At 62.8% G+C, this 55,903-nt stretch carries 52 protein-coding genes (1 of these 52 cut by a window edge); 28 read left to right on the plus strand and 24 right to left on the minus strand.

The genetic code is table 11. The features are described from left to right. A protein-coding gene (locus tag AC1D08_RS16785; RefSeq protein ID WP_477423580.1) for an aromatic ring-hydroxylating oxygenase subunit alpha crosses the window boundary here: on the minus strand, window positions 1-290 show its start. It extends 913 nt beyond the left edge of the window; the window shows 290 of its 1,203 coding nt (coding positions 1-290); its start codon is at window positions 288-290; the stop codon falls past the left edge of the window. Between the two features lie 498 nt (window positions 291-788). Between AC1D08_RS16785 and AC1D08_RS16790 the strand changes: the two genes are divergently transcribed. Beyond that, a complete protein-coding gene (locus AC1D08_RS16790; protein ID WP_457151574.1) occupies window positions 789-1,199 on the plus strand; it encodes a hypothetical protein in 411 nt (136 codons plus the stop codon). A gap of 125 nt (window positions 1,200-1,324) precedes the next feature. Here AC1D08_RS16790 and AC1D08_RS16795 read toward each other — a convergent pair whose 3' ends face one another. Next, window positions 1,325-3,412 (minus strand): PAS domain S-box protein, encoded by a 2,088-nt coding sequence (locus AC1D08_RS16795; RefSeq protein WP_477227781.1) that lies wholly within the window; start codon window positions 3,410-3,412, stop codon window positions 1,325-1,327. A gap of 74 nt (window positions 3,413-3,486) precedes the next feature. Further along, the gene (locus tag AC1D08_RS16800; protein WP_477227782.1) at window positions 3,487-4,260 is read right to left on the minus strand and encodes a response regulator; all 774 of its coding nucleotides are present in this window, start codon (window positions 4,258-4,260) and stop codon (window positions 3,487-3,489) included. 45 nt (window positions 4,261-4,305) lie between these two features. On the opposite strand from AC1D08_RS16800, the gene AC1D08_RS16805 reads away from it, so the two are divergent. Continuing rightward, window positions 4,306-4,992, plus strand: coding sequence for a winged helix-turn-helix domain-containing protein (locus AC1D08_RS16805; protein ID WP_457151571.1), 687 nt, complete (start codon window positions 4,306-4,308; stop codon window positions 4,990-4,992). A gap of 71 nt (window positions 4,993-5,063) precedes the next feature. Here the strand turns inward: AC1D08_RS16805 and AC1D08_RS16810 are convergent, their stop codons facing one another. Together AC1D08_RS16810 and AC1D08_RS16815 are read right to left on the minus strand one after the other, a co-directional pair. Then, window positions 5,064-5,231, minus strand: a complete 168-nt coding sequence (locus tag AC1D08_RS16810) for a hypothetical protein (RefSeq protein WP_457151570.1) — start codon at window positions 5,229-5,231, stop codon at window positions 5,064-5,066. Window positions 5,232-5,266: 35 nt separating this feature from the next. Beyond that, window positions 5,267-5,788: a hypothetical protein gene (locus AC1D08_RS16815; RefSeq protein ID WP_457151569.1), complete on the minus strand. Its 522-nt coding sequence runs from the start codon at window positions 5,786-5,788 to the stop codon at window positions 5,267-5,269. A gap of 165 nt (window positions 5,789-5,953) precedes the next feature. Here AC1D08_RS16815 and AC1D08_RS16820 point away from each other — a divergent pair, with 165 nt between their 5' ends. Beyond that, window positions 5,954-6,415 carry a L,D-transpeptidase gene (locus tag AC1D08_RS16820; protein WP_095089260.1) on the plus strand — a complete coding sequence of 154 codons (462 nt, stop codon included), beginning with the start codon at window positions 5,954-5,956 and terminating at the stop codon, window positions 6,413-6,415. Between the two features lie 288 nt (window positions 6,416-6,703). Here AC1D08_RS16820 and AC1D08_RS16825 read toward each other — a convergent pair whose 3' ends face one another. Then, the gene (locus AC1D08_RS16825) at window positions 6,704-9,787 is read right to left on the minus strand and encodes an efflux RND transporter permease subunit (RefSeq protein ID WP_477227783.1); all 3,084 of its coding nucleotides are present in this window, start codon (window positions 9,785-9,787) and stop codon (window positions 6,704-6,706) included. Next, a complete protein-coding gene (locus AC1D08_RS16830; protein ID WP_457151567.1) occupies window positions 9,784-11,136 on the minus strand; it encodes an efflux RND transporter periplasmic adaptor subunit in 1,353 nt (450 codons plus the stop codon). Before AC1D08_RS16830 ends, AC1D08_RS16825 begins: the two co-directional genes overlap by 4 nt. A gap of 145 nt (window positions 11,137-11,281) precedes the next feature. Here AC1D08_RS16830 and AC1D08_RS16835 point away from each other — a divergent pair, with 145 nt between their 5' ends. Then, window positions 11,282-11,848 (plus strand): TetR/AcrR family transcriptional regulator, encoded by a 567-nt coding sequence (locus AC1D08_RS16835; protein WP_095089256.1) that lies wholly within the window; start codon window positions 11,282-11,284, stop codon window positions 11,846-11,848. Here the strand turns inward: AC1D08_RS16835 and AC1D08_RS16840 are convergent. From AC1D08_RS16840 to AC1D08_RS16865, 6 genes are all read right to left on the minus strand, one after another. Beyond that, entirely contained in the window at window positions 11,839-12,927 is a 1,089-nt protein-coding gene (locus tag AC1D08_RS16840) for an ABC transporter ATP-binding protein (RefSeq protein ID WP_457151566.1), read from the minus strand. The genes AC1D08_RS16835 and AC1D08_RS16840 overlap by 10 nt on opposite strands. Next, on the minus strand, window positions 12,914-13,852 hold the full coding sequence (locus AC1D08_RS16845; RefSeq protein ID WP_457151565.1) for a PfkB family carbohydrate kinase: 939 nt from the start codon (window positions 13,850-13,852) through the stop codon (window positions 12,914-12,916). The genes AC1D08_RS16840 and AC1D08_RS16845 overlap by 14 nt, the downstream gene beginning before the upstream one ends. Beyond that, entirely contained in the window at window positions 13,852-14,874 is a 1,023-nt protein-coding gene (locus AC1D08_RS16850; RefSeq protein WP_457151564.1) for an SIS domain-containing protein, read from the minus strand. The genes AC1D08_RS16845 and AC1D08_RS16850 overlap by 1 nt, the downstream gene beginning before the upstream one ends. Next, window positions 14,871-15,716 carry a carbohydrate ABC transporter permease gene (locus AC1D08_RS16855; protein ID WP_095089248.1) on the minus strand — a complete coding sequence of 282 codons (846 nt, stop codon included), beginning with the start codon at window positions 15,714-15,716 and terminating at the stop codon, window positions 14,871-14,873. Before AC1D08_RS16855 ends, AC1D08_RS16850 begins: the two co-directional genes overlap by 4 nt. Further along, entirely contained in the window at window positions 15,716-16,600 is an 885-nt protein-coding gene (locus AC1D08_RS16860; RefSeq protein WP_095089246.1) for a carbohydrate ABC transporter permease, read from the minus strand. The genes AC1D08_RS16855 and AC1D08_RS16860 overlap by 1 nt, the downstream gene beginning before the upstream one ends. 82 nt (window positions 16,601-16,682) lie before the next feature. Continuing rightward, window positions 16,683-17,921, minus strand: a complete 1,239-nt coding sequence (locus AC1D08_RS16865) for an extracellular solute-binding protein (RefSeq protein WP_095089244.1) — start codon at window positions 17,919-17,921, stop codon at window positions 16,683-16,685. Window positions 17,922-18,129: 208 nt separating this feature from the next. On the opposite strand from AC1D08_RS16865, the gene AC1D08_RS16870 reads away from it, so the two are divergent. Together AC1D08_RS16870 and AC1D08_RS16875 are read left to right on the plus strand one after the other, a co-directional pair. Then, window positions 18,130-19,344: an ROK family protein gene (locus AC1D08_RS16870; RefSeq protein WP_477423582.1), complete on the plus strand. Its 1,215-nt coding sequence runs from the start codon at window positions 18,130-18,132 to the stop codon at window positions 19,342-19,344. A gap of 127 nt (window positions 19,345-19,471) precedes the next feature. Then, entirely contained in the window at window positions 19,472-21,073 is a 1,602-nt protein-coding gene (locus tag AC1D08_RS16875; protein ID WP_477423584.1) for an inorganic phosphate transporter, read from the plus strand. 153 nt (window positions 21,074-21,226) lie between these two features. Here AC1D08_RS16875 and AC1D08_RS16880 read toward each other — a convergent pair whose 3' ends face one another. Then, on the minus strand, window positions 21,227-22,387 hold the full coding sequence (locus AC1D08_RS16880) for a patatin-like phospholipase family protein (RefSeq protein ID WP_457154598.1): 1,161 nt from the start codon (window positions 22,385-22,387) through the stop codon (window positions 21,227-21,229). Further along, entirely contained in the window at window positions 22,380-23,168 is a 789-nt protein-coding gene (locus AC1D08_RS16885) for an acetoacetate decarboxylase (protein WP_457154597.1), read from the minus strand. Before AC1D08_RS16885 ends, AC1D08_RS16880 begins: the two co-directional genes overlap by 8 nt. Before the next feature lie 245 nt (window positions 23,169-23,413). Between AC1D08_RS16885 and AC1D08_RS16890 the strand changes: the two genes are divergently transcribed. The 11 genes from AC1D08_RS16890 to AC1D08_RS16940 all read left to right on the plus strand — a co-directional run bounded on the left by AC1D08_RS16890 (window position 23,414) and on the right by AC1D08_RS16940 (window position 35,501). Next, complete coding sequence (locus tag AC1D08_RS16890; protein ID WP_477423586.1) at window positions 23,414-24,202, plus strand: 3-hydroxybutyrate dehydrogenase; 789 nt, start codon at window positions 23,414-23,416, stop codon at window positions 24,200-24,202. An 85-nt stretch (window positions 24,203-24,287) separates the two neighbouring features. Continuing rightward, a complete protein-coding gene (locus tag AC1D08_RS16895) occupies window positions 24,288-25,052 on the plus strand; it encodes a phosphodiesterase (protein ID WP_457154466.1) in 765 nt (254 codons plus the stop codon). 272 nt (window positions 25,053-25,324) lie between these two features. Continuing rightward, complete coding sequence (locus AC1D08_RS16900) at window positions 25,325-26,653, plus strand: NAD(P)H-dependent oxidoreductase (protein WP_477423588.1); 1,329 nt, start codon at window positions 25,325-25,327, stop codon at window positions 26,651-26,653. Window positions 26,654-26,655: 2 nt separating this feature from the next. Further along, on the plus strand, window positions 26,656-27,684 hold the full coding sequence (locus AC1D08_RS16905; protein ID WP_457154468.1) for a thiamine pyrophosphate-dependent dehydrogenase E1 component subunit alpha: 1,029 nt from the start codon (window positions 26,656-26,658) through the stop codon (window positions 27,682-27,684). Continuing rightward, the gene (locus tag AC1D08_RS16910; protein ID WP_477423589.1) at window positions 27,684-28,682 is read left to right on the plus strand and encodes an alpha-ketoacid dehydrogenase subunit beta; all 999 of its coding nucleotides are present in this window, start codon (window positions 27,684-27,686) and stop codon (window positions 28,680-28,682) included. Before AC1D08_RS16905 ends, AC1D08_RS16910 begins: the two co-directional genes overlap by 1 nt. Window positions 28,683-28,685: 3 nt before the next feature. Next, window positions 28,686-30,044: a pyruvate dehydrogenase complex dihydrolipoamide acetyltransferase gene (locus AC1D08_RS16915; protein WP_477423591.1), complete on the plus strand. Its 1,359-nt coding sequence runs from the start codon at window positions 28,686-28,688 to the stop codon at window positions 30,042-30,044. A 250-nt stretch (window positions 30,045-30,294) separates the two neighbouring features. Next, window positions 30,295-31,281 (plus strand): ABC transporter substrate-binding protein, encoded by a 987-nt coding sequence (locus AC1D08_RS16920; protein WP_457151143.1) that lies wholly within the window; start codon window positions 30,295-30,297, stop codon window positions 31,279-31,281. 71 nt (window positions 31,282-31,352) lie between these two features. Further along, entirely contained in the window at window positions 31,353-33,056 is a 1,704-nt protein-coding gene (locus AC1D08_RS16925) for an ABC transporter permease (protein ID WP_457151142.1), read from the plus strand. Next, window positions 33,044-34,120, plus strand: a complete 1,077-nt coding sequence (locus AC1D08_RS16930; RefSeq protein ID WP_457151141.1) for an ABC transporter ATP-binding protein — start codon at window positions 33,044-33,046, stop codon at window positions 34,118-34,120. Before AC1D08_RS16925 ends, AC1D08_RS16930 begins: the two co-directional genes overlap by 13 nt. Further along, the gene (locus AC1D08_RS16935) at window positions 34,117-34,251 is read left to right on the plus strand and encodes a hypothetical protein (RefSeq protein ID WP_457151140.1); all 135 of its coding nucleotides are present in this window, start codon (window positions 34,117-34,119) and stop codon (window positions 34,249-34,251) included. Before AC1D08_RS16930 ends, AC1D08_RS16935 begins: the two co-directional genes overlap by 4 nt. A gap of 32 nt (window positions 34,252-34,283) precedes the next feature. Then, entirely contained in the window at window positions 34,284-35,501 is a 1,218-nt protein-coding gene (locus tag AC1D08_RS16940) for a DUF930 domain-containing protein (RefSeq protein ID WP_457151139.1), read from the plus strand. On the opposite strand, the gene AC1D08_RS16945 is transcribed toward AC1D08_RS16940, so the two are convergent. After that, window positions 35,493-35,708 carry an HAD family hydrolase gene (locus AC1D08_RS16945; RefSeq protein WP_457151146.1) on the minus strand — a complete coding sequence of 72 codons (216 nt, stop codon included), beginning with the start codon at window positions 35,706-35,708 and terminating at the stop codon, window positions 35,493-35,495. The two genes, AC1D08_RS16940 and AC1D08_RS16945, sit on opposite strands and share 9 nt — an antisense overlap. Window positions 35,709-35,840: 132 nt before the next feature. Here AC1D08_RS16945 and AC1D08_RS16950 point away from each other — a divergent pair, with 132 nt between their 5' ends. After that, complete coding sequence (locus AC1D08_RS16950; protein ID WP_457151138.1) at window positions 35,841-37,001, plus strand: DUF930 domain-containing protein; 1,161 nt, start codon at window positions 35,841-35,843, stop codon at window positions 36,999-37,001. Window positions 37,002-37,005: 4 nt separating this feature from the next. Here AC1D08_RS16950 and AC1D08_RS16955 read toward each other — a convergent pair whose 3' ends face one another. Then, complete coding sequence (locus AC1D08_RS16955; protein WP_457151137.1) at window positions 37,006-37,680, minus strand: HAD family hydrolase; 675 nt, start codon at window positions 37,678-37,680, stop codon at window positions 37,006-37,008. 111 nt (window positions 37,681-37,791) lie between these two features. Further along, window positions 37,792-38,433 (minus strand): hypothetical protein, encoded by a 642-nt coding sequence (locus tag AC1D08_RS16960; RefSeq protein WP_477299875.1) that lies wholly within the window; start codon window positions 38,431-38,433, stop codon window positions 37,792-37,794. 193 nt (window positions 38,434-38,626) lie between these two features. Between AC1D08_RS16960 and AC1D08_RS16965 the strand changes: the two genes are divergently transcribed. The 5 genes from AC1D08_RS16965 to ptsP all read left to right on the plus strand — a co-directional run bounded on the left by AC1D08_RS16965 (window position 38,627) and on the right by ptsP (window position 43,445). Next, the gene (locus tag AC1D08_RS16965; protein ID WP_457151135.1) at window positions 38,627-39,064 is read left to right on the plus strand and encodes a transcriptional regulator GutM; all 438 of its coding nucleotides are present in this window, start codon (window positions 38,627-38,629) and stop codon (window positions 39,062-39,064) included. A gap of 56 nt (window positions 39,065-39,120) precedes the next feature. After that, a complete protein-coding gene (gene srlA / locus AC1D08_RS16970) occupies window positions 39,121-39,882 on the plus strand; it encodes a PTS glucitol/sorbitol transporter subunit IIC (RefSeq protein ID WP_457151134.1) in 762 nt (253 codons plus the stop codon). A gap of 16 nt (window positions 39,883-39,898) precedes the next feature. After that, window positions 39,899-40,903: a PTS glucitol/sorbitol transporter subunit IIB gene (srlE, locus tag AC1D08_RS16975; RefSeq protein WP_095089213.1), complete on the plus strand. Its 1,005-nt coding sequence runs from the start codon at window positions 39,899-39,901 to the stop codon at window positions 40,901-40,903. A gap of 128 nt (window positions 40,904-41,031) precedes the next feature. Next, window positions 41,032-41,412, plus strand: coding sequence for a PTS glucitol/sorbitol transporter subunit IIA (locus AC1D08_RS16980; protein ID WP_457151133.1), 381 nt, complete (start codon window positions 41,032-41,034; stop codon window positions 41,410-41,412). A gap of 53 nt (window positions 41,413-41,465) precedes the next feature. Continuing rightward, window positions 41,466-43,445, plus strand: coding sequence for a phosphoenolpyruvate--protein phosphotransferase (gene ptsP / locus AC1D08_RS16985; RefSeq protein WP_457151132.1), 1,980 nt, complete (start codon window positions 41,466-41,468; stop codon window positions 43,443-43,445). 15 nt (window positions 43,446-43,460) lie between these two features. Here ptsP and AC1D08_RS16990 read toward each other — a convergent pair whose 3' ends face one another. After that, window positions 43,461-44,258 (minus strand): hypothetical protein, encoded by a 798-nt coding sequence (locus AC1D08_RS16990; protein ID WP_457151131.1) that lies wholly within the window; start codon window positions 44,256-44,258, stop codon window positions 43,461-43,463. A gap of 155 nt (window positions 44,259-44,413) precedes the next feature. Here AC1D08_RS16990 and AC1D08_RS16995 point away from each other — a divergent pair, with 155 nt between their 5' ends. Together AC1D08_RS16995 and AC1D08_RS17000 are read left to right on the plus strand one after the other, a co-directional pair. Next, window positions 44,414-45,436 carry a sugar-binding transcriptional regulator gene (locus AC1D08_RS16995; RefSeq protein ID WP_477423596.1) on the plus strand — a complete coding sequence of 341 codons (1,023 nt, stop codon included), beginning with the start codon at window positions 44,414-44,416 and terminating at the stop codon, window positions 45,434-45,436. Window positions 45,437-45,525: 89 nt separating this feature from the next. Beyond that, window positions 45,526-45,879: a cupin domain-containing protein gene (locus AC1D08_RS17000; RefSeq protein WP_457151129.1), complete on the plus strand. Its 354-nt coding sequence runs from the start codon at window positions 45,526-45,528 to the stop codon at window positions 45,877-45,879. A gap of 96 nt (window positions 45,880-45,975) precedes the next feature. On the opposite strand, the gene AC1D08_RS17005 is transcribed toward AC1D08_RS17000, so the two are convergent. Further along, complete coding sequence (locus tag AC1D08_RS17005; protein ID WP_477423597.1) at window positions 45,976-49,125, minus strand: efflux RND transporter permease subunit; 3,150 nt, start codon at window positions 49,123-49,125, stop codon at window positions 45,976-45,978. Continuing rightward, window positions 49,122-50,285: an efflux RND transporter periplasmic adaptor subunit gene (locus AC1D08_RS17010; RefSeq protein ID WP_477227808.1), complete on the minus strand. Its 1,164-nt coding sequence runs from the start codon at window positions 50,283-50,285 to the stop codon at window positions 49,122-49,124. Before AC1D08_RS17010 ends, AC1D08_RS17005 begins: the two co-directional genes overlap by 4 nt. A 63-nt stretch (window positions 50,286-50,348) precedes the next feature. Between AC1D08_RS17010 and AC1D08_RS17015 the strand changes: the two genes are divergently transcribed. Then, window positions 50,349-50,564, plus strand: a complete 216-nt coding sequence (locus AC1D08_RS17015; protein ID WP_095089594.1) for a cysteine rich repeat-containing protein — start codon at window positions 50,349-50,351, stop codon at window positions 50,562-50,564. 1,097 nt (window positions 50,565-51,661) lie between these two features. Here AC1D08_RS17015 and AC1D08_RS17020 read toward each other — a convergent pair. After that, window positions 51,662-53,221 carry a polysaccharide biosynthesis/export family protein gene (locus AC1D08_RS17020; RefSeq protein WP_457154125.1) on the minus strand — a complete coding sequence of 520 codons (1,560 nt, stop codon included), beginning with the start codon at window positions 53,219-53,221 and terminating at the stop codon, window positions 51,662-51,664. Window positions 53,222-53,832: 611 nt separating this feature from the next. Then, the gene (locus AC1D08_RS17025) at window positions 53,833-54,036 is read right to left on the minus strand and encodes a hypothetical protein (protein ID WP_095089588.1); all 204 of its coding nucleotides are present in this window, start codon (window positions 54,034-54,036) and stop codon (window positions 53,833-53,835) included. A gap of 495 nt (window positions 54,037-54,531) precedes the next feature. On the opposite strand from AC1D08_RS17025, the gene AC1D08_RS17030 reads away from it, so the two are divergent. Then, complete coding sequence (locus AC1D08_RS17030; RefSeq protein ID WP_167392245.1) at window positions 54,532-54,699, plus strand: hypothetical protein; 168 nt, start codon at window positions 54,532-54,534, stop codon at window positions 54,697-54,699. Window positions 54,700-55,190: 491 nt separating this feature from the next. On the opposite strand, the gene AC1D08_RS17035 is transcribed toward AC1D08_RS17030, so the two are convergent. Further along, the gene (locus tag AC1D08_RS17035; RefSeq protein WP_477423599.1) at window positions 55,191-55,391 is read right to left on the minus strand and encodes a hypothetical protein; all 201 of its coding nucleotides are present in this window, start codon (window positions 55,389-55,391) and stop codon (window positions 55,191-55,193) included. Here AC1D08_RS17035 and AC1D08_RS17040 point away from each other — a divergent pair. Then, the gene (locus tag AC1D08_RS17040; RefSeq protein WP_477423601.1) at window positions 55,381-55,539 is read left to right on the plus strand and encodes a hypothetical protein; all 159 of its coding nucleotides are present in this window, start codon (window positions 55,381-55,383) and stop codon (window positions 55,537-55,539) included. The genes AC1D08_RS17035 and AC1D08_RS17040 overlap by 11 nt on opposite strands. Window positions 55,540-55,903: the final 364 nt, after the last annotated feature.

Here is a 55,903-nt window from a genome sequence, read left to right on the forward strand (position 1 = left end):
CCCTGGCTGTCGGCGACGACGCGGCTGCCGCGGTGGCGGCACATGTTGTTGAAGCCGCGCACGACGCCGTCCTTGCCGCGCACGATCAAGGCGCGCTCGCCGACCACATCCATGGTCAGGTAGTCGCCGGCATTCGGGATGTCCGAGACATGACCGACGATCTGCCAGTGGTTGCGGAAGACGTGCTCCTTCTCGAGTTCGAGAAGGGCATCGGAATGGTAACTCCAACCCGGCAGTCCCCGCCGGTCCCAATCGTTGGGGATCGCCACGTCACGGAGGTGCGGGTTCATAAAACGTCTCTTCTTTTTATTGAATACTCATTCAATAAAAGCATATTTTTCATTGAAATGCAATGGCTTGTGAAAATCGGAAGGTTTCCCGGGCGGAATTCCTATGCCGTCTGGAGCCAGAATCCGCGCGGCTGTCGGCTCGGAAAATCCCGGAGAATCCGCGTGTTAGTCACGTTTTCAGGGACACTGTCCCGGCACGACTTTGCGAGGCGGACGGAGCGGCGGACAAAGCGCCTTGCGGGGGCGGGAACGGGATTGCCGGTCGTCGGCTTGGGGCCGCGCTGCGGCGGCGCTTGGCCAGAGCAATCAGGGCCGGAATCGGGCGAAGACTCATTCTTCGAGAGGATGTGCGAAACGCTGTGACCGGTTTTGCCCGATTCTGCCCGAAATACTGTTTCAGACCGGTTACATTGTCAGACTTGCACCACCCTAGCCCGGTTACACAGTGCGGCTAAGTTCGTTTCATCACCAAAAAGAAACTTAGCGAAGGGAACGGCGATGTATGCGAAAATCAACACGACCCGTGGCGAGCGCCTCCTCCAGGCTCCAGAGCGCGATGACCGCCGTCCGAAACTGGCGCTGCGCCAGCAGGCCAGCGACCATCCCATGGCTATGTTCATTCTGCTGGCTGCTTGCGCCTTCATCGGCATGGCGTTCGCGCCGACAGTCGGGCCGGCCTTCGCTTCGTTGAATCCGCCAGCCAACCTCGTCGACGGCGCGCAGACGACGACCAGGACCGCGCGCCTGCCGATGCCGACGATCGACTTCGCCTGCAAGGGGCAGGCCTGGGGCGCCGAGAGCATGGATTGCCTGCGCGCCATCGCCGAGCAGTCAGGAGCGCACAAGATCCGCGCGATCCGCATGATCGCCAATGCTGCGCCGTTGACCAGCACGCCGAACGTTTTCTGATTTTTGTCAAAGCCTGATCCCGAAACCGGTTCCCTCTTTGGGATCATGCTCTGACCTCCCCCGAGCGCTCCCTCCAGCGCGCTCTTCTTCGGCCCCCTGCCACGAGCCCGGCTGGGGGCCTCTTTTTATCCTTTCAATGCCGCCTGTTCGGCAATGGCGGACAGCACGCTGCGTACATCCAAAGTGCTGAACGGCTTTTCCAGGATCTGCGGCCGCTGCTGCGCCGGCAAGGCCTCGATTTCGGCTTTCGCGCCGATCAGGTCGCCGGTGACCAGCACGAAACGCTGCGCCAGGTCGGGCCTTTCGACAAGCAGCTCGCGATAGATCGATATGCCGCTGATGCCGGGCATTCGCAGGTCCGAAAAGACGATATCGGGCGGCATGTGGCCGCCCAAGGTGATGGTGCCTGATTCCCAGACGGGTGCAATCCGCGACTTGATGCCCATCAATTCGAGGATGTCGGAGAGCGAGCCGGCGACATCCGGCTCGTCGTCGATGATCAAGGCATGACGCAAGCCGCTCGAGCGCGGCTGGTTCTCGCCGGCGCTGGCGGCGCCGGCCGCAATGGCCGGCAGCTGGACTACGAAGCGTGCTCCCCTCGGTATCACTTCCTCGAACCAGACATTGCCATTGTGCCGCTCGATGATCGATTTCGAGATCGACAGGCCGATGCCGGTGCCGACGCCGACCGGCTTGGTGGTGAAATAGGATTCGAAGATGCGGCCGCGGATCGCTTCCGGCACGCCGGGGCCATTGTCCTCGACCGAGAAGCCGGGGTTGCCCCGATCACTGCGGAACGTCCGTACCTTGATCAGCCGGTCGCCGGCAATGCCGGCCAATGCATGCTGGCTGTTGATGAGGAAGTTGGCCGCCACCTGCGTCACGTGGTCGGCGTCGGCCATGGCCAGCAGCGGGCCGGCGGCGAAATCGGTGTCGATGATGATGCCGCTTGATCGCGCGCCGTAGGCGGTCACCTCGAGGGCAGCGCGGATCACCTGGTTGAGGTCGGTCTCGGCCTGGGCTGCAGGATGAAGGCGGACCATCGACAGGAAGCTCTTGACGATGCGGCCGCAACGCTCGGCGGCGGCACGCACCTTCTCGGCACGTACCTTGGTCTGCGGATCGGAGGCGAATTCGTGCAGCAGCGTCGATTGCGCCACCACCACGGCCAGCGGGTTGTTGAGTTCGTGAGAGACGCCGGCCAGCAACGAACCCATCGCCGCCATCTTCTCGTTCTGGTGCAGCTTCTCGCGCTGGCGACCGATCTCCTCCTCGGCGCGTAGCCTGTCGCGCAAATCGCGGATCGAACCGAAGATCAGTCGGCGATCGGCGACCCGCATCTCGGTCGCCGTCAGCTCGATCGGAAACACCTCGCCGGCCGCATTCTGCGTCACGGTCTCTAGCCGCTGGCCAACCATAGGCGCGCCGCGGCCGGACATATAGTCGGCGCCCGAAGAATAGCCCTTGCGGTAGTATTCGGGCACGACGGTGTCGAGCAGGTCCTTGCCGAGGATGTCGCTGCGCTGGAAGCCGAACATCTTTTCGGCGGCAGGGTTGAATTCGATGATCGACCCGGCCTCGTCGATGACGATGATGGCGTCGAGCGAGGCCTGCAGCATGGTGCGGCGAATGACTTCGCTGGCATGGGCGTCGGAGGGCGATCGCTCGATGGCGTCGCCGATGGCGAGCGCGATGATGTGCAGCGTCGCCTCCTCCTCGTCGGTCCAGTCGCGCTCGTCGACGCAGTCATTGACCGCCAGCGTGCCCCACAGATGGCCATGCGCGAAGACCGACACCGACAGGAACGACTTGATGTTCTGCTTTTCGAAGTCGGTTCTCAGGAAGCCTTCGAGATCGCGCGTGTGACCGGCGAAGATCTTGCCTTGCCGTTCATCCTCGGCCACCCGCTCCAGCAGCGGATCCGAGTTGACGACCGACTGCATGATGACGGTTGGCGATGCCAGTTCTCCGCCGAAGTCGGGGTCGATCCAATAGGCGGCGACCGACTGGGCGAAGCCCTGGCCGGGCAGCTCGCGCAAGCGAAACAGGATACCGCGCTGGCATTCTATGGCCCGGCAGAGCGTTTCCAGGATGCCCTCCATCTCGCGCTGCCAGTCGCCGGCCTCGCGCAGCCGGCGAACGACGCGCACGGCCGCCATCGCCGCGCCCTGCCTGAGCCCTTGCATATCCGTGTTTGCTGTTTCAGCGATCATCTTCTGCCGTCATTCCAGGGCCAGTCGATCGGCGGGCGACGGCTGCGAGCCTGACCCCTCTTTGGGCTCGATGCTCAGTTGCCGTCGCCGGTCGGCAGCGAAAAGATATAGCCTTCGCCGCGCACCGTGCGCAGAAATTTCGGATTGGCCGGATCCGTCTCGATCTTCTTGCGCAGCCGCATGATGCGAATGTCGACCGCGCGCGACGAGTCCGGGTCTTCGGTGAAGCCGATCGCCTCGGAGATCGCGGCGCGGGTCAGCAGCCGGTTGGCGCGGGTCAGGAAAACCTCCAGCACGTCGAACTCGCTCTTGGCCATGTCGATCACCGAGCCATTGGCGCCGGTGACCAGCCTGCCGTCGAGATCGGCCTGGAAAGGGCCAAAGGCAACGGAACGCCGATCCGTCGCGGCCTTCTTGCCCTGAAGCTCCTGCGGCTGAGGAACCCGGCGCAGCACGCTACGGACCCTTGCCAGCACTTCGCGCAATTCGTAGGGCTTGACGATGTAGTCGTCGGCGCCGAGTTCCAGCCCGACGATGCGGTCGAGCGCGGTGCCGGCGGCTGTCGCGTAGATGATACCGATCGGCAGCCGCGAACGCAGCCAGCGACCGAGCGAGAGGCCATCCTCGCCCGGCATGGCGATGTCGAGGATGGCGAGATGAAACGACTGCGTTTCAACAAGGCTGCGCGCGGCGGCCGCACTTTCGGCGGTGACCACGTCATAGCCGGCGGCGCCCAGATATTCGGCGACCGCGTCCCTCAGGTCGGGCTCATCCTCGACGATGACAATTCTTGCCCGCACGATGCTCTCGCTCCCACTTTCAGTGGAAAGTAGATTGGGTATAAACATGATGTCCAGCACTCATATCTAGTTGCCAGGGAACGGTTGAAAAATATGGCCGCACGATCCGTCATTGCGCTCGTTTCGGTCGCCGAAGTGGTCGCGACCGAACTCGCCGACCATCTCGAGCGGCGTGGCCACGATGTGCATCAGGCGCGGCAGCCATGGGAGGCTGAGTCGCTGCTGTCGGGAAAGGGCATCGACGTCGTCGTCATCGGCGACAGCGTCAGCCAGGCGGAGGGGCGGGATCTGCTCAAGCGCCATGGTGGCGAGGGCGGACCGGATTTCATCTTGATCTGCCGGCCGGCAGATCTCGTCGACAAGGTGCTGGCGCTCGAGCTTGGTGCGGCCGACGTCGTCGAGAGCCCACTCAATGTCAGGGAACTCGCCGCCCGTGTCGGAGGCTTGCTTTCGCGACGCGGCAGGGGCACGCAGGAACTGATCGTGCTGGAGAACGCGACCGTCGATCTGAGATCGGCCATGGTCATGCATCGGTCCGGCACGGAAGAGCAGCTTTCGCCCGGTCAGGTGGCGCTGCTCAGGCTGTTCCTGGCCAGTCCGCGCAAGGTGCTGACGCGTGACGATATCATTGCCGCGGCACCTGCCGAAAACGCCGACGCCTTCGATCGCTCGATCGATTCGCGCATCGTGCGGCTGCGCCGCAAGCTCGACACCGACACCATCACCACCATTCGCGGCGCCGGCTATCGGTTTGATCCGCCGCAGCAATTCGTCGACTGACGGCTGGGGCACTGACGCCATCTCTTCGTTCGAGCATCGGAGTTTCCACCTGGATCCGATGCTCCTGACGATCAGCGCACCACCAGCAGCGAGGGACCCGATGGGATGTCATTGCCCATGCTGAGCTCGCTCGCATGGGCGCGGTCCCTGAGCAGCACGGTGGCAACGGCGGCAAAGCCCAGCAGGCCCTGCGCGTAAAGCAGTGCAGAAAGCACCGAAGCGGCAAATTTCGTGTTCATCGTATCAGTTCCCCATTTGTGTGTTGCAGGTCACTTCAGGATACTCCCGAAGTGCCCGCGCCGCTCACGGAGCCCCCCGCTGCGGCGCGGGCCTTCGGTCCTCTCGGCAGCAAGTTGCCGGAGGGGCCGCGCATTCCCGTCAGCTTAAGACCGACCCGCCAGAGGGCCTTGAGCCGAACGACGCGCAGGCTGGAAACAATCCAGACCGTGGCAAAAAACAGTGCGGCATGCAGGGTCGAAATCTCGCCTGACGTCATCGCGCCGAGATTTGTCAACGAGTTGCCGGCAACCGTGCCGACCCCGCCGATGACCACTGCCGCGATGCTGATCCTGAGAACCCAGGACAGTGCGTTCGATTTCGTTTCCATTTTCGTACCGGCTGTTTTCGTTACGTCAACTTTGCTTGCGGCCCGTATCCGGATCATGCCGCTTGGAGTCGCGCTTTGTTGCCGCTTGGTTTCGAGATCGAAGATCATTGTTTCATATACAGAAATTCGCACCTTCGTTGAGGGGCAAATACCCATGTTCGTGATCTGGACCCCGTCAGCAAGCAGCATCTGACCGCCTCTCCCGGGGCGGTCAGCGGGCTCTGCTTGTTAACCAGAGGAAACAGATTCGAAACAAAAACGAGCATTTCACGAAATCTCCCCGAAACATGCCATTGGGATAAGCAGCCATCGAATTGGAGCCGGCCAAGTCCGGCAGAGAGAGGGGATACCATCATGCACACCGCCATTTCCGCCAAGCTGATCAACGTCGCCGCCGCCGCCCTGACCGGTGCGGCACTGCTGTTCGGCGCAGGCTCGGGCGCAGCGCACGCCGCCAACAAGATCGTGGCGCGCGTCTCGCTTTCACAGCAGGTCATGGAAGTCTCTGTCGACGGTCGGCCGGCCTTCGCCTGGAAGGTTTCTACCGGCGACGGAGCCCATGTGACGCCGACCGGTTCGTTCAAGCCGACGCGCATGCATGAGATGTGGTATTCGAAGAAGTACGACAACGCGCCGATGCCGCACTCGGTCTTCTTCAGCGGCGGCTATGCGGTGCATGCCACCAACGCGATCAAGCGCCTCGGCCAGCCGGCTTCGCATGGCTGCGTGCGGCTGCATCCCGACAACGCCGCCGATTTCTATCAGCTCGTCGAAATGTTCGGGCCGACCAACACCAGCATCGTCATCGTCAAGTAGCAGGCTGTGAAACGGGCAGGCCAACTGCCGCGTCCTCGTTCAAGGCTCCCGCAGGAAGGTTTGCGCGGTATCGAGTACAGCTCAAACCGGCGGTATCGAGCCCAGCCAAAAAAAGAGGCCGGAATTTTCCGGCCTCTTTTTTGTTGTCATCCTGTTTTGCTTTAGAGCAGTTCACCGTTTCTCTGAAACGGCCAACTGCTCTAACTCTTTGTTTTGACGCAATTCCCTAAGGGAAAGCGCTACGCGCTTTTCCCGGGAAAACCGTTTCACACTTTTCCTGGAATTGCTCTAGTTCGGCAGTGCCGGCATCAGCTTGGGATCCGGCTTCTCGGCCAGATGCGGCAGGTCCTTGCTGGCGATGAAGGTGTAGAACATGGGCACGACGAAGAGCGTGAACATGGTGCCGACCAGGATGCCGGTAAAGATGACCAGGCCCATCGAATAGCGCGCCGCGGCGCCCGCACCGCTGGACGTGATCAGCGGCACCACGCCAAGCGCCATCGCCGCCGTCGTCATCAGGATCGGGCGCAGGCGGACCTTGGCCGAGGCGATGATGGCGTCGCGCCGCCGCATGCCATGGATTTCACGCTGCTGGTTGGCGAACTCGACCAGAAGGATGCCGTGCTTGGTGATCAGGCCGATCAGCGTGATCAGACCGACCTGCGTATAGATGTTGAGCGTGCCGAGACCCAGATTGAGCGGCACGATGGCGCCGAAGATCGATAGCGGCACCGCCATCATGATTATCAGCGGATCGCGGAAGCTTTCGAACTGCGCCGCCAGCACCAGATAGATGACGATGACGGCCGCCGCAAAGGCGATCAGGATGGTGTTGCCCTGTTCCTTCTCTTGCCTGGACTGGCCGGAGTAATCAATGAAGAAGCTATCGGGCAGGTTCTCCCTGGCGATGTCCTCCAGTGCCTTCAGCCCGTCGCCGGTGGTGACACCGGGCAGCGGAAGCGCGGAAATCGTTGCTGAATTCAGCTGGTTGAACTGCTCGATGGCCGCCGGCGCGGCATTGTTGGAGATCTTCACCACGGCCGACAGCGGCACCATCTCGCCCGTGACGCTGCGCACGAAGTATTGGCCGAGCTTTTCGGGGTTGTCGCGGAACTCCTGCGGCACCTGCGGGATGATGTCGTAGCTGTTGGAGTCGCGATCGAATTGCGCCACTTCGGCACCGCCGACCAGCAGCGTCAACGTCCGGCCGATATCGGCGATCGGCAGGTTGAGGGCCGCGGCGCGGTCGCGATCGATAGTCACCGTCACCTGCGGCGCGTCATAGGCCATCGAATTCTGCACGACGATGAAGCGACCGGAGGCCTGCGCCTTGTTCTTGATCTTCTCCGCCACATCGTACACTTCCGAGGAATCGCCGGTCGATCGCACCACCAAGGCGATGGGCAGGCCGCCGCCGGAGCCCGGCAGCGTCGGTGGCGCAAAGACGAAGGCCTGGACACCCGCCACCTTGGCGAGACGGGCCGTAATGTCGGCCTGCAATTCCTTGGAATTGCGTTTGCGTTCAGCCCAGTCCTTGAAGGCAAAGCCGACGAAGGCGCTGTTTGTCTCACCGCCGAAGGCGACGGCGGAGAACTGCGCCCGCGTCTCGGGAATATCCCTCACAAGGCCGAGCATCTGGTTGACGTATGTCTCGGTGTAGTCGGACGTAGCATAGCGTGGCGCTGTCACAATCGAGAGCAGAAAGCCCTGGTCCTCTTCCGGCGCCAGTTCGCTCGAGGTCTTGGTGAACATGAAACCGGTGACGCCGACAAGCGCCAGCACGATGATCAGCGTCAGCGGGCGATAGTTCAGCGAACCGGTGACGGCCCTCTCGTAGACGTGCTCGACCCGCGCGAAGGTGCCGTCGACAATACGCTGGAAACGGCCCGGTGTGCCGGACTTCAAGAGGCGCGCCGACATCATCGGGGTGATGGTGACGGCGATGACACCTGACAGCACAACCGAGCCGGCGAGCGTGACCGCGAATTCGCGGAACAGCGCGCCCGTCAGGCCGCCGGTGAAGGCCAGCGGCGCGAACACGGCGGCCAACGTCATCGTCATGGCGACAATGGCCGACGCGATTTCGCGCATGCCGCTGAATGCCGCCTGCATCGGCGACATGTGATCTTCTTCCATGTGGCGGTGGATGTTTTCGACCACCACGATGGCGTCATCGACGACGAGGCCGATAGCCAGCACCATGGCCAGCAGGGAGAGAAGGTTGATCGAATAGCCCACCGCAAACAAAAGGAAGCAGACGCCGATCAGCGACAGCGGGATGGTGACGATTGGCATCATCACCGAACGGAAAGAGCCAAGGAACAAAAGGATGACGACGATGACGATGGCAACCGCCTCGGCGATGGTCTTGAACACCTCTTCGATCGAGGCGCTGATCTGCCCGGTCGCATCGTAGACGACCTCGATCGTCATGCCCTTCGGTAGTGTTTCCTGAATCTGCGGTACCAGCTTGGTAAGCGCCGCCGCCGTGGTCAGTGGGTTGGCCGCGGGTGTCGGGAAGATGGCGAGGAAGGTGCCGGGCTTGCCGTTGAAGCTGACCCTGGTGTCGGTGTTCTCGGCGCCGAGTTCGACGCGAGCCACGTCGCGCAGCCGCACCACATTGCCGTCCGTCGAGCGCAACGGCAGCGCGGCGAATGCTTCGGGCGTCTGCAGCGTCGAGCGCACTGTGATCGACGAGACCACATACTCGTTCTGCGTATTGCCCGGCGCCGACAGGAAGTTGGAATTATCGATCGCCTCCAGAACTTCGGCGGCAGTCACGCCGCGCGCGGCAAGCTTGACCGGGTCGATCCAGACGCGCATCGAGTATTCCTGGGCGCCGAAGATCTGCACGTCGGCGACGCCTTCGACCGTCGACATGCGTGGCCGAATGACGCGCTCGATATACTCCGTCAGCTGCTCCTTCGTCATGTTCGGATTCTGCATCGAGATGTACATCATCGCGAACTGCTGGCCGGTGCCCTTGACGATGACGGGGTCCTTGGAGGCGTCCGGCAAGGTGCCGCGCACGCCCTGGACCTTGGACAGCACTTCGGTCAGTGCCACGTCGGGGTTGGAGCCAAGCTTCATCTGCACCGTCACGGTGCTGGAAGACGGACGGCTCGACGAGGTGACGTAGTCGATGTTCTCGGTCGAGGCCACGGCGCGGGCGATCGGAGCGGAAATGAAGCCCTGGATCAGGTCGGCACTGGCGCCGGGATAGGCCGTCGTGATGGTGATCGCCGTCTCGTCGACCTTCGGATATTGCCGGATCGACAGGTTGAAGATGCCCTGGAAACCCAGCAGCAGGATCATGCAGGCAAGGACCGTCGAAAGGACAGGCCGGCGAATGAAGATATCGGAAAAGCTCATTGCGGGTCGGCCTGCTTGTTCGCCGATTTGGTCGGGTCGATGGTGTTGTCGACGGCGACGGACATGCCATTGAAGAGCCGGTTCTGACCGGCGGTGACGACTTCGTCTCCAGCCTTCAGCCCCTCGACGATCTCGACCATGCCCTCGTTGCGACGACCGGGCTTGACGAAGACCTGCGACAGCACCAGAGCGGGCTTGTCGGCTTCCGCCGCCGGCTTGGCCGGATCGGCAGCCTTGTCCGCTGGCTTTGCCGCATCGGCGGCAGGCTTGGTTGCATCTGCCGCCGGCTTCATGGCTTCAGCCGGCTTGGTATCTGCCGGCTTTTTGTCTGTGGGCTGGGCGTCCGCCGGTTTGTCGGTTGCCGACGCGGCGGGCTTTTCTTCCGGCTTGGCTGCCTGCGCTGGGGGCGCTTCGGCGGGCTTCGCCGGCTGTACGACGAATATATAGTCGCCATAGAGACTGGTGGTCAGCGCCGTCTGCGGCAGCGCCAGCACATTCTGCTCTTCGGGCAGTTCGACACGGACCTGCACGAACTGGCCCGGGGTCAGCTTGCCTTCAGGATTGGCGACTTCCGCCCTGATATTCACCAACCGGCTGGATGGGTCGATTTTCGGGTCGATGCCGCGAATGGTACCGGCATAGGGCATCTCGCCGCCGCCGATGCCCAGTCGCACCGTCTGGCCGATCTTGAGCAGCGGGAGCTGTTGTTCGGGAACCGAGAAATCGACCCGCATCGTGTCCAGATCCTGCAACGTCACCACTACGGTGCCAGGCGCCAGGTACTGGCCGAGGTCGATTCTCGGAATGCCCACCGTGCCGCTGAAAGGCGCCGTCAGCTGCTTTTGGTCGAGCACCGCCTGCAGTTTGTTCACTTGCGCGGCGGTTGCCGATGCGGTTGCCCGCGCCGTGTCGAGCGTAGCGTCCGCATTGACGCCGCGCCGCTGCAGTTCAATGGCGCGCGTCAGCGCCATCTGGACGACCGCGACTTGCGCCTTCGTTGCTTCCAGATCGGCGCGCTCGACCGCACCGTCGAGTTGCAGCAGGACCGCGCCTTCCGCAACCTTCTGGTTGGCGTGAAACAGGATCTCCTTGACGATGCCGGTGGTTTCAACCGTCAGATCGACACCGCGCACAGCCCTGACCGTACCGATAGCCTCGACGCCCGGCGTCCAGGTCGACGGCTTGGCGATGGTCGTCGACACTGTCGCCGCCGGCGGCTTCATCGTAGCGAAATACTGCTTGATGCCGTTGTCGCGCAGGAAGTTGAAGCCGACAATGCCACCGACCACGACGAAGAGGACGAGCAGAACCAGGGCGATGATGACGATACGAAGGATGCGCTTGAACAAGGAAGTCCCCTCAGCCGAAATCCGGCGCGAAGCGCGGACATCGGGACACATATCGACTGCGGGTCCCGATTTCAAATAACGGCGGTCTTACTGTACCGTCTGGACGGTCTTGTCAATTGGGCCTAAGCTTGCGATGGGAGGGGCCATGAAAGCTCCAAGATCGAATTCGCGCGAGAAGATTCTTGCTGCGGCGGCGGACGTCGCAAGAGAATCCGGGCCCGGCAGCCTGTCGCTGGAAGCGGTCGCCAGCCGCGCCGGCGTATCGAAAGGCGGGTTGCTCTACAATTTCCCGACCAAGGCCAAGTTGATGCAGGGATTGGTCGAGGGCTATTTGCGTGACTTCGGGCAAGCGCTCGAAACCGCAAACAGTGCCGACAAAGGCAAAAACCCACTCGCCGTCTACATCACGCTGTCGGCAAGCGATTGCGAGGAGAAGCGGCCATCGGCATCCTGGATCTTTTCGGCGATCGCCGAGGATCCCGACTTCATGACGCCGATAAAGACGTTCAAGCAGCAGCTTTTCGAGCGGCTGAAGGGCGAGACGCCGGATCTGAAGTCGTTGCTGGTCTGCTACCTGGCCATAGAAGGGCTGCGCAGCATGAGCCTCTTCGATGCGGATGTCCTTTCGAAAGACGAACGGCAGTTGCTGGTGTCGTCCCTGCTTGAGATTGCGGGGTCGCCGCATACCCGCGAGGACATCGATCAGGGCTGATCCAGGAAGGCCTTGCCGGTTGCCGGGTCAAACAAGCGAAGCGCTGTCTCATCGAAGGCGAAGCTGCATGTTTGGCCCTTGGCAAGCCGGGTCCGTGGCGGCAGGCAAGCCGTCAGCCGCTGTGCACCGATGCGGGCCGTGGTGACCAGTTCGGGTCCGGTCAGTTCGACGACCTCGATCTCCACGGGCAATGACAAGTCTGTCGCAGCAATGGTCGCCACGCGAAGCGCTTCGGGCCTGATGCCGACGACGACCGGTGCGCCGTCGCGGACCGAGTGTCGATTGCGTGCAGGCACGGGTATCCGCACGTCGGTATCGGCTATGGCCAGCTTTCCGTCGATGACGACCGCCTGCAGCATGTTCATCGACGGTGCGCCGACAAAGCCCGCGACATAGAGTGTCGCCGGCTGGTCGTAGATATCTTCGGGCGTGCCGAGCTGTTCGATCCGGCCGTCGCGCATCACCGCGATGCGGGTCGCCAGCGTCATTGCCTCGATCTGGTCATGGGTGACATAGACGATCGTGGTCTGCAGCATCTGGTGCAGGCGCTTCAGTTCGGTGCGCATTTCCAGGCGCAGCTTGGCGTCGAGATTGGACAGCGGCTCGTCGAACAGGAAGACCTGCGGCTTGCGCACCAGCGCCCGGCCAATGGCGACGCGCTGGCGCTGACCGCCAGAAAGCTGGCTCGGCTTGCGGTCGAGCAGGGTCTCTATCTGCAGCAGCTTCGCCGCTTCGTGTACCGCCCTGTTGCGCTCGTCGGCGGCGACCCCGCGCATCTCCAGTCCGAAGCCGATGTTGCGGTGAACAGTCAGGTTCGGATAGAGCGCATAGGACTGGAAGACCATGGCGATATCGCGGTTCTTGGGATGAACGCCAAGGATCGAGCGGCCGCCGATCAGCACATCGCCGCTGGTCGCCTCGGCCAGCCCAGCGATGATGTTGAGCAGCGTCGATTTTCCGCAGCCCGAGGAGCCGAGCAGCACCAGGAATTCGCCGCTCTGCAGCGCGATGTCGATGCCTTTCAGCGTCTCGACACTGCCGTAGCTCTTGCGGATGTCGCGGATTTCAAGCGCGCTCATGTGTGGATTCCCTGAACTGCATCGGCCCACCATAGTTGCGGGGCAAGGTGGAAATCGCGCGCGACGCCACATGCGTCGCGGCGGAGAGACAGGCCGACAGCGGCTGCTCCTGCGCCAGTGCAGCGAGGAAGGCGGCGTTGAAGACATCGCCGGCGCCGATCGTGTCGACCACCCGGACATCGGGCGCGACGGCTTCGACAAGTGCGCCGTCCGGGCCGATGGCGATGGCGCCCAGCGGGCCGCGCTTGACGACGAAGGTCGCGCCTTCCTTCATGCTCGACCGGATCGCGCGGGCGGCCTCCACAGGGCTCTGCGTTCCGGCCAGGGTCACGGTCTCGACCTCGTTGAACAGCGCCAGCTCGCAGCGCGACAGCCATGCGCGGGTGGCCGTGCAATTTGCCTCGGTCCAGCCATCGATCGGCCAGCCGGTGTCGAGCGCGACGGCAATGCCGTTGCTGTCCGCCCAGTCGAAAAACGCGTCGTAATGGCGTGTGAGATCGTCGGTCAGGAAAGAGCCGCACAACAGCGCGTAGCCGCCCGAGAGCGCCCTGCCGTCGAGCACGGAAAACACATCGCCGAGGCCGAAGCGCGGCAGATGTCCGCGTGTGGTGAAGAAGGTCCGCTCGCCGTCCGGGTGGGTCATGCCGACGGACAGCGTCGTGCCTTCAGGACGGACCGGCCATTTCTCGGCGCGGCGGCCAAAGGCCTCGCGAAGCCAACGGCCGAACTGGTCGTCGCCGACATTGGCGGCAACGGCGAAATCGACGCCCAACGCCTGCCAGGCCAGCGCGCTGTTGCCTGCCTGGCCGCCGACGCGCAATTCGTCGTGATCGACGACGGTCTCCGTTCCGGCGGCAGGCCACGGCGCTACCGGGCCGACAATCAGGTCGACATTGACGTTGCCGATCACCGCAAGCGGACGCATCACTCGCTCCTGGTGATCTTGGTCGAGCGAACCGGCGTGCCGGCATTGTCGACGCGGGCATCGGCGAAAGCGATCATCAGGCGTTGCGCTGGAGGCAGCATGGCGAAGATCGCGGCCATACCGGAAGCCGGTTTGAAGGAAAGCGTCACGGCTCCTGCGACAGGCGTTTGCCCGGACGAATCGAAGACGACGAGCGGTGCGCCGGCCTCGACCACGGATATGGCCATGGCGGTCACCAGATCCGATGTCGGGTCGTTGCCGCGAAACAGGATGACGCCGACGTGCGGGCCGAGCATTTCCATCGGCCCGTGACGCAACTGGCCGCCCTCGAGCGAAAAGCACGGCAGGCGCGACAGTTCGCTAAGGCCGAGTGCCAGCGCTTCGCCAAGACCTTGCAACCGCCGGCCCGAGGTGACGACGGCTGTCACTCCAGCCAGTGCTGCGAGCGCTTGTGTGATGTCGTTGTCTTGCGGCTGATCCAGAGCGCCAAGCGCGGCACTCGGATCCTCGCCGAGTGCGGCGATGATCGCCAGATGCAAAGCGAAGGTCACGGTCAGGCTGCGGGTTGCGGCAAACGCCAGTTCGGTGCCGCCGGCGCCGACCAGGCAAGGCACCGTGCGAGCCAGGAACGAAGCGCCTTCAAGCGTCAAGCCGAAAACATCGGCGGTGCCGCCAGCCTCTGAGAACCATCTGACGACCTCGGCGCTCTCACCGGACTGCGAGGTGACGAGCACCGTCCTGCCGGCCAGTCGCAGCGGTTGGCCGAGTTGCTCGGAAAGCGGCAGTGCCAGCGCATCGATGCCAAGCGCGCGGTAGAGCGGCTCGACGGCGCGGCCGACGGCATGCGAGCCGCCCATGCCGAGCAGCAACAGGCGCCCGCTGCGCCGGATCGAGGCGGCGACCTTTGCCGCCATGGCCGCGTTGTGTTCGAACGACGCGATCGCATCGGCATGCTGGCGCGCCATCTCGCGGTCGATCGCCATGAGCCCGGCGGGGCGGCTCTTGCCAGTGGTCATCGTCATCCTTTCACACCGCCGCTGGTCAGGCCGGAGATCAGCGCCCGCTGCATGACCAGGCCGATCAGCACCGGCGGCAAGGCTGCCAGCACGCCGGCCGTGGCGATCAATCCGTAGTCGGAAACCCGGCCGCCGGCCAAATCGGCGATGGCGACGGTCAGGGTCTTCGCGCGCTGGTCCGAGGTGAACAGCAGCGCATAGAAGAATTCGTCCCAGGCGAGCAGCACGGCAAACAGCGCCGATGTCGCCATCACCGGTGCCGCCAGCGGCAGCGTGATGATGCGCAGCGTCTGGAACAGTCCAGCGCCGTCGATCATTGCCGCCGCCTCGATTTCCCGCGGGATCGAGTCGAAACCCGACTTCATCAGCCAGGTGGTGAACGGCGCCAGTATGGTCAGGTAGACCAGCGCCAGGCCGAAGACATTGTTGAGCAGGCCGAGATACGACAGGCCCATATAAAGCGGCACGGCAAGCGCCACAGGCGGCAACATGTAGGTGGCGATGACCATCGACAGCGACCAGCCGATCGACGGCGTGCGCGAGACGGCCCAGCCGGCCGGGATCGCCAGCGCGAGCGCCGCGATGGTCGCCATGCCGGCAATCTCGAGGCTGTTGCGCAGCGAGGAGGTGAAGGCAGCGCCGGCGCTGTTTTCGGCGGTCGACAGCAATTGCCCGTAGCGCGAGAAGTCAGCACTTTGCGGCCACCAGCGCAGCGGCTTGGCGGCAAGGTCGGCGGCTGGCGAGATGCTCATGATGAACAGCCAGGCGAGGGGCGCCAGGATGACGGCTGCGAGCAGCAAAGCGCAGGCGTGGATGAAGATGGTGAAGGCCGGGCTCTGGCGTTCCATCAGGCGGCACTCCCGGCGGTCTTGCGCACCAGCGCGGCATAGGCGACGGCCAGCACGGTGACGAGCAAGGTGACGATCAGCGCCAGCGACGCGCCGGATCCGGCGCGCTGGAAGGAGAAGGCCTCCTGGTAGACGAGGATCGACAGCGTGCGCGTGCTGTTGGCCGGGCCGCCGCGGGTCATCACCCAGATGATGTCGAAGACCTTGAAAGCCTCGATGGTGCGCAGCACCAGCGCCACCATCAGCGGACCGGCGAGATAGGGCAGGATGACGAAGCGGAAGCGGTTGAAGGCCCCGGCGCCGTCGACGAGCGAGGCCGCGGTAATGTCGCGTGGCACTGCCTGCAGCGCGGCCAGCGCGATCAGCGCCACCAGCGGAAAGTTCTTCCAGCAGTCGGCGACGATCAGCGCCGCCAGCGCGGTGCCCGGCTCGCCGAGCCAGGAACGGTAGGCATCGATGAGGTGCATTTGTGTGAGGGCAGCGTTGAGCGCGCCATATTCGGGATTGTAGATCAGCCGCCACAGCGTGGCGTTGACCACGGTCGGCAGCGCCCAGGGCAGGATCATCAAGGCGCGCAGGATGGCGCGGCCATGAAACTGCTGATTGAGCAGCAGTGCTGCGAGAACGCCGATCACCATTTCGGCGGCGACCGAAATCACCGCGAAGAGTGTCGTGGTGACCAGCGTGCGCGAAAAATTCGAGCTGGACAGCATGTTCGCATAATTGTCGAAGCCGACGAAATTGCCGCCCGTGCCGACAAGCTTGGCGTCGGTGAAGGAAAGCCCGACGGTATCGGCCAGCGGCCAGCCGATGACGGCGACCATGACCACGAGCAGCGGCAGCATCAGCAACCATGCACGGGTTGTCATCCAGGTGCCCGACATCGGAGCAGCCTTTCTTCGTTCATCTTTGATCTGGACATAACATGGGCGGCACAAGGCCGCCCATGTTGAACGACAACAGTGCTCAGAGGCCGCTGTTTTGCGCGGCGGTCTTCAAGGCGTCTTCCGGTGAAGACTGGCCGAGAAGCGATTCCTGGATCGCCTGCTGCAAGGCGGTCGACAGCTCCTGGTATTTCGGCGTGGTCGGGCGCGGATACATCGCAGCCAGGCCGAGCTTGGCGGCGGCGATCAGCTCTTCCTGGCCCTTGGTCACCGCCGGGTCGTCATAGGACGACGCCCAGATCGGCAGCGAGAGCTTGGCATACTGGTTTTGCGTCGCCTGCGAGGTCATGAATTCAATGTATTTCCAGGCTTCGTCCGGATGCTTGGAGACCGCTGTGACGCCAAGGCCCATCGAGCCGTTGACGGCCGACACCTCGCTGGTGCCACTGACACCTGGCGCCGGCACAACGCCGACTTTGCCCGCGACCTTGCTGTCCTTCGGATCGTTGGCCATGTTGTACATGTAGGTCCAGTTCAGCGCGAAGGCGGCGTCACCGTTTTCGAAGACCTTGCGCACGTCCTCTTCCAGGAATTCCTTGGAATTGGGATTGGTGAGGCCCGACTTGTAGCTGTCGACCATGTATTTCAACGCCGCGACGCCGGGGCCATTCTGGAAGTCCGGCTTGCCGTCCTTGAGGAAGTCGCCGCCATAGGCGCTGACCAGCGTGGCGTAGTCGCAGATCGCGGCCTCGGCCTGCGACCAGCTCCAGGCGATCGGTGTCTTCAGCAGGCCCTTGTCCTTGATGATCTTGGCCTGTTCGCCGAGTTCTTCCCAGGTCTTCGGCGGCGCCTTGATGCCGGCCTTCTCCAGGATATCCTTGTTGTAAAACAGGTATTTGGTGTCGAGGATCCACGGCATGCCGTAGTACTTGCCTTCATACAGGACCGTGGTCCAGGCGCCGGGCAGCACGCCCTTCTTCATGTCGCCTGTGATCTTCGATGACTCATCGACCAGCACCTTGTTGGTGGCGTATTCGGCCGGCCAGATGACGTCGAACAGCACGACGTCGTAGCCACCGCCCGAGCCCTGCGCGAGCACGGTCTTGTCGTGCAGGCCCTCATAGGGGACGAATTCGAGATTGACCTTGATGTCGGGATTGGCCTTCGTGAAGGCGTCTGTCATGGCGCGTACGTCAGCCTCGCTGTAGGCGGCCTGCGCCATGAAAAGCGCATTGATGGACGTTTCGGCGAAAGCATGGGGAACGAGCAATCCTCCGACAAAGACTGCGCCCAAGAGTGTCTTACCGATCGATTTCAGCATCTTCTTCTCCCATTTCCGATGTTGGCGGGCGGGCGATATATGCGTTGCCTTCCCGGATTGATGTCACGTGACCCAATGGTCCCCGACCGTGGGCGGCGCCCGGCACAAAGCCTTGGCCGTCTTTTTCTGCGGTCGGTTTGCTATTAAGTCAATTCGCTTGACTTAATTAGTCGATCAATATCCTAATGGAGTCAAGAGGGAAACGCCGGTGGACGATTTCAGCCCAATCCGCGCCAAGAGCGGCACCAACCAGGAAGGCACGAGCGCGCACAACCGTCGTGTCATGATCGAGGCGCTGCGCCTCAATGGCGCCCTGTCGCGCGCCGACCTGGCGCGGGCGACGCAACTCACCAAGCAGGCCGTCTCCAACATCATCGAGGATCTCGAAAGCGACGGCCTGGTCGTTGCCCTCGAGGCGGTGCGCAAGGGCAGGGGCCAGCCTTCGACCCCCTACAGGCTGGTTCCCGAGGGCGCCTTTGCCATCGGGCTGCAGATCGATCGCCACCTGACGCGGGCGGTCGCCGTCGATCTGGTCGGCAGCGTGCTGGCGCGAGCCGAGGCCAACCTGCCGTTCGATGAGCCGTCGAAGGGCGTCGAGGTGATCCTCGGCCTGGTCGGCGGCGTCCGGCGTGAGCTGTCCCAGATGTCCGCCCAATCCGAAGAGAGGCTTGTCGGTCTCGGCGTCGCCATGCCGGGTCCTTTCGGGCTGAAGAATTCGGACGATAAATGGATGATGCCGGCCTGGCAGAAATTTCCGCTGCTGGAGACGCTCGCCGAAGGCACAGGCCTGAATGTCAGCTTGCAGAACGACGCCGCCGCCTGCGCGACGGCGGAGCGCATCGTCGGCGCGGCGCACGGCGTCGATCACGCGGTCTGCCTCTACGTCGGTTACGGCATCGGCGCCGGACTGATCCTGAACGGCGAGCTCTACAGCGGCGGCCATGGCAATGCCGGCGAGATCGGCATGGCGCTGCTGTCGCCGGCCGGCCCCGGCTCGACGCCGCTCGAACATCGCGCGTCGCTGGCCTCGCTTTACCAGCATCTCGGCCTCAATCCGGCCGACGACGACATCTACCAACAGATGGACGGCCTCGTCACGGCCGAGGATCCCAAGATCATTGCCTGGATCGATGGTGCGGCGCATGATCTGCGTTGGAGCGTGCATGTCATCGAAACGATCTTCGATCCGCAGACTGTCATCCTGACCAGCGGAGCGCCGGAAGCGCTGGCCCGCCGGCTGGTCGAGGCGATGCATCCGCTGCTGCCGTCGATCGCCGACCGGCCGGAACGGAATTTGCCGCGCCTGCAGCTCGGCACCACCGATCCCTGGTCGATCGCGCTCGGTGCCGCCGCGGCGCCGATCAGCCGGGCCTTCGATCCGCTGTTTTCGGCGATCCTGAAGACGCGGTCCAGGGGCGCCTGACAGCGTCGGCGCCAGGCTTTTCGCCTGAAATATCCTCGGAAGTTGTGTCCGATATCGTCACACAGGGTTCATTGTGCGGACATAGCGTTCGTCCCGGTTCTTTGCTGCAATGCAATAGGAGTGGGACATGGTGGACATAGTTTCTAGTGAGGCGGGCATTCCGAGACCGGATCATCCGCTGCACAATTCGGGTAGCGCGAAGTGGTTCCTGCCGGCCTTCGGCGTGCTGGTGCTCGTCGGCGTCGTCTATGTCGGCTACGCGCTCAGCCAGGATCTGGCCGAGGCCAAGACCGTGCCGTGGATCCTGCTCGGCATTGCCTTGCTGATCGCGCTCGGCTTCGAATTCGTCAACGGCTTCCATGATACCGCCAATGCGGTGGCGACGGTCATCTACACACGCTCCATGCCGGCCGAATTCGCGGTCATGTGGTCGGGCGCCTTCAATTTCCTCGGGGTTCTCACCTCCAGCGGTGCGGTCGCTTTCGGCATCCTTTCGCTGCTGCCGGTCGAGCTGATCCTGCAGGTCGGCTCTTCCTCCGGCTTTGCCATGGTGTTCGCACTGCTGGTTGCAGCCATCCTGTGGAACCTCGGCACCTGGTTCCTCGGCCTGCCGGCGTCGAGCTCGCACACGATGGTCGGCTCGATCATCGGCGTCGGCCTCGCCAACCAGTTCATGGCACCTGCCGGCAGTGCCACCAGCGGTGTCGACTGGTCGCAGGCGACCAATGTCGGCATCACCTTGCTGGTGTCGCCGATCATCGGCTTCTTCGCCGCGGCGATCCTGCTCTATGCGATGAAGCTGCTCGTGCGCAATCCGGCCCTCTACGAAGCACCGAAAGGCAACACGCCGCCGCCATGGTGGATCCGCGGGCTGCTGATCTTCACCTGCACTGGCGTCAGCTTCGCGCACGGCTCCAATGACGGACAGAAAGGCATGGGACTGATCATGCTGATCCTGATCGGTGTCGTGCCGACGGCCTTTGCGCTGAACCGGACGCCCGACATCAACTATCTCGAGGCCTACAAAGCCGCTTCCGTCAACGTCGAGCAGGCGCTCGGCAAATATGTCAAGCCGGGCATCACCGTCACCGACGCCAAGGCAGCCGTCCAGGATGCCGTGCGCACCCGGACCTGGAACGACCAGACGACGGTCGCGCTGCAGACCTACATCCACAACACGACAGCGGGCCTGCAGCCCTATGCCACTGTCGACAACGTGCCGACCGATCTGGTCAGCAACGCCCGCAATGACATCTACCTGATCGGCGAGGCACTCAAGCTGATCGACAAGAAGAAGTTGCTGCCGATGGAGGCCGCCGATCTGAAAGCGGTCACCGACTATCACAAGGCCGTCGACAACGCGACGAAGTTCATCCCGATCTGGGTGAAGGTCGCCGTTGCCCTGGCGCTCGGCCTCGGCACCATGGTCGGCTGGAAGCGCATCGTCGTCACGGTCGGCGAGAAGATCGGCAAGAGCCATCTGACCTATGGCCAGGGTGCCGCCGCGGAGCTTGTCGCGATGGTGACCATCGGCATGGCCGACCGGCTCGGACTGCCAGTGTCGACAACGCACGTGCTGTCGTCGGGCGTCGCCGGAACGATGGCCGCTAACGGTTCGGGCCTGCAATGGTCGACGGTGCGCAACCTGCTGCTTGCCTGGGTGCTGACCTTGCCGTGCTCGATCACGCTCGCCTTCGTGCTGTTCATCGTCTTCCGCCAGGTGTTTTAGCGGACAATCAATTATTGAAACGAAAACGGCGCCGGTTCCGGCGCCGTTTTTCGTTTGGGGTAGTCTGGCTTGTTTCAATACGGCTGAAAGGCTTTGGTCGGCAAACTGTGGATTCGCCAGCCCCCTCGTCAGACGAAGGCGCCAGCAAAGACCTCAGGTCGGATCCTCGCGGTGCAGATCGTGGATGGCGACGCCCTCGACATTGGTCGGCAGGGTCAGCCACTGGCGATGGCGCAGCGTGCGCTGCGTGTCCTCCAGCCCCATCTCCCAGTGCTCACGCATCGAGGTGCCGGAGAATTCGTAGTCCTTGGCGTGTCCCTCATAGCCTTTGTGCTGGTAGATCAGGTGGACGATGTTGACGACGCCGTCCTGCGAATAGTCGGCGATCAGCTCTCTTTCACCATCCTTCAACAGTTCGGCGGGCACGCGCTTCAGCGCCTCGAGCAGCTTCATCTTCAGCGCATGGATGCGCTGGAAATTGTCGGTGTTCTGGCGCGTGCGGCTGGAATACATGATGTCCTTGTGCCGCGACAGCACGTCGGCCATGCCGCGTGGCAAGGTGCCGCGCGCGCTGAACAGGTCGACCTGGAACACCAGCGAAGAGCGGTCCTCCTCCTGGTCGAGCAGGTATTGCAGCGGCGTGTTGGAGACGATGCCGCCGTCCCAGTAGTATTCGCCCTCGATGCGGATCGACGGGAAGGCCGGCGGCAGCGCGCCGCTGGCCATGATATGCTCCGGTTCGATGCGCACTTTCTCGGTGTCGAAATAGACGAAGTTGCCGGTTCTGACATTGACCGCGCCGACGCTCAGCCGCTTCTTGCCGTCGTTGAGGATATCGAAGTCGATCAGGCTTTCCAGCGTCTCCTTCAATTCGGCCGTGTCATAGAAGCTGGTGGCGCCTTCGGCTCCCGGCTGTTCGAACCAGGGATTGGGATTGCGCGGCTTGAAGAAGCCGGGCTGGCCCATGGTCATCGTCATCCAAGAACTTGTGCGGTTGCGGATGTCGCGGTAGATGTCGCCTTCCGGCGTATAGGCCCATATCTTGCGGCCCGAGATCGTCTGCCAGAATTGCTCGAGACGCTGCAGGCGGCGGCTTGATTCATTGCCGGCGATGATCGCCGCATTGATGGCGCCGATCGACACGCCGGAAAGCCAGCTCGGCTCGCAGCCGGCGTCGGCCAGTGCCTGATAGACCCCGGCCTGATAGGCGCCGAGCGCGCCGCCACCCTGAAACACCAGCGCGATGCGGTCATACTGCGCCGAGATTTCCTCGATGGTGGCTGTGGCCTCCTTCTTGCGGTTGCGTTCAAGCACGAATTTTCTCCGGCTGGGTTGCGCTGATCTCGGAAGGGTTGCGATCAGCGAGGTAGTCGTAAACCACCTCGCCCAGCCCGAGCGTCAGATCGGCGGTGAAATGAACAGCCGATACGATGTCGAGCACTGGCAACTTCGCAACGTCGGCCATGACATGGGGCCGCAGATCGAGTGCCGCGGGCGCCGTCCATGCCTCCTTCAGCGTGATGTCGGTGAGGTAGTAGCGAACCAGCTCGCAGATGCGCGGCGTGCCGTCGACATGCGGGATGATCTTGACCAGGAAGTTGGGAGCAGCCAGCGAGGCAAGCACGGAATCGTGATCGGCCTCCCGGTGCTTGTAGCCCATGGTGCCGGTGGCGCACAGAACGCTGCCATAGTGCAGCGTGCCGACCACCACTTCGCCCTCATGCACGATCTTGGGGCTGGCCAGCTTCTTGGGAAATCCCCACAGTTCACGCCCGCCGGCGATCGGCGCGTCGTCGTCGAGATACATCGAATGAACGTAGCCGCCGTGCTGGCCTTTGTAGCGCACCGGGATCACCTGGCCGGTCTCGGTATAGTCGCCGAAGCCGGTTGAATCAGGCATGCGGATGAATTCGTACTTGACCAGCGGCTCGTCGATCTCCAGCGGCGCTGGCACGACGGCTTCGAGCGCCTCGCGCGTCGTGCGGTAAGTAATGATGACGTATTCGCGGTCGAAGAAACGATACGGCCCTGGCGGGAAGGACGGATTGGTCAGCGGCATCGCATAGGCCCGCTTCACGACATCGGCGATTTCCAAGCTGCACCCCCAAGGTCTTTTACAGGCAAAATTTCGTCAGGAATGACCGCGCGAATGCGCAGCGATTATGTTGCACGGCACCATGACAGTGCCGTGTCACCCCGGCGACAACGGCTTCGAAGGGACAGGAACCATGCTCCGGCGTTGTCGCAAGGTTGTAATCGCATCGACACATGGCTCTGCCATTGTCATGCTGCGATGCACAATTATATGTCATGTTCCCTCCCACCTCGCGCGAGATCACCATGGGTTCCCTGTCTTCGAAGAATGCCCTCGTCACCGGCTCGACCAGCGGTATCGGCCTGGCAATAGCCCGCGCCTTTGCCGCTGAAGGCGCAAACGTCACCATCAACGGGCTGGGCGATGCCGCGGCAATCGAACAGGAGCGCGCCGGCATCGAGAAGGATTTCGGCGTCAAGTGCCGCTACTCCGATGCCAACATGATGGACGGCGCGGCGGTGAGCGCCATGGTGCATGAGGCCGAGGCCGCGTTCGGCAGTCTCGATATCCTGGTCAACAATGCCGGCATTCAGCATGTCGCGCCGATCGAGGACTTCCCGGACGACAAATGGGAAGCCATCATCCGCATCAACTTGCTCGCCGCCTTCTACGCGATCAAGGCGGCGCTGCCCGGCATGAAGGCGCGCAAATGGGGCCGCATCATCAACACGGCTTCCGCGCACGCGCTGGTCGCTTCGCCGTTCAAGTCGGCCTATGTGTCGGCCAAGCACGGCATTGCGGGCCTGACCAAGACAGTGGCTCTCGAGACAGCGCTTGACGGCATCACGGTCAATGCGATCGCGCCGGGCTATGTCTGGACGCCGCTGGTCGAAAAGCAGATTCCCGACACGATGAAAGCGCGCGGCATGACCGAGGAACAGGTCAAGCACGACGTGCTGCTGGCGGCGCAGCCGACCAAGGAATTTGTCACCGTCGACGAGCTTGCGGCATTGACGCTGTTCCTGTGCTCGGACTCAGCCAAGCAGATCACCGGCACGACCTTGCCCATGGACGGCGGCTGGACCGCACAGTGAGGATGGTCAACGCGTTTCGTTTGCCGGCTGGTGCCGCCAGGAGTCAACAGGAAAGCCGCCAGCAGGAAGCATCCCGGTCAGGTCCATGAAAGTCATCCAGATATCCGATCCGCATCTGATGACGCCGGGTGGTCTTCTGTACGGCTCCAATCCGCTCTCCAGGTTGCAAGCCTGCCTTGCCGACATCGGCGCCAACCATGCCGACGCTGATCTGGTGGTCATTTCCGGCGACCTGACCAATGACGGCGAGCGCCCCGCCTATGCCGCGCTGAGTGAGAGCCTGACAAAGTTCGGTCCGCCCTGCCGGCTGATGCTCGGCAACCATGACGACCGGGCGGTGTTTCTCGAGATGTTTCCGCAAGCCACCGCCGAGCGCGGCTTCGTCCAAAGCGTCGTCGACAGCAGCGAAGGCCGCCTGATCCTGCTCGATACGCTGGATAGCGGCCATGTCGAAGGCAAACTGTGCGCAGCGCGTCTCGACTGGCTCGATAAGCGACTGCAGGAGGCTCGCGATCGACCGGTCTTCCTGTTCATGCACCATCCGCCGTTTCGGATACACATCCCCGAGCTCGACCGTGTCATGCTCGCCGATCCCGATGCCTTGCATGAGGTACTGCTGCGCCACGGCAATGTCCGCCACATCTTTGCCGGACACGTCCACCGGCTGATCGCCGGCAGCTGGCGCGGCATTCCCGTCAGCACGCTGCGCAGCACCAATCATCAAACCGCGCTCGATTTCTCGCAGGGCTGGAGCCTCGGCCACGAGCCGCCAGCCTATGCCGTGATCTTGATCGATGCGGATGGGGTGATCGTGCATTTCCACGATTTCCCGGTGCCGCCGGTTCTATAGCCTGAACCGTCGAGAGGCGTGGTGCAGCGATCGCCACGACCGGTGGACGAGCTACCCAGAATCCGTGTGCCGGGAGGCACGCAGCCGTGCCAGTGTGTTGTCTGCGCAACGGCTGCGCGGCCCCCGCGTTGGTGGGCTGTTTTGGGTCACGCGGAGCCTCCACAATGGGGCGTCACAAAGCAACTGATGTGCACATTAGTCTTGACAGAAATACATATGTTCAATACCCGTCAGGCGATTGAATAGCCTGCATTATGGGAGGAACGAGCGGTATGGCTTCCAATGTTTCGTTGACGGGCCTTGCCCGCGATCTCGAGGAACGCGCCAGGTCGGGCAAGCCCATCCGTATCGGCCTGATCGGCTCCGGCGAGATGGGAACCGATATCGTCACCCGCGTCGCCCATATGTCCGGCATCGAGATCGGCGCCATTTCGGAACTGAACCTGCCCGCCGCCAGCAAGGCGGTGGATATCGCCTTCCAGCAAACCGGCCATGCGCGCGAAGTGTCGAACGCTTCGGCGATGACGGCGGCGATGGAGGCCGGCAAGATCGCGGTCACCAACGATGCCAGCCTGGTCATCGACAATGACCTGATCGATGTCGTCATCGACGCCACAGGCGTTCCGGCGGTCGGCGCCGAGATCGGCCTGCGCGCCATGGAGCATGGCAAGCATCTGGTGATGATGAATGTCGAGGCCGACGTCACCATCGGCGCCTATCTGAAAAGTGAGGCCGACCGGCTGGGCGTCACCTATTCGCTGGGCGCCGGCGACGAGCCGTCGTCCTGCATGGAGCTGATCGAATTCGTCTCGGCGATGGGCCATCCGATCGTCGCCGCCGGCAAGGGCAAGAACAATCCGCTAAACATCGACGCCACGCCCCCCGACTATGAGGAGGAGGCCGAGCGCCGGCATATGAATGTGCGCATGCTGGTCGAATTCGTCGATGGCTCCAAGACCATGGTCGAGATGGCGGCGATCGCCAATGCCACCGGGCTGGTTCCCGACAAGCCCGGCATGCACGGCCCGGCGGCGACGCTTGGCGAGCTGTCCAAGGTCCTGGTGCCGCAGAAGGACGGCGGCGTGCTGTCGAAGGTCGGCGTCGTCGACTACTCGATCGGCAAGGGTGTCGCGCCTGGCGTCTTCGTCGTCGCCGACATGTCGCACCCGCGCATTTCGGAGCGCATGGAAGATTTGAAGATGGGCAAGGGTCCGTATTTCACCTTCCACCGCCCCTATCATTTGACCTCGCTCGAAGTGCCGCTGACCTGCGCCCGTGTCGTGCTCTACGGCAAGGCGGATATGGTCCCGCTGGCCAAGCCGACGGCCGAAGTCTGCGCGGTGGCCAAGAAGAACATGAAGCCGGGTGAGAAGCTCGATGCGATCGGCGAATATTGCTACCGCGCCTGGATTATGACCGCGCCGGAGGCGGGCGCCGCCAAGGCCATTCCCTGCGGCCTGCTGCAAGGCGGCTCGGTGACCCAGCCGATCAAGAAGGGCGAGCTCATCACCTATGCGAATGCTGCTCCAGCGCCAGGCTCCAAGATCGCCGAACTGCGTGCCCGCCAGGACAAGCTCGTCTACGGGTCCGTGGGAGCCTGACCATGGCCGGAGCCAGCAAAGCCGTCGCCGACAGTCGCGCCAACCTGCCCTTCGTCTATCGACAGTACAGCGCCGAGCAGCTCAGAAATGTGCTCTACAAGATGTACCTCATCCGGCGCTTCGAAGAGGGCGCGGAGGAGTGCTACACGCGCGGCCTCATCCACGGCACAATGCATTTGTCGATCGGCCAGGAAGCCAGCGCCATGGGCATCTGCATGCCGCTCGCCGAGGATGACCAGATCACCTCGACGCATCGCGGCCACGGCCACTGCATCGCCAAGGGCGCCGAGGTCAAGCGCATGTTCGCCGAGTTCTTCGGCAAGACCACCGGCTACTGCAAGGGCCGTGGCGGCTCGATGCACATCGCCGATGTCGGCAAGGGCAATCTCGGCGCCAATGGCATCGTCGGCGGCGGCATTCCGATCGCCGTTGGGGCAGCACTTTCCGCCAAGATGATGAGGACCGGAAAGGTCGTGGTGTCGTTCTTCGGCGATGGCGCCAACAATGAAGGCGCCTTCCACGAGGCGTTGAACATGGCCTCGGTCTGGAAGTTGCCGGTGATCTTCGTCTGCGAGAACAACGGCTACGGCATGTCGACTTCGACGGCGCGCTCGACCGCCGTCAAGAACATCGCCGAGCGCGCCGCCGCGTATTCGATGCCGGGTGTCATCGTCAACGGCAATATTTTTTCGGAAGTCGCCGAGGCGTCGTACAAGGCTGTCGAGCGTGCACGCGCCGGCGAGGGGCCGACGCTGATCGAATCCAAGACCTATCGCCATCGCGGTCACTCCAAGAGCGACCGCAACCGCTATCGTAGCAAGGAGGAGATCGAGGACTGGATGTCGAACCGCGATCCGATCACCCTGTTCGAAAGCGAGCTGCGCGAATTCGGCTTCATCGACGACAAGGGCATCGAGGCCATTCGCGGCGCGGTGGCACAGGAGATCGCCGACGGCATCGAGTTCGCCAAGGCGAGCCCGTCGCCGGATGTGCGCGACACCGGCAATTATGTCTATACGGAGCAAGCGTGATGGACGCGATGGTGCGTGAACTGAGCTACGCCCAGGCGATCCAGGAAGCCATGGCGATCGCCATGGACATGGACGAACGCGTCTTCCTGATGGGCGAGGATATCGGCGTCTATGGCGGCGCCTTCCAGGTGACCGGCGATCTGGTCGATCGGTTTGGCAGCGAGCGGGTGATCGACACGCCGATTTCGGAACTGGGTGGCGCGGGCGTCGCGGTCGGCGCCGCCCTCACCGGCATGCGGCCGATCTTCGAGTTCCAGTTTTCCGATTTCGCCACGCTCGCCATGGAGCAGATCGTCAACCAGGCGGCCAAGATGCGCTTCATGCTCGGGGGCGAGGTTTCGGTTCCGGTGGTAATGCGCTTTCCCGCCGGCTCCGGCACAGGTGCCGCAGCCCAGCACAGCCAGAGCCTCGAGGCCTGGCTCGGCCATGTGCCGGGCCTCAAGGTCATCCAGCCGGCGACACCATACGATGCCAAGGGCATGCTGCTGGCCGCAGTCGCCGATCCCGACCCGGTGATGATCTTCGAGCACAAGCTGCTCTACAAGATGAAGGGCCCGGTGCCCGAAGGCTACTACACGGTGCCGATCGGCAAGGCCGACATCCGCCGCGAGGGACGCGACCTGACCATCGTCGCCACCTCGATCATGGTGCACAAGGCATTGGACGCCGCGGCGGTGCTGGAAGCCGAAGGCATCGACATCGAAGTCATCGATCTCCGGACAATCCGGCCGATGGACAAGCAGACCGTCATCGACAGCGTCAAGAAGACATCGCGGTTGATGTGCGTCTACGAAGCGGTCAAGACGCTGGGCATCGGCGCCGAGGTCAGCGCGATGATCGCTGAGAGCGAGGCGTTCGATTACCTCGATGCGCCGATCGTGCGGCTGGGCGGGGCGGAGACGCCGATCCCCTACAATCCGGAGCTGGAAAAGGCTGTCGTGCCGCAGGTGCCCGAGATCATCGCGGCTGCGCGCGACCTCGTGAAAGGGGTTCGCTGATCGATGCCGACCGAAGTCATTCTTCCCAAGGTCGACATGGACATGGCGACCGGACAGATCTCGCGCTGGTTCGCCGAGGAAGGCGCCAGCGTCAAGAAGGGCGATGTGCTGTTCGAGATCGAGACCGACAAGGCGGCGATGGAGATCGATGCGCCGGCCAGCGGCGTGCTGCGTGACGTCACCGGGAAGGAGGGGATCGACATTCCTGTCGGCGCGGCTGTCGCGTGGATCTATGCCGATGGCGAAACCTATGGCGACAAGGCGCCGATCTCCCTCCTTGTGGAGGAGATGTCGACGAAGTCGACAGAGGGGGGCGATGTCGCGCCTGCGGCTCAACCTGTCGCGCCCCCCTCTGCCCTGCCGGGCATCTCCCCCCTTAGGGAGGAGATCGGCAAATCGCCTTCGGTTGCGCGCGCAACACCCTTGGCGCGTCGTCTTGCCCGTGAGGCGGGTATTGCACTCTCGACCATTGCAGGCACCGGCCCGTATGGCCGCGTGGTGAAAGCCGATGTCGATGCGGCGATTGCCGGTGGCGGCGTCAAGCCTGCTGCCAAGGCAGCGCCCGCAGGCGCTCCGGCGGCTCCGGCTGCTGCCACCGCGCCGGTGAAGGCGATGTCGGACGAGCAGGTGCTGAAACTGTTCGAGCAAGGCTCTTACGAACTCGTCCCGCATGACAATATGCGCAAGACGATCGCGCGCCGCCTGGTCGAGGCCAAGACCACCATCCCGCATTTCTACCTGACACTCGACTGCGAACTCGACGCGCTCTTGGCATTGCGCACGCAGATCAATGCGGCAGCGCCGATCAAGAAGACCGAAAAGGGTGACGTGCCGGCCTACAAGCTGTCGGTCAACGACATGGTGATCAAGGCAATGGCGCTGGCGCTGAAGGCGGTGCCGGATGCCAATGCATCRTGGACCGAAAGCGCCATGGTCAAGCACAAGCATGCCGATGTCGGCGTTGCGGTGTCGATCCCCGGTGGCCTGATCACGCCGATCATCCGCAAGGCGGACGAAAAGACGCTGTCCACCATCTCCAACGAGATGAAGGACCTGGCCAGCCGCGCGCGCAGCCGCAAGCTGAAGCCGGAAGAGTATCAGGGCGGCACCACGGCTGTATCGAACCTCGGCATGTTCGGCATCAAGGACTTTGCCGCCGTCATCAACCCGCCGCATGCGACGATCCTGGCGGTCGGCGCCGGCGAGGAGCGGGCGGTGGTCAAGAATGGCAAGATCAAAATCGCTACCGTCATGTCGGTGACGCTGTCGACCGACCATCGCGCCGTCGACGGTGCGCTGGGGGCCGAATTGCTGGTTGCCTTCAAACGCCTGATCGAGAACCCGATGGGCATGCTGGTCTAGGGCCGGCCGACGCCCGAAAGTCTTCGGGTGCCCCGAAGGGGTCGCAGCCACAGGGCGGCCATGAGGCTCGTGGAACGCCGGTTCCGCGGGCCGGTGTCGTTGTGCCGTGAGAGCATTCCGCGCGAAGCCGTTGCCTGATCGGGCCGGGCATGCGCGCTGTCATCCACCAGTCATATGCGCCGTGCAGGGAGGGGAGACGGGAACCGGCCAAGGCGCCGGACCGCTCATGCACAGACAGACAGGAGGTCTCATGAAGACGCTATTCATCAAGCTGCTGGCCAGCCAGCTTGCACTCGCGGCAACTTTGTTTGCCGGCGTGGCCGGTGCTGAAACGCTGACGCTCTACACATCCCAACCGGAAGCCGATGCGGTCAAGACCGTGGATGCCTTCAAGAAGGCGCAGCCCGGTATCGACGTGACTATCTATCGTTCAGGAACGAGTGACATCCTGACCAAGATGGCAGCCGAATTCGCCGCTGGCAGCCCGCAGCCCGACGTGCTTTTGATCGCCGACGCGGTCAGCATGGAGCTGTTGAAGAAGGACGACCGGCTGCTGCCCTATTCCGAGGCGAAGCTCGATGGCATCGAGGCGGATGCCTATGACGCCGGCAAGACCTATTTCGGCAGCAAGCTGATCACCACCGGCATCGTCTACAACACCGCGGCGGCTGAAAAGCCTGCGCATTGGGCCGATCTCGCCAAGCCGGCCTATGCCGACGGCCTGGTCATGCCGAGCCCGCTCTATTCGGGTGCGGCCGCCTACCTGCTCTCCGGCTTCGTCGGCGACACCAATTATGGCTGGGATTTCTTCCAGAAGCTGAAGACCAACAACACCGTCAGCGTGCGCGGCAATGGCGCCGTACTGAAGTCGGTGGCGAGCGGCGAGAAGCCCTATGGCATCCTGGTCGACTTCATGGCGATGAACGCCAAGAAGAAGGGTTCGCCGGTCGAATTCGTGTTCCCTAGCGAAGGCGTGCCGGCGGTGACCGAACCGGTCGCCATCATGAAGACGGCCAAGAATGTTGACGGCGCCAAGAAGTTCGTCGACTTTATTCTTTCCGACGAAGGCCAGAAGCTGGCGCTGTCGATGGGTTATCTGCCGGCGCGCGCCTCGGTCGGCCGCCCCGAATGGATGCCGGAAGGCGTCAAGGTCAAGGTGATGCCGTTCGACACCGAGGCGATCGTCGCCACCACCGACGCCGACAAGGCGAAGTTCTCGGAACTGTTCGGCGGCTGAGCCCGACAATCGCGGCGGGATGCCGTTGAAGTGGCATCCCGGACCGCTGACAGATCCCAGGAAACGCAATCATGTCGACACGGATCAGGGAAAGCCGGGGCCAGGAAATGGCCCTGACGGCGATGGTGGCCGTCGTCATCGCCCTGCTTTCCTTGCTGCCGATGCTGCGCCTCATCAAGGAGATCGTGGCACCCGGCGGCACCTTGTCCGGCATGGCGATAGAAGCCGGATTGAGAAGTCCGGCGACCTGGATTGCGACCTGGCACACGCTGATCGTTGGCATCGGCGGCACCTTGCTTGCGGTGCTGTCGGGAACGCTGGTGGCTCTCCTCATCACGCTGACCGACATACGCGGCCGCAGTGCGCTGGTGCTCTGCTACGTCATGCCATTGATGATCGCACCGCAGGTGACCGCGCTCGCCTGGCTGCAACTGTTCGGTCCGGCAAGTCCGTTCCTCAAGCTGTTCGGTGCGGCACCGCCGCTCGGCACCAGAAATCCGCTCTATTCCACCTCGGGCATCATCCTGCTGCTCGGTGTGCAATACGGCCCGTTGGTCTTCCTGCTGGTGCGCGCCGGTCTGCGCAAGCTGCCGCGCGAACTGGTCGAGGCGGCGCGCGCCGGCGGCGCCGGCTGGTTCACCGTGCTGGTCACCGTCGTGCTGCCTTTGATGACGCCGTCGATCATGGCGGCCGCGGCACTTGCCTTCGTGTCCTGCGTCGGCAATTTCGGTATCCCTGCCTTTCTCGGCATTCCCGCCAATTATCTCGTGCTGCCGACGCTGATCTATCAGCGGCTGGCCGGCGGCGGCCCTGCGGTGCTGGGCGAAACCGCGTTCCTGTCAGTGCTGATCGGCATCATCGCCATGGCTGGCATTCTCGCGCAGGAGGTCGTGAGCCGCCGCCGCGATTATCGCATCAGCTCGACGTCGCTGCCGGCCGAGCCCTACGAACTCGGCCGCTGGCGACCTGCCGTCCAGGCCGGCATGTGGCTGCTGATCGTGGTGGTGCTGTTCCTGCCATTGTTCGGGCTGGTGCTGACGTCGCTGGTGCCGGGCTACGGCATTGCTCTCACCGCCAGGACGGCAACGCTCGACAATTATCGTTTCGTGCTGTTCGAGCATGACGCGGCCAGCCGCGCCTTCTTCAACAGCTTCTGGCTGTCGATCGCGGCGGCCTTCTTCGCGGTCGTCGTCGCCGTGCCGATCGGCTACCTTATTGCCTGGAGCAAGCAGCGCTGGGTGCGACTGCTCAACCTGTCGGTCGAACTGCCCTATGCCTTGCCCGGCGTGGTGCTGGCAATCGCCTCGCTGCTCCTGTTCCTGCGGCCGATCCCGCTCACCGGTATCCAGCTCTACAACACCGTCTGGATCATCCTCTATGCCTACGTCGCCCGTTTCCTGGTGCTGGCGCTGCGGCCGACCATCAGCGGCTTTCACCAGATCGACCGGGCGCTGGAAGAAGCGGCCCAGGTGGCCGGTGCGGGGCTGTTCCTGCGCATGCGCACGATCATCTTTCCGCTGGTGGCGCCGGCGGCAATCGCCGGTGGCCTGCTGATCTTCATGACGGCGCTCAGCGAGCTCACTGTTTCGGCGCTGCTCTGGTCGTCGGGCTCTGAGACGATCGGCGTGGTGATGTTTTCCTTCGAGCAGGGCGGCGATTCCAGCTACGCGGCGGCGATGTCCGTCATCACCGTGGCGGTCACCTTCGTGCTGATGCTGGCGACCAATCTGCTTGCCCCACACTTTCCCGGCGGAGTGCTGCCATGGCGCGATTGACCCTGGACAATGTGACCAAGAGCTTTGCCGATTTCGACGCAGTCAAGGATGTATCGATCGATGTCGGCGGCGGCGAATTCCTGGCCGTGCTCGGCCCCTCCGGGTGCGGCAAGACGACATTGCTGCGGCTCGTCGCAGGGTTCGAGAAGGTGACGTCAGGCGAGATCCGCATCGGCAATGAGGTCATGTCCGGCAAGGGCGGCAGCGTTGCGCCGGAAAAGCGGCGCGTCGGCATCGTCTTCCAGAACTATGCGCTGTGGCCGCACATGACGGTCGCCGAGAACATCGGCTATTCGCTCAAGGTGGCAAAGCTCAACAAGGCTGCTGCGCGCCAGAAGGTCGAGGACGCGCTTGCTTTGGTCAATCTGCAGGGGCTGGGCGAACGCAGGCCGGCCAATCTCTCCGGTGGCCAGCGTCAGCGCGTGGCGCTGGCGCGCTGCCTTGTCGCCGCGCCGTCGCTGGTGCTGTTCGACGAGCCGCTCGCCAATCTGGACGTGCATCTGAGAGCCTCGATGGAGGATGAGTTCGCCGCCTTTCACAAGCGCACGGGCACCACCATCGTCTACATCACCCATGACCAGGCCGAAGCGATGGCGCTGGCCGACCGCATCGCGGTGATGGATCATGGACGCCTGGTGCAGTTGGCGACGCCGCGTCAGCTCTATCATGAGCCGGCAAATGAAATGGTGGCGTCCTTCATTTCGCAAGGTATCTTGCTTCCCGCCGATGTGCTGAGCCCAGAGCAGGCCGGTCACTGCAAGGTCCGGGTTCTCGGCACCGAGCTGGTCGTTCGCTGCCGGACGGGCGAGCGGCCTCGCACCGGCGCAAAGATCTGCTGCCGGGCAGCCGATCTCGAGGTGGTACCGGACGGTCCCGGCTTCGATGGCCTCGTCAAGCGGGTGATCTACCAAGGTGGCTCGGCGCGCATCGAATTTGCGCCTTCCGCCAGCCTCGACCTCACCTTGCATTTCGAACAGCCCGATCCGGTGATGCTGGAGCGCGGCGCGCAGGCGCGTTTGCGGATACGATCCGGATGGCTCATCCCGGCGACGGGGGCGGCATGACGATGATGCTCGACCTGCTCGGCGACCGGGGGGAAAAGGCCGCACCGGTCTCGCCGGCAGCAGCTGCGCCGGGTATCGAAATCACCAACCTGTCAGCGGCTAAATTGCGCCAATACAGTGCCTGTGCTTGAAGCCGCCGCTATTTCATTCCACATCGGGCGCAATGAACGGCAAGATACGAGAGTGGTTTCGCAGTTGGCGATGGGCCTTGGCCGCATCGCTGATCCTGCATGCTTTGATCGCAGCGTTCTTGTTCTTTGGCGTACCGAGATCCGAGCAGCAGCCGGATCAGCAGGAACAGCCCGTCAATGTCGCGATTGTGCCGCCGCCCGAGAAGCCTAAGCAGAAACCTGCTCCAAAGCCACCGGAGCCGACACCTGAAAAGAAGGCTGAAAAGCCGCCTGAACAAAAGCCGCCTCCGGAGCCCCCGAAACCGCCAGACGAGCATGTTCTGAAGCGCGTTTTCCAGTACGGCCAGAAAGATACGGGACCGGAGAAATCGCTCGACGGAAGCAGCGCTAAACCCAACACGCCATCACCGGCCAAGGATGAGGCGGCGAAGCCGCCTATAACACCGACACCCGCGCCGACACAGCCGGCCCCGGCTGCAACGCCACAGCAGAAGGCAGAGCCCAGCAAGCCTGACGAGAAGCCGGCCACCGTTGCCCCGGACGAAAAGCCCGCGCAAGGCGAGGAAACGCGGCAGGCCGCCGCGCCGGACGCCAAACCCGCGCAAAACGAGGAGAAGCAGGCGACCGAGGACGCTGACAGACAGCAGCCGGACAAACAGGAGCTCGCACCGCAACCCGCCGAAAAGCAAGCGGTTGTGACGCCAAAGCCATTGGCGGCTGAGACTGGTGGTAAGCCAGCGCCTCCCGCCTCGACTGGAAAGGCAAAGCCCAAACCTGCCAAGACGTTGACGTTCAAACCCGCAAGAGCCTTCAAAGCGCCGATCGGGAATGCTGGAAGGTCAAATCCCACCAACAACGATGTTGCAGGATCGCCAATCTATTCCGGCCTTCCGGGCGTCAGAAAGCTTTACTCGCAGGGGGCAACCGGCAATGCCTTCGCCACAAGCTCCATGGAGAATGTGCCGCGCGGTCAGCGCGTGGCCACCCTTTGCGGCAATGTTCTGAGCCAGGAACTGCAAAGCGCCGACTATTCGGTCAAATGGGTGCCAACCATCACGCTGGACAAAGGCAATGTTCTCAACCCTACTCAAGCGGCCTTCAGCACCAGAAGCACTTGGTACGATCTAAACTTCCGATGTGAAGTCGACGCCGATGCGACGAGGGTCCTATCCTTCAACTTCCGTGTGGGGTCATTAGTCCCGCCTGGCGAATGGGCCAGCCGTGGATTCACTAAGTATCCGCTAAATTAGGCCGGCACGCCAAGCGCGGCTAATTTCTTGCCAGTCCGCGCAGACGAAATCGGCACCAGCCGCCGTCATGCCGGCGGCAACCGCGCCCTGGATGCCGAAGGACGAACCCTCGATGACGATGCAGTCGGCCGGATCGGCACCCATCCTGGCGGCGGCGAACTGGCTGATCTCCGGTCTTGATGGATCGGATCGTGGGTAGCCGCTCATTGAGCTGCCCCAGCGCCTTGGCCGGGCTGCCCTGGGTGTGGTGATCCAAATCGACAAGCTGTCAGCGGCTAAACGGCGCCAATACAGTGGCTGTGCTTGAAGCCGCCGCTTTTTCATTCCACATCGGAAGGAATGAAGGACGAGACACGAGACCGGCGCCGGAATTTGTTGTGGGCCTTGCCCGCATCGCTGATCCTGCACGCGCTCGTCGCAGCGCTCGTGGTCTACAACGTGCCTAGGCCTTCCCAACAGCCGCAGGAGGAGCAGGCGGTCAATGTCGCGCTCGTGCCTCCGCCCGAGCAACCAAAACCGAAACCTGCTCCGGTGCCGCCTCCGAAGCCACCGGAACCGAAGGTTGAAAAACCGCCGGAACCGAAAGCAGAAAAGCCACCGGCGCCGGAAAAGCCCTCGAAAGTCGAGGTCCTGAAGCCGGTTTTCCAGTTTGGCGACAAGGACACCGGTCCCAGGAAATCCCTGGATGGGGCCAGCGCTCAAGACACCTCGCCTTCGCCGGCCAAGGAGCACGATTCGAAGCCGCCTGTCGTGCCGAAGCCTGCAGAGAGCCAATCCACCACCCCGGCGGTCGCCGAGGGGCGGCCAGATTCAACCAAAGTCGACGAGAAGCCGGTAGACGCTGCGAAGGACGCCGAGCCCGAACAGGCGAAACAGGCAGCTTCGAGCCAGGATATGGATAAACAGCAGGCGGACAAGGAAGAGGCGGGAGCGAACGGACCCGACAAGCAGACAGAAGCGGCGCCACCGCCTTTGGCTGCCGACGACGGTGAGATCGAGCTTCCCACGTCAACCGAAGCGCCGAAGCCCAAACCCGCAAATGCGCCGAAGCCCGGCCCTGGGAAGGTCTCCAGGTCCCGAAGCGAGAGCGCCGGGAGGCCAAATTCCACGGATACCGCCGCTAGTGCTTCGCGGGCTTATTCGGGCCTTCCGGGGGTTCACAGGCTCTACTCGCAGGGCGCTACCGGCGATGCGCTGGCTACGAGCGCGATGGGCGGGGTGCCTCGCGAGAAGCGTATTGCCCAACTTTGCGCCAGCGCGTTGCAGCAGCAACTGGTGGATGCCTCTTATTTCCCCGACCTGATCCCAAGTGTTCCGCTGAAGGTGGGCAATGTCCTCGACGCCCCGGATGTCGCTTTCCGCGCAACGACGAAATGGTACCATCTGGGCTTCCGGTGCCAGGTCGACACCGATGCGACGAGGGTCTTGTCCTTCACCTTCCGCGTCGGGCCGGCGATCCCGCCCAGCGAATGGGTTCGCCTCGGACTGCCTGTTCGCTGATAGATTAGGCCGGCACACCGAGCCCGGCCAGTTGCCGGCTAACTTCTTGCCAATCGCTGCAGATGAAATCGGCACCTGCCGCTGTCAGTCGCGCGCCGTGCTCCGCATAGGTATGGCCGCCACCGGTGTAGCCGATAGCCGTCATGCCTGCGGCGACCGCGCCCTCTATCCCGAAGGGCGAATCCTCGATGACGATGCAGTCTGCCGGCTCAGCGCTCATCTTGTCGGCGGCGAACAGGAAGATATCAGGCGCGGGCTTGCCGCGTTTGACCATCGAGGAACTGTAGATCGCATCGCCGAAAAACCGCGCCAGTTCGGTCACAGTCAGGCTGTGGTTTATGCGCTCGACGGAGGATGACGAGGCGACACAGCGGTCGCCCGAAAGCGTCTCCAGAAACGCGGTGATGCCGGGGGTCGGCTTCAACTCCTGCGAAAACAGGATCTTGGTCTCGGCCCAGATGTCGCCGTCCGCAGCCGCCGGAAACTGGTGACCGGTCAAATCCCTGATCTTGGCGATGATGTCGGACTGCTTCATACCGATGCATTGGGCGATGATACCGCCGTGAACCCCAGGCATGCCATGCTTGTCATAGACGCGTTCATAAGCGCGGGCGGCCAGAGGCTCGCTGTCGACAAGAACGCCGTCGCAATCGAAAATGATAGGCCTTGATCGCGCCACGCGCTTTTCTCCCGAGTCGATTTCGCACATCGCTATCGGCAAAAAGTCAGATGTTCAATAGTGCGCTTGCTTTGACAGCCGCATGCCTGGAGGCTCGAAACCGAGGGGCAATCAAAGCCGGCGGATGGCATCGCTGGCACGCGCGGATCCGAGTGCCCGTTGCATGGCCTGCCGGGACTGCGCGCGATCGGGCGTGATCCAGTTCGGTTCGGCGCCGAGAAAGCGGTCGAGGAAAGCCACTGCGTAGGCTGGCATCTCGGTCACGTTCTCGCGATAGGACCACCATGTGCGCAGGTCGTCGGCGCATTTGTCGATGCTTGGCGCATTGCCGAATTCCTGCTCGTGGATCGCCGAGATCACCGAGACGCAGTAGTTGGTGTAGAGGAACCCTTCCGGCCAGAAACGGATGATTTCCAGCGTGCCGGCATTCGAATCCGTTTCAATCAACTGGCTGAGGCCGGAGATTTCCCGTGCCGGCGCCTGCCTGATCAGTTCGCGCAAAACGAGGCCGGCGGCAAAGACGATGAAGTCGGCGCGGTCGACCGCGGCGAAGCCTTTCTGCGCCTCCATGACCTCGACCCAGTCGAGAAAGGCCCTAGTGAGCTTCGCTTCATCGATTTCAAAGCGCACGCCGAACGTGTCCGACACCACCTTGGCGCTGCCGCGGAAGGTGGCGCGGAACCAGCGCAACTGCCGCAACCGGTGGCGAAGGTCGGGCATCAGCGCCAATTCGTCCCTGAAGGGCAGATCCATGTTTCTCGTATCCTGTTCCCAGCCAGGCTAGCACAACGGCGCCGCCGCCGAAATCGGTTGACGGCCTGTGGATGACCGAGGTCACGCCCAATATCATACATATTGACATTCGCGGAAACAAATGTTCTCACTTTGCTGTTGTCACGTGTCGGTCCAAGGTGCGGTTCAACACAGGCTTCGGGAGGAGAACCGAATGGCGATTTGGCAGTGGGGACTGCTTCTGCTGGTTATTGTCTGGGCGCTGCAGTCGCTCGGCGTCTGGCTGCAGATGCGGCACTATTCGGATGTCTTCAGGGGTGTCACCGACCGGTACAAGGATGGCTTCGTCGGAGCCGGCAATTTTCGCGGTCGATTGGCCAAAGGCACCATCGCGCTGGTCGTGGTGACGCCTGACCTGGTCGTGCGCCGCCTGATGGTGATGAGCGGCCGTTCCGTGTTCACCAAGTTCAAGAGACATGAAGAATTCGAGGGCGTTCCCCTCGATCGAGTCCGGTCCAACCCTGCAATCATGGGGGAGGGGGAACCCGGTGTGGCCGAGGCCGTGAAGCGGGCGATCGAACAGATCGACAAGACACGGTCGGAGCCGGGGAAGAAGCCGGGCCTGTCCGGTTTGAACGTAGCAAGGGCTTAGAGAGAGGACGCCGCGCACCGACTGGGATCAACCGGCGGGCGGCATAAGGAGGAGAAATGTCTGTATTTTCGTTGTTGGCGCAGCATGCCGACATGGCCGTGAACAATCTGCATGTCGCAGGTGCCATGGTCTCGGATGCTGCATTGCATGGCAAGCTCGCGGTAGAGCATGCCTCCGACCATCTCGTTGTCCTCGCACAGGCGGACAGCGGACCGATCACCGTCGATCAGTTCAAGGAAAAGCTGAAGGAAGTCCAGCAGGAAGAGCAGCTCGGCTGGCTGACCGCCATCGGCAAGTATTTCATCGGTATTTTCCAGAAGGGCGGCGAGGTCTTCGCCGGCTTCGTCACCGGCATCATTCCGACGCTGGTGGTGCTGATGACGGCCTTCTACGCAGTCACCGAACTGGTCGGCGAAGAGCGCGTGCACGGCCTGGCGCGCGGCGCCGGCAGGATCGCGCTGACCCGCTACACGCTGCTGCCGCTGCTGGCGGTGTTCTTCCTCACCAATCCGATGGCCTATACGTTCGGATCGTTCCTGGAAGAGAAGCACAAGCCCGCCTTCTATGACGCGGCCGTGTCCTATGTGCACCCGCCGCTCGGCCTGTTCCCGCACATCAATCCCGGCGAGTATTTCGTCTGGGGTGGCATTCTGGTCGCGCTGCTGGAACTGGAGAAGAAGGGCGCCGTCGTCGCCGGCTATCACGTCAAGGTGGCGATCTGGTATGCCATCGTCGGCCTCGTCGTCATCCTGCTCAAGGGCATGCTGACCGAACGCATCACTGCCATCATGGCACGCCGCCAGGGCGTCGAGCTGTAAGGGCGGGGAGGACATCATGGCCAAGACATACAAAGCCGTACAAATCTCCCGGGGCAAAACCGGTTGGGGCGGTCCGCTGGTGATCGAGCCGACCGAACAGCGCAGCAAGGTTGTTTCCGTCACCGGTGGCGGCATTCATCCGGTGGCGCAGCTCATTGCCGATATGACCGGCGCCGAAGCCGTCGACGGCTTCAAGGCGCCGCCGATCGAAAGCGAGATGGCGGTTGTCGTCGTCGATTGCGGTGGCACCGCACGGTGCGGCGTCTATCCGCGCAAGCGTATCCCGACCGTCAATCTGACGCCGGTCGGCCAGTCTGGGCCGCTCGCCCAGTTCATCACCGAGGACATCTACGTTTCGGGCGTGAAGCCTGCCAACATCACAATGGCGGACGGATCCGAAGCGGTCACCACTGCAGGGGGAGCAGGATCGATGAATCCAGGCAATAACAACGCGGCGGCGGCGCCACAACCGCTGCCGAGCGAGGGCGGCGTGATCGGCCTGATCAGCTCGATCGGCCGCGTCATGGGCCGTGTCGTCGGCATCTTCTTCAATGCCGGGCGCCGTACCATCGACCAAGTCGTGCGCAACGTGCTGCCGTTCATGGCCTTCGTGACCATGCTCATCGGTCTGATCCTCTACACCGGCATCGGTGATGTGCTGGCGCAGCCGATGGGTCCGCTGGCCAACAACATTGTCGGCCTGCTGATCATCTCGGCGATCTGCGGCCTGCCGTTCCTGTCGCCCATCCTCGGGCCAGGCGCGGTCATTGCACAGGTCATCGGCGTTGCCATCATCGGTCCGCAGATCGCCAACGGCACGATTTCGCCGGCAATGGCACTGCCGGCGCTGTTTGCCTACAATACCCAGGTGGGCTGCGACTTCGTTCCCGTCGGCCTGGCGCTCGGTGAGGCCAAACCGAAGACGATCGAGATCGGTGTTCCGGCAGTACTCATCAGCCGCCAGATCATGGGCCCGGTCTCGGTGCTGATCGCCTGGATCGTCAGCCTGATCGTATTCTGAAACAGTTCCAGGAAAAGTGTGAGACGGTTTTCCGTCCGGAATTCCACCAAACAAAGGGATAGAGCGGTTCGCCGTTTTCGTGAAACAGTGAATCGCTCTTAGAGAAGTTAGGAAATGAGGTTCGCCATATGACGGTTCTGTTGAGAACACGGGTCACTGCCATCGGACCCGAAGTGGCGGATCTTGCCGAAGGGGGCGTGGTCATCCTGTTTGCGGATGGCTCGCCGCCGGAACTTGCCGAGGTTTCCGTGCTCCACAAGACGGAGCACGGACCCAGCGACGGCGCGCCGCAAAAGGGCGCGTCGATCACCCTTGGCCCGGTTGCCGCGACTATTACCGCGGTCGGTTCCAGCGCCTGGAGCAAGGTGCTGGAAATGGGCCATGTCGTCATCTCGTTCAACGGCGCTGCCGAGGCCGAGCGGCCAGGCGAGATCTGCGCCTCGCAGGTCGATGCGCAAGCGCTCGTGGCTGCGCTCAAGACCGGTGCGGTCATCACCATCGCCGCCTGACAGCATTCGCGTCGCCGCCGATGTTGGCGGTGCCCAGGACCAGAGTATTTGCCATGGAACGCTCGACCATCGTCAGAGTGCATGAAGGTCTGCACGCCCGTCCCGCGACGCGGTTCGTCAAGCTCGCCAAGGGTTTCGAATCGGATGTCGAGCTGGTCAAGGACGGCAAGGCGGTCAGCGCCAAGAGCTCGGTCAAGCTGATGCTGCTGGCGGTCAAGGAAAACCAGGAAGTCACCGTGCGGGCGAACGGCGCCGACGCCATCGAGGCCATCGAGGCGCTGATCGGCTATCTCGAAAATCCCAAGGCGGGCCTTGACGACGAGGACTCGCCGCCGGCCGGCAATACGGGTCAGGACGCTGCTGCCGCGTTGGACTCTGTGCCTGCTGTTGCCGGCGCAACCACCGGCTTGCGCGGCGTGGCCGCAAGCGAAGGTTTTGCCATCGGGCCGGCCTTCGCGCATTTCCCACCTGATATCGCCGGACAAGGCCGCAGGTTGCAGGCTGAGGAGATCGCCGGCGAGATCGACAGGTTCCGCGCCGCCGTCGCTGCAGTCCAGGCGCGCATGGACCGGGCACTGGAGCAGGACAGTCTGTCGGCCGGCGACCGTGGCATCATCGCCGCGCTCAGGGACATCGCTGCCGACGACAGCCTGACCGGCGAGGCGGAGGGCCTGATCAACGGCGGCAACGACGCGGTTTCAGCGGTCATCACCGCCGCCTCCACAATCGCCGCCGATTTCAGCGCGGTCGATGATCACTATCTCAACGCGCGGGCGGATGATGTCCATGCGGTCGGGCGGCAGATCTGCCTCGTGCTGCTCGGGCAGGACGACATCAGCCTCGAAACCATCGCCCAAGGCGCCATCCTCATCGCCGACGACATCGGCGCCTGGGACCTGGCGCGCGCGCCGCTGAAGCGCATCGGCGGGGTGGTGTGCGGCCATGGCGGCGCCACCTCGCACATCGCCATCATCGCCCGCTCGCACGGCATTCCAGCGGTGCTCGGCCTCGGCGACCAGATCAATGCTTTGCGCACGGCGCGCGAAGTGGCCCTCGATGGCAACAGCGGCCGCGTGATCGTCGATCCTGACGCGGCGACCCGCGCCGAATTCGCCGGCCGTGTCGAAGCGGCGGCGCAGGAACGCGCCGGGCTGACCATCTTCAAGACGGTGACGCCGAAGCTGGCCGATGGCAAGGTGATCGAGGTCGCGGCCAATATCGGCTCGCTGGAGGAAATCGAAGCGGCGCAGGAGGCCGGCGCGATGGGCGTCGGCCTGTTCCGCACCGAGCTTCTGTTCATGCGCCATATGCACCTTCCCTCGGAAGATATGCAGGCCGAGACCTATGCGGCGCTGGCTAAGGCCTTCGCGCCGTACCCGGTCATCGTGCGCACGCTTGATATCGGCGGCGACAAGCCGATCGCCGGCATCGAATTTCCCGACGAGGAAAACCCCTTTCTGGGCTGGCGCGGCATCCGCATGTGCCTCGACCGGCCCGACATCTTCAAGCGCCAGCTCAGGGCGCTGCTGCGGGCGGCCGTGCATGGCAACGTCAAGGTGATGCTGCCGATGGTGGCCGACATCGGCGAGGTCAGGCAGACGCGGGTTCTGGTCGCGGAATGCGCGGCTGAGCTGAAAGCCGAAGGCGTGCCGCATGCGGCGTTCGATCTTGGCGTGATGATCGAGACCCCGGCCGCCGTGCTGATTGCCCCGGCGCTGGCCAAGGAGGTGGCGTTCTTCTCGATCGGCACCAATGACCTGACCCAGTACATCATGGCCGCCGACCGGCTGAACCCGACAGTGGCCAAGCTCAACGATGTCACCAATCCGGCCGTCATGTCGGCGATCGAAATGACGGCCAAAGCCGGCGTCGCCGCCGGCATCATGGTCGGCATGTGCGGCGAAGCGGCCGGCCGCCCCGATCTCATTGCAACATTCGTCAAAATGGGGCTGACCGAGCTGTCGATGAGCCCGGCCTCGATCCAGCGCGCCAAGAAGGCGATCATGGCCATGGCCGCCGAAGGTGCCGCCTAGCCGAGTTCTGGGCCGTTACGGCAAATGGGCAAGCAAGGTGGCGAAGACGGGTGTCAGTTCGTCGACCGGGCTCGCCTTGGCGCAGGCCTGAACAATGCGGTCATGGCGGATATCAGCTGCCAGGATCGCAATCTCCAGCATATCCGGCTCCGGCAGGCCGTCCCTGCCGGTGGTTGCCAGGCCACAGGCCAGAACGAGCGGCGCCAGGCAGCTGATGTCGAGCGTCCGGTCACCGATCGCCGGCGTTTCCGGCGTTTCGGCAAAGTGGACGGGGCGCTGGTTGAGACACTCGACCAGCAGCGCCGAACAGGTGGCCGCGATCGCCGGAAGCCCAGCACCTGGCGCGACCAAGGCGGCCAGCAGATCGCCATGCCGCTTGCGCATCGTGGCATGGACGGCGGCAAAATCGGCTTCGTGGATGCGGGCATTGTCGATGTTCAGGCCGGCCAGCACCGCCTTGGTCAGATAATACATGTCGCGCCGGAACAGGCGCTCCGCGCTCAACTGGCGATCTTCGTTCCCGGCCGGGAAATAGGTGGCGAGGCCTTTTACGGTGGTGCCGTCGACCTTGATCGGGCGCTCATGCGGGACAAAGGATTCGGCAATCGACAGCGCTTCGTCGAAGGCACTTGCGGCATGGCTGAGCAGGCCTTCGATGCCTTTGCCTGGAAATGGCGGCAGATGGCTGGTTGCTTCGCGCACGACACTGGCGTCGCCGCTGCCGTCATGGCGGCTTTGGCGAATGATTTCACGAACTTCCCGCAACCGGTCTTTCAGATTGACGCGGACATCTTCGGAGATTTGTCGGAGCATTGCCAATCGCCTCGAATTGCTGCGGATGGCCGCCAACAGAAGGCAGCCGCCACTTCTAGATTGTTCCTATCGATTGGTAGATCAATAGGCGATACTAGACCAGCATGCAGAATCGGCGACGGCGCGCTCGTCCATCGCCGTGGGGAGGGACGAATTTGGGCAGGCGACGACAGAGCGAAACCGACGATCGTCGAGGTGGAAGCGAGACGCCCGAGCAGGTCGCCAGCGAAAGCCGGACGGATCGTCTCAGGATTCGCGCCGCATGGATGTATTTCGTCGAGCAGATGACGCAGAACGAGATCGCCGACGTGCTTGGCGTCGGCCGCGTCACCATCGTGCGCATGCTGGCGGACGCCCGCTCGCGCAACGAGGTGAAGATCAGCATCGAAAGCGAATTGTCGGAAATCGTGCGGCTGGAGCGGGCGCTGGAAAAGACCTTCGGGCTGCAACAGGCGCTGGTGGCGCCGCTTTCCGCCCCCAATGCCGACCCGACCCCGGCGATCAGCGCCAAGACCGGCAGCTTCCTGTCCGACACGATGAAGTCCGGCATGCGCGTCGGCGTCGGCTGGGGCAGGACGCTGTTCTCAAGCCTGCCCTTCATCAGCGCCAAGTCGCTGACCGACTTCAAGGTCATTTCGCTGCTCGGCGGTGTCGGCGTCGTGCGTCGATTCAACCCGGCCGAGTTCGCCTGGCGCTTCGCCCAAATCTTCCAGGGCGACGGCTATCTGATCCCGACGCCGGCCGTCGTCGACAGCGTCGAGACCAAGATCGCGCTGGTCGAGCGCTGCGGCCTGCAGGAGGTTTTTGAAATGGCCAACGTGCTCGATGCCGTTCTGCTGAGCGTCGGCGGCATCGCCTCGGCCACCACCTTCTCTCGCGGCGGCTTTCTCAAGGAAGCGGATCGGGAGGCCCTGCTTGCGCGTGGCGCCGTTGGCGACCTTCTGTTCCATTTTTTCGACCGCAATGGCGATCTGGTCGACCACCCCGTCAACAGCCACGTGATGTCGGTGGATGTCGACCGTCTGCGCAAGGCGCCGATCCGCATCCTGACCTCCGGCGGCGAGGAGAAGATCGAAGCCTTGCTTGGCGCCATGACCCTGATCGCCCCGACGATCCTGATCACCGACGAAGAAAGCGCCCGCCGCATGCTCGAGGCGCATGCGGCGCGAGCTTCCTGATGGTGTCGGCCGGTTGCCGGCGTCAGGAGCATCCGCTATCTGACCGTCCAGGCAACTGACGCCTGAGCCAATCAAACGGAGCCGGAGCCATGACACGCGAGACAATCCTCAAATTCGGCGCAGTCGAAAAGGCCGACGCTGGCGATCTGGCCGGATGGATCGTGGTAGAAGGCAGGCCGACCATGCAAACCGCCGTCCAGCACACGACCGAGGACGGCAAGGTGATCTCTGGCACGTGGCGGGCGACGCCAGGCACCTATCACGCGACCTATACCGACTACGAGTTCGTGCACATGATCGCCGGCCGCATCATCATCACCCCCGATGGCGGCGCACCGGTCGAGGTAGGCCCCGGCGACGCCTTCGTGGTGGAAGCCGATTTCAAGGGAACCTGGAAGATCATCGAAACGGTGACGAAGCATTTTGTCGTCAGGGTCGGCTGAGCCTGTTCGCATGGGCCGTTGATGGTCGACGTCCCTGGCATATCCAGTGCGAGCGACGACAGGCAGCCGGCGCGCCATCCAGCTTTGATTGTATCGTTACTTGACGAGCGTTGGGGTGGCCTCGCTCTTCTTCGTGCGTCCGGAGCGTCGTTCCTCCAATCGTTGCAGGATGACGAAAAAGGATGGCACAAAAAGAATGGCCAGGCAGGTCGAAGCGAGCATGCCGGAAAAGACCGTGATGCCGATCGACTTTCGTGCGCTCGCACCGGCGCCGGTGGCGAACACCAGCGGCGCCACGCCGAGGATGAAGGCAAACGATGTCATCAGAATGGGCCGGAAGCGGGCACGTGCGGCTTCGATCGCCGATACGACGATAGGTGTGCCGGCGGCACGCAGTTCGCGTGCGACCTCGACGATCAGAATCGCATTCTTGGCTGACAGCGCTATGAGCAGAATGAGGCCGATCTGGACATAGAGATTGTTGTCGATGCCAAGGCTATTGAGCACCAAGACCGGCCCCACCAGAGACAGCGGCGCGGCGAGCAGGATTGAGATCGGAGCGAGCCAGCTCTCATATTGGCCGGCAAGAACCAGGTAGACAAGCAACAGTGCCATTCCGAACACCAGGTAAACCTGATTGGTAACGAGCTTCTCTTGGAAAGACAGCGCAGTCCAATCGGAGCCAGTACCGGGCGGAAGGGTATCCGCGGCAATCTCCTCCATCAGCTTGATTGAGTCACCTGACGAAAAGCCTGCAGCGGGCACGCCTACGATCGACGCGGCAGGATAGAGATTGTACAGGCTGATCAGCGATGGACCGACGCTGGGTTCAATCGTCAACACGGTTCCGAGCGGGATCATGTCTCCGTTGTTGTTGCGGACGGTAAGGCGGCCGATCTCCTCCGGCGTCAACCGAAACTGGGCGTCAGCCTGCACATAGATCTGGAAGACACGCCCGAACTTGTTGAACTGGCTCACGTAGCTGGAGCCGAGATAACCGGCGAGCGTCTGGAATACCTGGTCTGTGGTCAGGCCGAGGGCCTGCACCTTGTCGCGGTCGATCTCGGCCTTGTACTGCGGGACGTTGGCGCGAAACGATGACGAGACGCGCTGGATGCCCGACTGTGTCTCGGCCTTTTTGACGATCGCACTGACGGAGCCTTGCAGCTTCGAGAGGTCGAAACTGCCGTCGCGGAGCTCGACTTGCAGTGTGAAGCCGGCGGCGTTGCCGATGCCCTGGATTGGTGGCGGAGGAAGCACCAGAACAACGCCGTCGGCCATGCCCGACAGATTCTTGTTGAGAGTGGCGTAGAGCGAAGCTAGGTTTTCGCTCTTGCCGCGCAGATCCCAGTCCTTGAGAATGATGTAGGCGACGCCAGCGTTGGCTAGCGTCGAATTGTTGTCTAGGGCCGAAAGCCCGGCGATGGTGACCACCGTCTCCACCCCAGGTGTTGCCTTGGCGATCTTCGAAACCTGCTGCAGCGTTTCCTGGGTGCGACCAAGCGAGGCGCCGTCAGGCAGCTGAACCGCTGCGAGCAGGTAACCCTGGTCTTCGATCGGGATGAAACCGGTGGCGACGCGCGACATGCCGTAGCCGGCCGCGCCGATGATCATGAGTGCGACCACACCCGTTACGGCGCTATGACGCACCATCCCTCCGATCAACCGGACGTAGGCATTCTCGGCACGCTGGTAGACCGCATTGAAGCCGCGCGCGAAGACGTTGCGCTGTTCCGGTGGTACGGGACGCCTAAGCCATGTCGCGCATTGCGTTGGCTTCAATGTCGCGGCGTTGACGGCGCTGATCAGCGCGGTCGCCGCGATCACCAGCGCGAATTGCGCGTACATCCGGCCTGTAAGGCCGGGAAGGAAGGCCGCCGGCAGGAACACCGCCAGCAGCACCAACGTGATGCCGATGATCGGCGCGAACAATGTCTTCATGGCGGCAATGGCGGCGTCGTGGCTCGACATGCCACGTTCCATGTTGTGGGCGGCCCCCTCGACCACGACTATGGCGTCATCGACGACGATGCCGATGGCGAGCACGATGGCGAACAAGGTGGAAAGGTTGACTGAGAAGCCGAGCGCCGCCATCGCCGCGAACGCGCCAATGATGGTGACCGGTACGGTCGTCGCCGGAACCAGCATTGCCCGCCAATCCTGCAGGAAGACGAGAATGACGATCAAAACCAGCACCGCCGCCTCAAACAGCGTCTTGTAGACCTCGTTGATCGCCTGGCTGACGAAATTCGTCGTGTTGAACGGTATCGCGTAAACTATGCCTTGCGGGAAGGCACGCGCCAGTTCTTCCATCCTGGACGCGACCCTCTTGGCCACATCGAGCGCGTTCGCGCCGGGTGCCAGGAAGATGGCCATGCCCGCGGCCTGCTGGCCGTCGAGGTTGAAGAACTGTCCGTAGGTTTGCGCACCGAGTTCAACCCGCCCGACATCGCGAACACGCGTCATATCGCCATTGGCGCCTGTCTTGACCACAACGGCCCCGAACTGGTCGGGATCGTCAAGGCGGCTGGACACTTCGATCGAATATTGGAAGGACTGGTCGTCCGGCGCCGGCGGGGCGCCGATCTGACCTGCTGTGACCTGTTCGCTCTGCTGTTGAAGTGCTTGAACGACATCTTGCGTGGTCAAGCCGCGCGCCAGCATCTTTTCGGGATCGAGCCAGACACGCATGGAATATTGACCAGCGCCGAACACGCTGACATTGCCGACGCCAGGCAACCGCGAGATTTCGTCCTTAAGGCTGATAGTCGCGTAGTTGCTGAGATAGAGGCTGTCATACTTTCCGTCAGGCGAAGTCAAGGTCACGATCTCGAGGATGGAGGTCGACTTCTTCTGCACGTTGACGCCCTGCACCTGCACTGATTGGGGCAGCCCGGCCATGGCGGCAGAGACCCGGTTCTGAACAAGCACCTGGGCCAGGTCCAGATCTGTACCGATGGCAAAAGTGACGGTCAGGTTGTAGCTGCCGTCGGAGGCAGCGAAGGACTGCATGTAGAGCATGTTCTCGACGCCATTGACTTGCTGCTCGATCGGCAGTGCGACGGTGTCGATGACCGTGCGCGCGCTGGCGCCCGGATAACGGGTGGTTACCGAAACGGTCGGTGGAACCACGTCGGGATATTGCGCTACCGGCAACGCAAAGAGCGAGACGATGCCAACGACGACGATAAGGACGGCAATGACATTCGCCAAAACGGGTCGTTCGATGAAGAATTTGGAGATCATTGGCCAGCACCATTGGCCGGAGTTTGCTGGAGGGTCTTCACGGTCGGTTCGATCTTCTGGCCCGGCAGGGCTGTCAGCAAGCCAGATATGACGACGCGGTCTTCCGCTGTCAGGCCGGAGGTAATGACGCGCAACTCGCCGACCAGTTGGCCAATCTCGACGCCGCGTTGCTCGACTGTGTCGTCCTTTCCGGCGACAAGCACATAGCGGCCGCTCTGGTCGCTGCTGATTGCACGATCCGGTACGAGCAACATGTCCGGCTGCTCGCCGAGCGGGATGCGCAGTCGGACGAAATAGCCGGGCAGCAGCGCATTGTCCTTGTTTTCCAAGACGGCGCGAACCAGAAGCGTGCCCGTTGAGGAAGATACCGCCGGCGCTGCATAGTCGAGCGTTCCTTTGTGCGGATATCCAGTCTCGGTCTGCAGGCCGACATCTACCGGTATCTTCTTGAGACTCTGCATTGTCAGACCACGCTTGGCCATTTCAGCCCGGATCCGCTGCACATCCTGCTCACTGACATTGAAATTGACGTATATCGGATCCATCTGGACGATCGTTGCGAGGTCGGAAGTGCTGCCAGTGCCTACGAACTCGCCGACCGATACCTGGCGGGCGGTGACGATGCCGTCGAATGGCGCCTTGACTTCGGTGTAGCTCAGGTTGAGTTGCGCCTGCTTGACGTCAACGGCGTTCTGCTGCTGCTTGGCCACGTCGACCGCAGCGGCAGCGGCAGACTGGTCCAACGTGGACGCCGAAATTACCTTCTGCGCGAGCAAATCCTGTTGCCGCTTCAGGTCGGCGCTGGACTGTTTGACGGAGGCATCGGCCGACGTCTGGCCAGCCTGGGCCTGTTCAAGCGCCAACTGGTAAGGTTCAGGCTCGATAAGGAACAGTCGGGTGCCCGCTTTGACGCGGTCGCCGTCCTTGTAGTCTATTTCCTGGATGAAGCCCGCCACCCGGGCAATCAATGGCGTCGAATTGATGGCGGCCGTATTCCCCGTCTCGTTGAGATAGGGCGTTACCGTCTGCTTGAGCGGCAGCGCCACGTCGACCTTGGGCGGCGGCGGCGGGACATAGGCATTTTGCTTGTTGCATGCTGAAAGCAGTGCCGTCGCCGCAAGCAAAGTTACGGCCAGCGCAATGCGCGATACCAAAAGCATTTGACCCCCCTCAACACTTCACGGTATTTTGATTGAATGTTAGCCATTTTGGAGGGGTTTGTCATGCGAATTGCCTTGAGCGTGGTTTTCCTAGCCGTTCAGATGCTTGCGGCTCAGGCGCAGACAGCGGCCGAACGTGAGGCTTGCCAAGCGAACTTCGAAAAATTCTGCAAAGGCGTGGAGCCAGGCGGCGGCCGCGTCATTCAATGTCTGACGGAACATTTCAGCGAGCTGACGCCGGAATGCCAAAAGGTCGTCAAGGCGAACACACCTGGTTAGGATCGCGCAGTGCGCTCCGCCGAGCCGTCAGGGCCGGCTGGGACCGGAGCCGCGCATGTGTCAATGCCACTCCTGAGCGCTACGAGCAGGCAAGCCGGATGTTCGGACGCTTTGGCGAATGGACGCGGCCCTATCGTCTGGTAGTGAGACGTCGGACACCCGCCAGGTTCGTCAAACCTATGTCACCGCGACGACCTGTCCCGCCGCGTCGAGGCGACATCCAACCCGCGCCTGTCGAACTTCGATGCCGCCTTGTCTTGCATAGTCTATGCGCACCTCGATTGGTGCGGTGAGGGCACCGCGACGGTGCCGGCGCAGGGTACCTGCGCTGGCTGCGTGCACACTCACGGCACCAAGTGGCTTCGCAGCCGACATGATCGCCTGACGGCAGACGCGAACCACGGCGGGCGGGGTGCCAGGTATCACCTTTAACGGCGCCTGAGGCCGTAAGGGATAACCTGTGGTGCTTTGCCTGTCGCGACCACCTTTGGAAGGCCGGAGGCTGCGCGGCAGGGCTACTGCGTGTCGCACGCCCTTGGTCACGACTATGGCGGCCTTCTTCTTGCCGGCGCTGACACTCGCTGGCCCTGTGGCAGCCCCCGACGCCGCGCTCGCTCGACTATTTGCCGTACTGCCCGGAGCGGCGCCAGCACCGGCGGATTCGTCTCCAGCACTGGGGCTTGCCGAAAGGCCGCCTACGCCGCCGACGTTGGTACCGCCTCCAACGTTGGCGCCAAGCGATCCGTTGCTCGTGCCGACCGAGCCTACAACATTGGCTCCCCCGATTCCGTCGACGCTCGCGCCGACACCGACGGAGGCGCCGTTCGAACCGACGCCTACACCGGCGCCGACCCCAATACCACCGACGTTGCCTCCAAGGCCCGCCGATCCCTCGCTCGCGCCGACCGACCCTCCAACGTTTGCTCCTCCGACACCGTCGACGCTCGCGCCAACACCGACGGAGGCGCCGTTCGAGCCGCCGCCCACACGGGCGCCGACCCCGATACCACCGACTTTGCCTCCAAGGCCATCAGCAAGAGCCGAAGCAGGCCCGATCGCAACTGCGATCGCCAATACGGCAGCTGGATACTTGCGCATCACCATAATCCTTGTGCCGTGCGCAATGGCGCCCGCGTCGGGAGCAACGCGGCGGGAAGGCCAATCGTCGTCAGCCGAACAGGTTGCGGCGACTTGCGGACCGCCACTTTGCGGATTTCTCGCCCCTCGGGCTCATGGGCTGATCTAGCCCGTTTCCCTGTAAGTGCACTGGTACGGGGGCCTGCGCGATCACCGGCAGGCGCTTTGGGAGCAGGCTCGATGCGCTGATCGCGAGGCGTAGTGCGAGCTTTCAGGATGTCGGTTTCGTTGCGCGCCGCAACGAGGTCGCGGGTCAGGCCAATGGCCCTTTCGCGCTGTTGCCCCAAAGCAGCAGAGAGCCGGGCGACTTCCTCTTTTGCCGCGTCGCGATCCTGGCGAGTGGCATCGAGATCGCGCCCGAGAGCATCTGCTCTCCCACGTTCCAATGCCAGCGCTTCGCCGGCTCGCTTTGCAGCGGCCTCAGCAGCCTGGCGGTCCTGAATATCTGCCATTTGTGCAGCGGCAGCCAGTTTTCCGTTGGCCTCAAGAGCGTCGAGAGATTGTTGCGTCGCGGCAAGATCGCGTTCGAGGCGTTCGATCGTCTCCCGCCCCTCGTCAAGCGCGCGTCTCGCTCCATACAGGGAAGCTTCCGCAGCCTGGTGCGCGCCGAGTGCGGCGGCCTTTTCGCGGATCGCGAGGGCGGCTTTGACTTGCAAGCTTTCGACTTCGCGCTGCGCCACAGCCAGACCCTGCGCGAGCCGTTCGGCTCTTTGCTTCTGGTCTTCAAGGGCTTGTCCTTGAAGAGTCGTCGCCTCGGCGACCGCACGCTCACGCACGCCTGCGTCGGCTGTGACGCGCCGCATGTCATCAAGTTCGTCTCGCGCCGCGTCCAGTTCGCTGCGAAGAACCCGCTCGACCCTGTCTGCAGACTGACGATCTGCAGACGCCTGCTGGCGAGCGGCCTCAAGCTCCTCGCGAACGGCCGATAGTTCATGCAGTGACGCGTCCGTCTTGGATCGTTCCCCTCCTAGCCCGGTCGCGGCAGCCTCCACCAATGGGCGAGAACCGCTCACGTCTGGCGGCGCCCCAGCCGGGTGCCCCTCGGCTTTGGCGCCGCCCGACGACGCTGCCGACTGCGTGCGCTGCACGGTCATGACGGGACGGGTGTCGAAACCACTTCTGGCCTGTAAGCGATCGGTAATCAGCCTTGCCAATTCACTCTCACGCAGACCCGCAGCCGGAACGTGCCCAATCCCCGGAAGATCCAGCGTCCCGGTTGCACCGATCGTAAAAGCACCGTTGAGCTCTACGCCCTCCGTGATGCCGCCTCGCAAGGCATCCCACCCCGAGACCTTTAGCTCGACAGTGTCTTGAGGGGCGAGCCTGTCGTCAGTCTCCGATTGACTCTTTGCTGGGGCGCCAAATAGCAGGATCAGGCAGAACGGGATAAGGCTTATCGCAGCGCCGCGTGACCTCTTCCGGGAGTCATGAAACAACGCCGCCACGGCCGAGAATCTTCGGATACCACCGGAGAGTGCAGGGCTGTGGCAATCCGCGTTGGATGTCTGGACATGATCCATGACTGGACCTCCATGACTCTCACCGACCACGCGCTGCGCAAAGCTCGCGACGCGCAGACAAAGCTCACGGCGTGAGCCTACCAAAGTCGATCAGCAGTGGTGAGTACCAAATAGAGCGTAAGCTGCATCGCCCAATTGAGTAAGGGGCGCATCTGTACCAGGTTCGGCAGCCAGCTGCTCTGCGCTCCGACCTTCGATATCGCGTTAAACGACCGTTGCATTCGCAAAAGACACCAGAGAAGGCCCCCTCTATTTGCTCGTCACGGTATTTCGGCGGCCGATTCCGTCGGCGTAGGCGCGGCCCGAGGATGTTGCCATCATCGAGACGGCACTGAAATGGCTCGCGCGAAACCCACGAATGAACTCAGCTGCTGCGCGAGCCACTCCCTGTGAGTTGCGCCAGAATACGCACGCTCTGTCTCGGCTCCTTGAGAGCGCCAATCAGTCTACCGGTTGGTTGGCCTTATGCGGATTTGTAGGTTCTTGTCGCAGAGATAGCTGCGACTCGCGGCGTCGCCTTGGTGATGGACGGGACGTCTGGCCAATTCGCGCCCTGGTGGACGCCAACCCCGCTTTCGGCCCGAGGCGGTAGTGTCGCAGTGCTGGCAGGCCTATTGAGCCCTCTGTTTCTTGGCTTGTGCGGCGATAGCGCAGAGGAAGGCCAATGCGGCAGCGTCGCATGCCGTCCGCGACGGCCCTTTGGCGAAAAGCATGGCATCCGCAATTGGGATCGTCAGGCCGTACTTTTGGGCGAAAGAGGTGATTTCGTACGGCTGATCGTCAGATGGATGGCGGATGTCGAATTCGAAACCCATGCCTACTTCCTCCCAGTTCGCGACCTTCCACTCCTTGGCTCGATGCAAAAATTAAACTACCGATGCATCGCGCGAGTCCAGCAATTGGAAATTGTGTAAAACGATACATTTTGCGGTCGCGCCAACATCTCGTTGTGGCCGTCCGCCGGCCACTCCCGCTTTCGCTTCGTTCGCAGTCTCCCCGGCTTGCCAGCGCAATCGAGATCAGGGTGCGCCAGCGCCGGGATCATTGCGCTCGAACTCCCGCTCCATGACGATGTCGTGGCTGCATTTTCGCCGTCATCCGCCGGGAAGCCGGTCGGTTTTTTGCGCGAAGCCCGTACACCGCGAGAGCGGGCCTTTAGGGCCGGCGAAACAAGGACTTCAGTCTTAATTGTGCGACCTCTAATATAATATAGACTTATCAGCGCGGGGGATTTTCCGCTATTACAGTGGCCGGTGCGGCGCGCTTCACCCAAGCATCCACCGCACCGGCCATTTCCGAAGGCCGGAAGGATGACTGACAAGCCGGTGCCGACCTATGTTGTGAGCGTGTTCGAGAAACCTCACTGGCGCACAGTCCTGTCAACGAAGGACAAGGAGAAGGCCTTCGCTTTGGCCAAGGAAATCGGGGACAAGGTGCGAATTGAAGAGATTGCGCCGAAGGTCAAGAAGGGACGCTGACGGTCTACCCAAGGCCATCCTGATGGAAGCCCGAAACCCGATCGATGAAAAGCCCGCCACGGGAGCGACCCGCGGCGGGCTTTCGGAGTGGCTACATCCCTAAGGAATCGACCGCTTGTAGTTGTATTGTGTACTGCATGATCGCGTTAGCCTATGGTGTGATCGCGGAAGCCTTGGGCTTAAGCGTTCCCGCGTCCAATGTCGCGCGGACCTGCCGATAGTGTTTGGAAACCTTGGAAATCACCGTTAGCCGCTAGCAACGTGACGTGGCGTGATCCCGCGAGCGGGCGCTGCAGCAAGGTCGCCGGGCTGCCCTTCAGGCTGTCGCCGACCTATTCGTGCCATCCACCAGGGCGACGTGATGAAGCCGCTCGAGGAAATAATCGGTCTCAACGGTCGGCTTCAGCAACCGCTTGACGCGCTCCGGACCGCGCCTGCGTCCCGCTAGGAGAAACAGTGCCTCTTACGTGGAGTGAACCTTGCGTAGCCTTTCAACGGATACATCTGACGAACCGGACGATCACTTCCTCGGCGATGAGCATGGCCATGACGACGATAATCAGCGGCACGACCCCGTGCAGCATGCCTTCGAAGCGAACCCTATCCCCGAACACGAAGGTAATCGCCTCCAGGATCACGAACTTGGATAGGAACAGCACCACCCATGCGCCGAAGAATCGCATGAACTTCATGAAGGCGCCTTGCCTTGAAGAACACGGCGACCTGATGCTCGATGGCGATCGTCGCCTTCAGAAGGGCTTGCAACAAGATGGCGGCGAGCAACGACACGCTAAAGGAAGCGACCGTGACGCTGTCCGAAAACTCATCGAACAGGTTTAGGACCACAAGGTCGATCAAAGATATAGCGGGTGATCAACCGCTGATGGTCAGTCGGCATTTCGGCCGTGGCGGCAGAAAGCCGTGGATCTTGTCAGCCATGATGCCCCCTGAAAACACTCCTCGAAACGTGCCCTAACCGCATGGTGGGCGTCAATAGAGGCATGTCTGGGAGGAACACGCGTGCGCTTGGCTGCAGGGCCATGAGGCAATCCCAGCGTGGGTGCGGCAAGCCACAGAACTGGCTTGACGGAACATTAGAGGTCGCTAACAGTTGGTGGTTGCGGCAGGTGATGTCTCACCCACATCCTGCCGAAGATCGGGACTCCATCGCCTGGTCGGCCCGCGCTCTCCGCCAGAGGCGCGG

Source organism: Mesorhizobium sp. P2_E6 (assembly GCF_056403835.1).

What these genes read in the sequence shown, in the direction of transcription:
- AC1D08_RS16790 (WP_457151574.1), top strand. Translation starts at nt 789, where the DNA reads ATGTATGCGAAAATCAACACGACCCGTGGCGAGCGCCTCCTCCAGGCT.
- AC1D08_RS16795 (WP_477227781.1), bottom strand. Translation starts at nt 3,412, where the DNA reads ATGATCGCTGAAACAGCAAACACGGATATGCAAGGGCTCAGGCAGGGC.
- AC1D08_RS16800 (WP_477227782.1), bottom strand. Translation starts at nt 4,260, where the DNA reads ATGTTTATACCCAATCTACTTTCCACTGAAAGTGGGAGCGAGAGCATC.
- AC1D08_RS16805 (WP_457151571.1), top strand. Translation starts at nt 4,306, where the DNA reads ATGGCCGCACGATCCGTCATTGCGCTCGTTTCGGTCGCCGAAGTGGTC.
- AC1D08_RS16810 (WP_457151570.1), bottom strand. Translation starts at nt 5,231, where the DNA reads ATGAACACGAAATTTGCCGCTTCGGTGCTTTCTGCACTGCTTTACGCG.
- AC1D08_RS16815 (WP_457151569.1), bottom strand. Translation starts at nt 5,788, where the DNA reads ATGCTGCTTGCTGACGGGGTCCAGATCACGAACATGGGTATTTGCCCC.
- AC1D08_RS16820 (WP_095089260.1), top strand. Translation starts at nt 5,954, where the DNA reads ATGCACACCGCCATTTCCGCCAAGCTGATCAACGTCGCCGCCGCCGCC.
- AC1D08_RS16825 (WP_477227783.1), bottom strand. Translation starts at nt 9,787, where the DNA reads ATGAGCTTTTCCGATATCTTCATTCGCCGGCCTGTCCTTTCGACGGTC.
- AC1D08_RS16835 (WP_095089256.1), top strand. Translation starts at nt 11,282, where the DNA reads ATGAAAGCTCCAAGATCGAATTCGCGCGAGAAGATTCTTGCTGCGGCG.
- AC1D08_RS16840 (WP_457151566.1), bottom strand. Translation starts at nt 12,927, where the DNA reads ATGAGCGCGCTTGAAATCCGCGACATCCGCAAGAGCTACGGCAGTGTC.
- AC1D08_RS16845 (WP_457151565.1), bottom strand. Translation starts at nt 13,852, where the DNA reads ATGCGTCCGCTTGCGGTGATCGGCAACGTCAATGTCGACCTGATTGTC.
- AC1D08_RS16850 (WP_457151564.1), bottom strand. Translation starts at nt 14,874, where the DNA reads ATGACGATGACCACTGGCAAGAGCCGCCCCGCCGGGCTCATGGCGATC.
- AC1D08_RS16855 (WP_095089248.1), bottom strand. Translation starts at nt 15,716, where the DNA reads ATGGAACGCCAGAGCCCGGCCTTCACCATCTTCATCCACGCCTGCGCT.
- AC1D08_RS16860 (WP_095089246.1), bottom strand. Translation starts at nt 16,600, where the DNA reads ATGTCGGGCACCTGGATGACAACCCGTGCATGGTTGCTGATGCTGCCG.
- AC1D08_RS16865 (WP_095089244.1), bottom strand. Translation starts at nt 17,921, where the DNA reads ATGCTGAAATCGATCGGTAAGACACTCTTGGGCGCAGTCTTTGTCGGA.
- AC1D08_RS16875 (WP_477423584.1), top strand. Translation starts at nt 19,472, where the DNA reads ATGGTGGACATAGTTTCTAGTGAGGCGGGCATTCCGAGACCGGATCAT.
- AC1D08_RS16890 (WP_477423586.1), top strand. Translation starts at nt 23,414, where the DNA reads ATGGGTTCCCTGTCTTCGAAGAATGCCCTCGTCACCGGCTCGACCAGC.
- AC1D08_RS16895 (WP_457154466.1), top strand. Translation starts at nt 24,288, where the DNA reads ATGAAAGTCATCCAGATATCCGATCCGCATCTGATGACGCCGGGTGGT.
- AC1D08_RS16900 (WP_477423588.1), top strand. Translation starts at nt 25,325, where the DNA reads ATGGCTTCCAATGTTTCGTTGACGGGCCTTGCCCGCGATCTCGAGGAA.
- AC1D08_RS16905 (WP_457154468.1), top strand. Translation starts at nt 26,656, where the DNA reads ATGGCCGGAGCCAGCAAAGCCGTCGCCGACAGTCGCGCCAACCTGCCC.
- AC1D08_RS16910 (WP_477423589.1), top strand. Translation starts at nt 27,684, where the DNA reads ATGGACGCGATGGTGCGTGAACTGAGCTACGCCCAGGCGATCCAGGAA.
- AC1D08_RS16920 (WP_457151143.1), top strand. Translation starts at nt 30,295, where the DNA reads ATGAAGACGCTATTCATCAAGCTGCTGGCCAGCCAGCTTGCACTCGCG.
- AC1D08_RS16925 (WP_457151142.1), top strand. Translation starts at nt 31,353, where the DNA reads ATGTCGACACGGATCAGGGAAAGCCGGGGCCAGGAAATGGCCCTGACG.
- AC1D08_RS16930 (WP_457151141.1), top strand. Translation starts at nt 33,044, where the DNA reads ATGGCGCGATTGACCCTGGACAATGTGACCAAGAGCTTTGCCGATTTC.
- AC1D08_RS16935 (WP_457151140.1), top strand. Translation starts at nt 34,117, where the DNA reads ATGACGATGATGCTCGACCTGCTCGGCGACCGGGGGGAAAAGGCCGCA.
- AC1D08_RS16940 (WP_457151139.1), top strand. Translation starts at nt 34,284, where the DNA reads ATGAACGGCAAGATACGAGAGTGGTTTCGCAGTTGGCGATGGGCCTTG.
- AC1D08_RS16945 (WP_457151146.1), bottom strand. Translation starts at nt 35,708, where the DNA reads ATGAGCGGCTACCCACGATCCGATCCATCAAGACCGGAGATCAGCCAG.
- AC1D08_RS16950 (WP_457151138.1), top strand. Translation starts at nt 35,841, where the DNA reads ATGAAGGACGAGACACGAGACCGGCGCCGGAATTTGTTGTGGGCCTTG.
- AC1D08_RS16960 (WP_477299875.1), bottom strand. Translation starts at nt 38,433, where the DNA reads ATGGATCTGCCCTTCAGGGACGAATTGGCGCTGATGCCCGACCTTCGC.
- AC1D08_RS16965 (WP_457151135.1), top strand. Translation starts at nt 38,627, where the DNA reads ATGGCGATTTGGCAGTGGGGACTGCTTCTGCTGGTTATTGTCTGGGCG.
- srlA (WP_457151134.1), top strand. Translation starts at nt 39,121, where the DNA reads ATGTCTGTATTTTCGTTGTTGGCGCAGCATGCCGACATGGCCGTGAAC.
- srlE (WP_095089213.1), top strand. Translation starts at nt 39,899, where the DNA reads ATGGCCAAGACATACAAAGCCGTACAAATCTCCCGGGGCAAAACCGGT.
- AC1D08_RS16980 (WP_457151133.1), top strand. Translation starts at nt 41,032, where the DNA reads ATGACGGTTCTGTTGAGAACACGGGTCACTGCCATCGGACCCGAAGTG.
- ptsP (WP_457151132.1), top strand. Translation starts at nt 41,466, where the DNA reads ATGGAACGCTCGACCATCGTCAGAGTGCATGAAGGTCTGCACGCCCGT.
- AC1D08_RS16990 (WP_457151131.1), bottom strand. Translation starts at nt 44,258, where the DNA reads ATGCTCCGACAAATCTCCGAAGATGTCCGCGTCAATCTGAAAGACCGG.
- AC1D08_RS17000 (WP_457151129.1), top strand. Translation starts at nt 45,526, where the DNA reads ATGACACGCGAGACAATCCTCAAATTCGGCGCAGTCGAAAAGGCCGAC.
- AC1D08_RS17005 (WP_477423597.1), bottom strand. Translation starts at nt 49,125, where the DNA reads ATGATCTCCAAATTCTTCATCGAACGACCCGTTTTGGCGAATGTCATT.
- AC1D08_RS17010 (WP_477227808.1), bottom strand. Translation starts at nt 50,285, where the DNA reads ATGCTTTTGGTATCGCGCATTGCGCTGGCCGTAACTTTGCTTGCGGCG.
- AC1D08_RS17015 (WP_095089594.1), top strand. Translation starts at nt 50,349, where the DNA reads ATGCGAATTGCCTTGAGCGTGGTTTTCCTAGCCGTTCAGATGCTTGCG.
- AC1D08_RS17020 (WP_457154125.1), bottom strand. Translation starts at nt 53,221, where the DNA reads ATGGATCATGTCCAGACATCCAACGCGGATTGCCACAGCCCTGCACTC.
- AC1D08_RS17025 (WP_095089588.1), bottom strand. Translation starts at nt 54,036, where the DNA reads ATGGGTTTCGAATTCGACATCCGCCATCCATCTGACGATCAGCCGTAC.
- AC1D08_RS17030 (WP_167392245.1), top strand. Translation starts at nt 54,532, where the DNA reads ATGACTGACAAGCCGGTGCCGACCTATGTTGTGAGCGTGTTCGAGAAA.
- AC1D08_RS17040 (WP_477423601.1), top strand. Translation starts at nt 55,381, where the DNA reads ATGAACTTCATGAAGGCGCCTTGCCTTGAAGAACACGGCGACCTGATG.
- AC1D08_RS17035 (WP_477423599.1), bottom strand. Translation starts at nt 55,391, where the DNA reads ATGAAGTTCATGCGATTCTTCGGCGCATGGGTGGTGCTGTTCCTATCC.